At 49.1% G+C, this 57,671-nt stretch carries 52 protein-coding genes and 5 CRISPR repeat arrays (2 of these 57 running past the window's edge); of the genes, 24 read left to right on the top strand and 28 right to left on the bottom strand.

The annotated features are described in order from the left end of the window. From ET33_RS06950 to ET33_RS39465, 4 genes are all read left to right on the top strand, one after another. Positions 1 to 254, top strand: the 3' end of a protein-coding gene (locus tag ET33_RS06950) for an NAD(P)-dependent oxidoreductase (RefSeq protein WP_036678379.1). Its footprint begins 616 nt before the window's first position; only the last 254 of its 870 coding nucleotides appear in the window; its start codon lies off the left edge, out of view; its stop codon occupies positions 252 to 254. Between the two features lie 69 nt (positions 255 to 323). Next, positions 324 to 1,376, top strand: a complete 1,053-nt coding sequence (locus tag ET33_RS06945; RefSeq protein WP_036678375.1) for an LLM class flavin-dependent oxidoreductase — start codon at positions 324 to 326, stop codon at positions 1,374 to 1,376. Between the two features lie 83 nt (positions 1,377 to 1,459). Further along, the gene (locus ET33_RS06940) at positions 1,460 to 2,398 is read left to right on the top strand and encodes an alpha/beta hydrolase (RefSeq protein ID WP_036678371.1); all 939 of its coding nucleotides are present in this window, start codon (positions 1,460 to 1,462) and stop codon (positions 2,396 to 2,398) included. A 571-nt stretch (positions 2,399 to 2,969) separates the two neighbouring features. Continuing rightward, a complete protein-coding gene (locus ET33_RS39465) occupies positions 2,970 to 3,131 on the top strand; it encodes a toxin-antitoxin system HicB family antitoxin (protein ID WP_327204053.1) in 162 nt (53 codons plus the stop codon). A 19-nt stretch (positions 3,132 to 3,150) separates the two neighbouring features. On the opposite strand, the gene ET33_RS06930 is transcribed toward ET33_RS39465, so the two are convergent. After that, complete coding sequence (locus ET33_RS06930; RefSeq protein ID WP_036678363.1) at positions 3,151 to 3,369, bottom strand: helix-turn-helix domain-containing protein; 219 nt, start codon at positions 3,367 to 3,369, stop codon at positions 3,151 to 3,153. 206 nt (positions 3,370 to 3,575) lie between these two features. Between ET33_RS06930 and ET33_RS40580 the strand changes: the two genes are divergently transcribed. Beyond that, positions 3,576 to 3,686 (top strand): Spo0E family sporulation regulatory protein-aspartic acid phosphatase, encoded by a 111-nt coding sequence (locus ET33_RS40580; RefSeq protein WP_081890225.1) that lies wholly within the window; start codon positions 3,576 to 3,578, stop codon positions 3,684 to 3,686. 119 nt (positions 3,687 to 3,805) lie between these two features. Here ET33_RS40580 and ET33_RS06925 read toward each other — a convergent pair whose 3' ends face one another. From ET33_RS06925 to ET33_RS40405, 3 genes are all read right to left on the bottom strand, one after another. Further along, complete coding sequence (locus ET33_RS06925) at positions 3,806 to 4,276, bottom strand: hypothetical protein (protein ID WP_036678357.1); 471 nt, start codon at positions 4,274 to 4,276, stop codon at positions 3,806 to 3,808. Between the two features lie 362 nt (positions 4,277 to 4,638). Next, positions 4,639 to 4,821 (bottom strand): hypothetical protein, encoded by a 183-nt coding sequence (locus ET33_RS38345; protein ID WP_152570599.1) that lies wholly within the window; start codon positions 4,819 to 4,821, stop codon positions 4,639 to 4,641. A 47-nt stretch (positions 4,822 to 4,868) separates the two neighbouring features. Further along, positions 4,869 to 5,163: a CRISPR direct-repeat array (repeat unit 30 nt; unit sequence GTTTCAATTCCTCATAGGTACGTTCAAAAC). 351 nt (positions 5,164 to 5,514) lie between these two features. Next, positions 5,515 to 7,251 (bottom strand): ABC transporter ATP-binding protein, encoded by a 1,737-nt coding sequence (locus ET33_RS40405; RefSeq protein ID WP_036678353.1) that lies wholly within the window; start codon positions 7,249 to 7,251, stop codon positions 5,515 to 5,517. A gap of 153 nt (positions 7,252 to 7,404) precedes the next feature. Here ET33_RS40405 and ET33_RS06915 point away from each other — a divergent pair, with 153 nt between their 5' ends. The 4 genes from ET33_RS06915 to ET33_RS06900 all read left to right on the top strand — a co-directional run bounded on the left by ET33_RS06915 (position 7,405) and on the right by ET33_RS06900 (position 12,887). Next, positions 7,405 to 8,847 (top strand): ABC transporter permease, encoded by a 1,443-nt coding sequence (locus ET33_RS06915; RefSeq protein ID WP_036678349.1) that lies wholly within the window; start codon positions 7,405 to 7,407, stop codon positions 8,845 to 8,847. A 12-nt stretch (positions 8,848 to 8,859) separates the two neighbouring features. Beyond that, positions 8,860 to 10,368: an ABC transporter permease gene (locus tag ET33_RS06910; RefSeq protein ID WP_036678345.1), complete on the top strand. Its 1,509-nt coding sequence runs from the start codon at positions 8,860 to 8,862 to the stop codon at positions 10,366 to 10,368. Positions 10,369 to 10,560: 192 nt separating this feature from the next. Further along, the gene (locus ET33_RS06905; protein ID WP_407668085.1) at positions 10,561 to 12,339 is read left to right on the top strand and encodes an ABC transporter substrate-binding protein; all 1,779 of its coding nucleotides are present in this window, start codon (positions 10,561 to 10,563) and stop codon (positions 12,337 to 12,339) included. Between the two features lie 92 nt (positions 12,340 to 12,431). Then, the gene (locus ET33_RS06900) at positions 12,432 to 12,887 is read left to right on the top strand and encodes a hypothetical protein (protein ID WP_036678336.1); all 456 of its coding nucleotides are present in this window, start codon (positions 12,432 to 12,434) and stop codon (positions 12,885 to 12,887) included. A 109-nt stretch (positions 12,888 to 12,996) separates the two neighbouring features. Here ET33_RS06900 and ET33_RS06895 read toward each other — a convergent pair whose 3' ends face one another. Both ET33_RS06895 and ET33_RS06890 read right to left on the bottom strand, forming a co-directional pair. Then, positions 12,997 to 13,551: a DUF402 domain-containing protein gene (locus tag ET33_RS06895; protein ID WP_036678332.1), complete on the bottom strand. Its 555-nt coding sequence runs from the start codon at positions 13,549 to 13,551 to the stop codon at positions 12,997 to 12,999. Positions 13,552 to 13,620: 69 nt separating this feature from the next. Further along, a CRISPR array of direct repeats spans positions 13,621 to 14,235; the repeat unit is 30 nt; unit sequence GTTTCAATTCCTCATAGGTACGTTCAAAAC. A 189-nt stretch (positions 14,236 to 14,424) separates the two neighbouring features. Further along, positions 14,425 to 15,357, bottom strand: a complete 933-nt coding sequence (locus ET33_RS06890; RefSeq protein WP_051775149.1) for an arginase family protein — start codon at positions 15,355 to 15,357, stop codon at positions 14,425 to 14,427. 111 nt (positions 15,358 to 15,468) lie between these two features. Here ET33_RS06890 and ET33_RS06885 point away from each other — a divergent pair, with 111 nt between their 5' ends. After that, complete coding sequence (locus ET33_RS06885) at positions 15,469 to 16,020, top strand: CGNR zinc finger domain-containing protein (RefSeq protein ID WP_036678329.1); 552 nt, start codon at positions 15,469 to 15,471, stop codon at positions 16,018 to 16,020. Between the two features lie 178 nt (positions 16,021 to 16,198). Here ET33_RS06885 and ET33_RS06880 read toward each other — a convergent pair whose 3' ends face one another. Further along, positions 16,199 to 17,212 carry a fibronectin type III domain-containing protein gene (locus tag ET33_RS06880; RefSeq protein ID WP_051775148.1) on the bottom strand — a complete coding sequence of 338 codons (1,014 nt, stop codon included), beginning with the start codon at positions 17,210 to 17,212 and terminating at the stop codon, positions 16,199 to 16,201. Positions 17,213 to 17,706: 494 nt separating this feature from the next. On the opposite strand from ET33_RS06880, the gene ET33_RS06875 reads away from it, so the two are divergent. Then, complete coding sequence (locus ET33_RS06875) at positions 17,707 to 18,363, top strand: hypothetical protein (protein ID WP_036678325.1); 657 nt, start codon at positions 17,707 to 17,709, stop codon at positions 18,361 to 18,363. 67 nt (positions 18,364 to 18,430) lie between these two features. Here ET33_RS06875 and ET33_RS06870 read toward each other — a convergent pair whose 3' ends face one another. Both ET33_RS06870 and ET33_RS06865 read right to left on the bottom strand, forming a co-directional pair. Then, complete coding sequence (locus ET33_RS06870; RefSeq protein WP_036678322.1) at positions 18,431 to 19,072, bottom strand: NAD(P)H-dependent oxidoreductase; 642 nt, start codon at positions 19,070 to 19,072, stop codon at positions 18,431 to 18,433. Between the two features lie 40 nt (positions 19,073 to 19,112). Continuing rightward, positions 19,113 to 19,586: a carboxymuconolactone decarboxylase family protein gene (locus ET33_RS06865; protein WP_036678318.1), complete on the bottom strand. Its 474-nt coding sequence runs from the start codon at positions 19,584 to 19,586 to the stop codon at positions 19,113 to 19,115. 195 nt (positions 19,587 to 19,781) lie between these two features. Between ET33_RS06865 and ET33_RS06860 the strand changes: the two genes are divergently transcribed. Both ET33_RS06860 and ET33_RS06855 read left to right on the top strand, forming a co-directional pair. Beyond that, positions 19,782 to 20,651, top strand: a complete 870-nt coding sequence (locus tag ET33_RS06860) for a sigma-70 family RNA polymerase sigma factor (RefSeq protein ID WP_036678315.1) — start codon at positions 19,782 to 19,784, stop codon at positions 20,649 to 20,651. Positions 20,652 to 20,802: 151 nt separating this feature from the next. Continuing rightward, positions 20,803 to 21,558 carry an NRDE family protein gene (locus tag ET33_RS06855; RefSeq protein WP_036678312.1) on the top strand — a complete coding sequence of 252 codons (756 nt, stop codon included), beginning with the start codon at positions 20,803 to 20,805 and terminating at the stop codon, positions 21,556 to 21,558. Between the two features lie 1,543 nt (positions 21,559 to 23,101). Here ET33_RS06855 and ET33_RS06850 read toward each other — a convergent pair. Both ET33_RS06850 and ET33_RS06845 read right to left on the bottom strand, forming a co-directional pair. Then, entirely contained in the window at positions 23,102 to 28,159 is a 5,058-nt protein-coding gene (locus ET33_RS06850) for a DUF4132 domain-containing protein (protein ID WP_036678308.1), read from the bottom strand. Between the two features lie 17 nt (positions 28,160 to 28,176). Further along, the gene (locus ET33_RS06845; RefSeq protein WP_036678304.1) at positions 28,177 to 28,596 is read right to left on the bottom strand and encodes a hypothetical protein; all 420 of its coding nucleotides are present in this window, start codon (positions 28,594 to 28,596) and stop codon (positions 28,177 to 28,179) included. A gap of 514 nt (positions 28,597 to 29,110) precedes the next feature. Continuing rightward, positions 29,111 to 29,615: direct repeats of the CRISPR family, unit length 30 nt; unit sequence GTTTCAATTCCTCATAGGTACGTTCTAAAC. A 461-nt stretch (positions 29,616 to 30,076) separates the two neighbouring features. Between ET33_RS06845 and ET33_RS06840 the strand changes: the two genes are divergently transcribed. Next, positions 30,077 to 30,682: a TetR/AcrR family transcriptional regulator gene (locus ET33_RS06840; protein WP_036678301.1), complete on the top strand. Its 606-nt coding sequence runs from the start codon at positions 30,077 to 30,079 to the stop codon at positions 30,680 to 30,682. After that, a complete protein-coding gene (locus tag ET33_RS06835; protein ID WP_036678298.1) occupies positions 30,679 to 31,104 on the top strand; it encodes a DUF3995 domain-containing protein in 426 nt (141 codons plus the stop codon). Before ET33_RS06840 ends, ET33_RS06835 begins: the two co-directional genes overlap by 4 nt. 78 nt (positions 31,105 to 31,182) lie before the next feature. On the opposite strand, the gene ET33_RS06830 is transcribed toward ET33_RS06835, so the two are convergent. The 3 genes from ET33_RS06830 to ET33_RS06825 all read right to left on the bottom strand — a co-directional run bounded on the left by ET33_RS06830 (position 31,183) and on the right by ET33_RS06825 (position 33,051). Then, positions 31,183 to 31,758, bottom strand: a complete 576-nt coding sequence (locus ET33_RS06830) for an AAA family ATPase (protein WP_051775147.1) — start codon at positions 31,756 to 31,758, stop codon at positions 31,183 to 31,185. A 139-nt stretch (positions 31,759 to 31,897) separates the two neighbouring features. After that, entirely contained in the window at positions 31,898 to 32,023 is a 126-nt protein-coding gene (locus ET33_RS40230) for a hypothetical protein (protein ID WP_268808311.1), read from the bottom strand. Continuing rightward, a complete protein-coding gene (locus ET33_RS06825) occupies positions 32,020 to 33,051 on the bottom strand; it encodes a hypothetical protein (protein WP_051775146.1) in 1,032 nt (343 codons plus the stop codon). Before ET33_RS06825 ends, ET33_RS40230 begins: the two co-directional genes overlap by 4 nt. 437 nt (positions 33,052 to 33,488) lie before the next feature. Between ET33_RS06825 and ET33_RS06820 the strand changes: the two genes are divergently transcribed. Together ET33_RS06820 and ET33_RS06815 are read left to right on the top strand one after the other, a co-directional pair. After that, positions 33,489 to 33,932: a hypothetical protein gene (locus ET33_RS06820; protein WP_036678295.1), complete on the top strand. Its 444-nt coding sequence runs from the start codon at positions 33,489 to 33,491 to the stop codon at positions 33,930 to 33,932. Continuing rightward, positions 33,925 to 34,551: an S-layer homology domain-containing protein gene (locus ET33_RS06815; RefSeq protein ID WP_051775145.1), complete on the top strand. Its 627-nt coding sequence runs from the start codon at positions 33,925 to 33,927 to the stop codon at positions 34,549 to 34,551. Before ET33_RS06820 ends, ET33_RS06815 begins: the two co-directional genes overlap by 8 nt. A 189-nt stretch (positions 34,552 to 34,740) precedes the next feature. Next, positions 34,741 to 35,376: a CRISPR direct-repeat array (repeat unit 30 nt; unit sequence GTTTCAATTCCTCATAGGTACGTTCAAAAC). A gap of 485 nt (positions 35,377 to 35,861) precedes the next feature. On the opposite strand, the gene cas2 is transcribed toward ET33_RS06815, so the two are convergent. From cas2 to cas6, 8 genes are all read right to left on the bottom strand, one after another. Beyond that, positions 35,862 to 36,125: a CRISPR-associated endonuclease Cas2 gene (cas2, locus tag ET33_RS06810; protein ID WP_036678504.1), complete on the bottom strand. Its 264-nt coding sequence runs from the start codon at positions 36,123 to 36,125 to the stop codon at positions 35,862 to 35,864. 42 nt (positions 36,126 to 36,167) lie between these two features. Next, on the bottom strand, positions 36,168 to 37,160 hold the full coding sequence (gene cas1b / locus ET33_RS06805; protein WP_036678292.1) for a type I-B CRISPR-associated endonuclease Cas1b: 993 nt from the start codon (positions 37,158 to 37,160) through the stop codon (positions 36,168 to 36,170). 36 nt (positions 37,161 to 37,196) lie between these two features. Further along, positions 37,197 to 37,736 carry a CRISPR-associated protein Cas4 gene (cas4, locus tag ET33_RS06800; protein ID WP_051775144.1) on the bottom strand — a complete coding sequence of 180 codons (540 nt, stop codon included), beginning with the start codon at positions 37,734 to 37,736 and terminating at the stop codon, positions 37,197 to 37,199. A 20-nt stretch (positions 37,737 to 37,756) separates the two neighbouring features. Next, positions 37,757 to 40,159: a CRISPR-associated helicase/endonuclease Cas3 gene (locus tag ET33_RS06795; protein WP_036678289.1), complete on the bottom strand. Its 2,403-nt coding sequence runs from the start codon at positions 40,157 to 40,159 to the stop codon at positions 37,757 to 37,759. Positions 40,160 to 40,197: 38 nt separating this feature from the next. Beyond that, positions 40,198 to 40,968, bottom strand: a complete 771-nt coding sequence (gene cas5, locus ET33_RS06790; protein WP_051775143.1) for a CRISPR-associated protein Cas5 — start codon at positions 40,966 to 40,968, stop codon at positions 40,198 to 40,200. Between the two features lie 8 nt (positions 40,969 to 40,976). Next, positions 40,977 to 41,897 (bottom strand): type I-B CRISPR-associated protein Cas7/Csh2, encoded by a 921-nt coding sequence (gene cas7b / locus ET33_RS06785; RefSeq protein ID WP_036678286.1) that lies wholly within the window; start codon positions 41,895 to 41,897, stop codon positions 40,977 to 40,979. Continuing rightward, positions 41,887 to 43,956, bottom strand: coding sequence for a type I-B CRISPR-associated protein Cas8b/Csh1 (gene cas8b / locus ET33_RS06780; RefSeq protein WP_036678283.1), 2,070 nt, complete (start codon positions 43,954 to 43,956; stop codon positions 41,887 to 41,889). Before cas8b ends, cas7b begins: the two co-directional genes overlap by 11 nt. A 107-nt stretch (positions 43,957 to 44,063) precedes the next feature. Next, a complete protein-coding gene (cas6, locus tag ET33_RS06775; RefSeq protein ID WP_036678280.1) occupies positions 44,064 to 44,777 on the bottom strand; it encodes a CRISPR-associated endoribonuclease Cas6 in 714 nt (237 codons plus the stop codon). Positions 44,778 to 45,052: 275 nt separating this feature from the next. Here cas6 and ET33_RS40575 point away from each other — a divergent pair, with 275 nt between their 5' ends. Beyond that, positions 45,053 to 45,208 carry a putative holin-like toxin gene (locus tag ET33_RS40575; RefSeq protein WP_407668082.1) on the top strand — a complete coding sequence of 52 codons (156 nt, stop codon included), beginning with the start codon at positions 45,053 to 45,055 and terminating at the stop codon, positions 45,206 to 45,208. Positions 45,209 to 45,743: 535 nt separating this feature from the next. After that, a CRISPR array of direct repeats spans positions 45,744 to 46,247; the repeat unit is 26 nt; unit sequence GTTTTGAACGTACCTATGAGGATTTG. 132 nt (positions 46,248 to 46,379) lie between these two features. Here the strand turns inward: ET33_RS40575 and ET33_RS39185 are convergent. Next, the gene (locus ET33_RS39185) at positions 46,380 to 46,556 is read right to left on the bottom strand and encodes a hypothetical protein (protein WP_167336422.1); all 177 of its coding nucleotides are present in this window, start codon (positions 46,554 to 46,556) and stop codon (positions 46,380 to 46,382) included. Positions 46,557 to 46,891: 335 nt separating this feature from the next. On the opposite strand from ET33_RS39185, the gene ET33_RS37260 reads away from it, so the two are divergent. Continuing rightward, positions 46,892 to 47,119: a helix-turn-helix domain-containing protein gene (locus ET33_RS37260; RefSeq protein WP_081890223.1), complete on the top strand. Its 228-nt coding sequence runs from the start codon at positions 46,892 to 46,894 to the stop codon at positions 47,117 to 47,119. A gap of 329 nt (positions 47,120 to 47,448) precedes the next feature. On the opposite strand, the gene ET33_RS06770 is transcribed toward ET33_RS37260, so the two are convergent. Continuing rightward, positions 47,449 to 48,567, bottom strand: a complete 1,119-nt coding sequence (locus tag ET33_RS06770) for an amidase domain-containing protein (protein ID WP_235206653.1) — start codon at positions 48,565 to 48,567, stop codon at positions 47,449 to 47,451. Positions 48,568 to 48,854: 287 nt separating this feature from the next. On the opposite strand from ET33_RS06770, the gene ET33_RS06765 reads away from it, so the two are divergent. Further along, entirely contained in the window at positions 48,855 to 50,009 is a 1,155-nt protein-coding gene (locus ET33_RS06765) for an N-acetylmuramoyl-L-alanine amidase (protein ID WP_036678276.1), read from the top strand. 35 nt (positions 50,010 to 50,044) lie between these two features. Then, positions 50,045 to 50,497: a hypothetical protein gene (locus ET33_RS06760; RefSeq protein WP_036678272.1), complete on the top strand. Its 453-nt coding sequence runs from the start codon at positions 50,045 to 50,047 to the stop codon at positions 50,495 to 50,497. A 126-nt stretch (positions 50,498 to 50,623) separates the two neighbouring features. Here the strand turns inward: ET33_RS06760 and ET33_RS06755 are convergent, their stop codons facing one another. Continuing rightward, entirely contained in the window at positions 50,624 to 51,556 is a 933-nt protein-coding gene (locus ET33_RS06755) for a manganese-dependent inorganic pyrophosphatase (protein WP_036678269.1), read from the bottom strand. Between the two features lie 127 nt (positions 51,557 to 51,683). Continuing rightward, positions 51,684 to 52,295: a hypothetical protein gene (locus ET33_RS06750; protein ID WP_161783527.1), complete on the bottom strand. Its 612-nt coding sequence runs from the start codon at positions 52,293 to 52,295 to the stop codon at positions 51,684 to 51,686. 128 nt (positions 52,296 to 52,423) lie between these two features. Between ET33_RS06750 and ET33_RS06745 the strand changes: the two genes are divergently transcribed. The 3 genes from ET33_RS06745 to ET33_RS06735 are packed head-to-tail and all read left to right on the top strand — an operon-like array spanning position 52,424 to position 56,139. Then, positions 52,424 to 53,500 carry a GerAB/ArcD/ProY family transporter gene (locus ET33_RS06745; RefSeq protein WP_081890222.1) on the top strand — a complete coding sequence of 359 codons (1,077 nt, stop codon included), beginning with the start codon at positions 52,424 to 52,426 and terminating at the stop codon, positions 53,498 to 53,500. After that, a complete protein-coding gene (locus ET33_RS06740; protein WP_051775141.1) occupies positions 53,497 to 54,966 on the top strand; it encodes a spore germination protein in 1,470 nt (489 codons plus the stop codon). Before ET33_RS06745 ends, ET33_RS06740 begins: the two co-directional genes overlap by 4 nt. A 3-nt stretch (positions 54,967 to 54,969) precedes the next feature. Further along, entirely contained in the window at positions 54,970 to 56,139 is a 1,170-nt protein-coding gene (locus ET33_RS06735) for a Ger(x)C family spore germination protein (protein ID WP_051775140.1), read from the top strand. Between the two features lie 10 nt (positions 56,140 to 56,149). Here ET33_RS06735 and ET33_RS06730 read toward each other — a convergent pair whose 3' ends face one another. Beyond that, a complete protein-coding gene (locus ET33_RS06730) occupies positions 56,150 to 57,052 on the bottom strand; it encodes an ADP-ribosylglycohydrolase family protein (protein ID WP_036678262.1) in 903 nt (300 codons plus the stop codon). A gap of 15 nt (positions 57,053 to 57,067) precedes the next feature. After that, on the bottom strand, positions 57,068 to 57,671 hold the 3' portion of the coding sequence (locus ET33_RS06725) for an AAA family ATPase (RefSeq protein WP_036678258.1). It continues 425 nt past the right edge of the window; the window shows 604 of its 1,029 coding nt (coding positions 426-1,029); the start codon falls outside the window, past its right edge; its stop codon occupies positions 57,068 to 57,070.

Raw genomic sequence — 57,671 nt, 5'->3', positions numbered from 1 at the left:
TGAATGCTCTTTTTCAATCTCCGGTATATCAGAACTATGGAGCGATAATGACAGAACAGCGTTTTGAACCGGCCGGTTTTAAAATGAAGCTTGGGCTGAAGGATGTTGAACTGGCTATAAAGGCAGCGCAGTCCGTCCATGCTCCTCTGCCTCTGGGCCAACTTATTCATAATCATTTTTCTGTAGGAATGGCCCGAGGTTATGGTGAAATGGATTGGACGGCTTTAATCCGTTGTCTAGAGCATTCTTCTTAAAAATTAGGGTTGCCCCGAATCTCTGTTGGGCGTAGTGCAGGAGAAAAATCAAAAAAGGTGAGATGAACCATGGAAATAGGTGTTACTTCGTTCGTAGAAACAAAGCCTGATATTGAGACTGGTATAGTGGTAAGCCACGCGCAGCGAATACGTGAAGTAGTCGAAGAAATCGTTCTTGCAGATCGGGTGGGACTTGATGTTTTCGGCATAGGTGAGCATCATCGGGAAGATTACGCTGCTTCTTCACCGGCAGTTGTGTTATCTGCTGCTGCACCTCTAACTAAACGGATTCGGCTGACTAGTGCTGTAACGGTCCTTTCATCAGCCGATCCTGTACGTGTGTTTCAGGATTTTGCTACGCTTGATGGCATCTCCGATGGACGTGCCGAGATCATAGCAGGCAGAGGCTCCTTTATTGAGTCTTTTCCGTTGTTTGGTTATGACTTACATGATTATGAGGAGTTATTTAATGAAAGTATCGAACTGCTACTGAAATTACGGGAATCCGAGAAAGTAACATGGAGGGGAGGCCATCGGCCTGCGATTCATAATCTTGGTGTGTACCCCCGTCCCGTTCAGGACTCTTTACCCATATGGATTGGCAGCGGAGGTACCCAAGAGTCCGCCGTACGTGCAGGTCTTCTGGGACTGCCATTGATCCTGGCGATCATTGGTGGAAGTCCGACGCATTTTGCACCGCTTGTACAGCTTTACAAGAAGGCGGCAACCCATGCTGGTCATGATGTATCGCGGCTTCGGGTGGGGTCTCACTCAATCGGATTCGTTGCAGAGGATACAGAGTTGGCGGCAGATACATTTTTTCCGTCTACTCAGGCCGGTATGAATAAACTCGGCAAAGAGCGAGGGTGGGCGTATTATGACCGGTCCAGTTTTGATGCTGCCCGACGTTTTGAAGGCGCATTGTATGTTGGTGATCCGGAAACGGTTGCCCAGAAGATCATCCACCTGCGCAAGCATGTAGGCATTACACGCTTTATGATGTATGTACCCTTAAGCACGATGCCGCATGAGCTGGTCATGCGGGCCATCGAGCTGCTCGGAACCGAGGTTGCTCCACGGGTAAGAGAGGAAATTGCCAAGTGGGAAGCTGAGATGGAATAAGGAGTATCCTTTCAATCGTCATTCAGAACACGAGAATAAACGAAGATCCCGTTTCGTTTCATTATATTGCCGGAGGGATTTACATGAGTATGGATAAACGTATATTGCCAGAATTAAGAAAGGCTTTTGCACAATTTCCCGGGTTTCAATTGGAAGAGAATTTGGAGTGGAGCAGAAGTCTGGTGTCGGCTCCGCCTGTGAAGAAGTCAGAGCATGTACACATAACCAGTCGAACGATTCCGGGTGCTGCAGGTGAGATGCTGGCTAAAATTTACGAACCTGCCGGACGAAAGGGTGACAAGCTTCCAGCCATGCTGTGGATTCACGGAGGCGGATATGTGATGGGACATCCTGATATGGACGATGAATTGTGCGAACGCTTCGTTCAGACGGCTGGATGCGTAGTCGTGTCGGTGGATTACAGGCTTGCTCCCGAGAACCCTTACCCAGCAGCTATCGAAGATTGTTATGCTGGCCTGGTCTGGATGACAGAGGAGGCGGAATCGCTGGGAATTGATGTGAACCGGGTTGCGATTGCCGGCGCAAGCGGCGGCGGCGGGCTAACAGCAGCGCTCGCGCTGATGGCACGTGATAAAGGCGGACCATCCATTATCTTTCAAATGCCGTTGTACCCGATGCTCGACAACCGTAACATCACGCCATCAAGCCATGAGATTACGGAAGATCGCGCAATCTGGAACCGAACGAACAACTTGGCGGCTTGGAACATGTACCTGGGCGAGGAGAACGATGCCAGCGAATTATCTCCCTATGCGGTACCGTCGAGAGCGGAGAATTTGGCAGGGCTGCCACCAACCTATACGTGTGTGGGTCAGCTTGATCTGTTCCGAGATGAGACGATCGAATATGTAACGCGGCTTGCACAAGCAGGTGTAGATGTCGAATTTCATCTGTATCCCGGATGCTTTCACCTTTTTGAAAGTTTCGTTCCAGAAGCGGAAGTGAGTCAGCACGCCGTTCAAAGCTATATGGATGCGATGGCCCGTGCCCTTCATACTTAATCTATTCAGATTGTAAGAATCGACACGGATATACGTAAGGGCCGTAAAACAGCTTCCACTGCAGTCATAATGAAACCATCAGTGTCAAGGAGCATCTTCTCCTCCAAGGGAGAGGATGCTCTTGTTGCAGCCACTCCAACGACGGTGTACGGTATATGCAGCGCTTCAAGTTGATGCAGGTTTATCTCCAATCATGTTGCTCCGGATACAGGTGTCGACCCGTAAAGACTTTTCTTCCTTCGAACTAGACCCACTTTTTCGAAGCTGGAACAACTTCGACTATGACGTCCTTAGTCGCCGAAGGATGTTTCAATTTCTCCGTAGATACGTTCTAACCATCATCAACGTTAGATTGGACATAAAAGAGCTTTCGAGTTTCAATTCCTTATAGGTACGTTCAAAACCCGCTTGGGCTAGCCCGGCAAACAGAAATCCGGATAGTTTCAATTCCTCATAAATTGAAATGTATCTATATTGAATCCGAGTATATCTTTAAAACCCTTGATAATCAAGGGTTTTTCCTGTTCGTATCCGTTCGTAATCAGAGTTAATAATTGAGGTTCCAAGTGAAGTGTGTCCCCATTTCGTCCCCAGCTTTCTCCATTCAACACTTGATTATAGCGGCAGTATCCGGGTGCGTATGCCTAAGACATTGCACCGTGATTTAGCAACCGCCGCTGAGCTTGAGGGCGTATCACTTAACCAGTACATGCTGTATAAGTTAAGCAAATAGTGAAGAGTCCCTGACCAGTTCAATCGACTGGCGGGGACTCTTTTCGTCTTTCCAACAAATCTCTTACTTCCACCCCAAGAAATTCACATAGCTTGTCCAGCATATCCCGAGGATATCTTTCCATTGTACCATTGTACATTCTGCGAGCAATTTCGAAATGGATATCGGCCCCCGTAGCGATCTGCCGGATCGACAACCCCCGAGAGTCTGCAATCTCCTTTAACTTTGACCGGATCATAGGACACCCCGCCTGACGAGGCCCGCCGCGGAACGGGCCGAAACCTACCGGCTTATTACCGGATGGTCGCGGATATCCGCCTCACGGCCGCCGCGCAGCGTGCCGTTTTGCATAGATGATCTTTGATCCTTGATAATTGGAGAAAATATTATGTGCGATTTGGAAAGCCTTCTAATGAAGATAGTGGAGCTTAGGGCCGAAATGCTTTGTCAAATAAAGGCCTCTCCGATCCCGAAGTCATAGCGGCCAGTCAGAGATTAGACGATGCCCTGAACGAATATGAAATGATGAAACGATCCCCCACCGGCCGAAGCTAGTGGGGAATGCTCAATTGTCCGTCCCTAAGCCGGATGCATCACGCAACTACTCCGCTAGTCATACCACCCCTGGGGCGGTAATATCAAGGGTGATTATTAGTGATGATCCGCCTATATTCTTAGTTTTGGAAATCATAAAATTGGATATTAAGCTTGACATCGGTTGTGCCAGAGTAGTACATGACATTTGTAACATCGAGACGATAAAACGTTGATGAGTCACTCCCCAAAATTTCACTGCGTACCCCATTTCCCGAAGCATTATATTCCTTTATCAGTTCCCAATTCCCATTTTTGTAAATGTAATGCTTATAATTTAAAAATGGAATACCACCGGATACACCCTGTTGATTCGCTTCATATGTGAGCGTTTTATTGCTAGCAGGTAATATCCAGTAAAATGATTGAGTTTCCCACGGTTTAAGAGTATAACTCCCACTAGGATCACTGGCGAGTGAAATGATATTGCTTGTCTCAGGTGTTTTATCAGCGAAACTTGCCGGAACATTCACATCCGCAGCACTAACAGGTACTGCAAAAGCCAAACATGCAAGTGCCGAAACCATACAAACCTTTTTCAAAATTTTCACTTTAATCACTCCTGTATCTTAATAAGTTTAATTTACAGTAAAATAATAACATTAAATTACTCATAATGTAAGTAATGTAATATAAATATTAATAGTTTTTTAGAAAATAAACTTTTCATTATCATCCGTTTATTGCAAAACCTGCCCTGATGCCTTCCTGCAGCGTCGCATCCAATTTGCGAAAAAATCTCAACTTTTTTGAGAAAAAAATAACTCCTGAACCCAAGAGCTCAGGAGTTATTTTTTCTATTCGCCTACACCAACGTCTACATAAGCTGTCACAGGTTGCTGATTTAGCCCAGGTGGTGGAGTTGTCACAATCCCTAATACCAGAAGAAAAGCTAATGAAAAAAATACTTTCCTCATTCGTTTTTCACTCCCAATAATTGTTTATATCGCTCCTTTTGGTCTTCAGAAAGAGCGTCGATTGTTTTCTTGATTGCAGCAACACACATTTCAAAACCCGTAAAATACTTCATCCTTTTTGCTACCTCTAAAGCTTGAAGCAGTTCGTCAACATGAGAAGAAACTTCCTTTTTTCTCAAGCTATATTTTGCCTAAGACATCCCGCCCGTACCCGAGGTTTCTTTCGGTTTCAATTCCTCATAGGTACGTTCAAAACTTGGCGCCGCCTCCTCGTTGAAGCTCTCTGATCGTGGTTTCAATTCCTCATAGGTACGTTCAAAACACGTAGTGAGTACGCTACAGTTTCACTTATCGTTCAAGTTTCAATTCCTCATAGGTACGTTCAAAACGAGAACGGAATGAACGACTTAATCAGCACGACAACGGTTTCAATTCCTCATAGGTACGTTCAAAACTTAGCAAACACAATCCAGCAGCCTGAAGACTATCCTGTTTCAATTCCTCATAGGTACGTTCAAAACCCACAAAAACGCCGTCGTTACGCTATTCCCACACATCTAACAAACAATTCTCCCCCTCACGTCAGCTACCAAAATCTCTTTACCCGTGCAGTCTTCGTTGTCGTCGATCCCCCGGCTTTTTTACAGCATTGGAGGTCGACGACACAAATGCGTAGTTACATTATACAACTTTGCCCGTTTTTTTCCAACGGAATTAAACTCTGACGCTTTGGTTTATTCCTATGGCTTAAGCTAATTCTACCTCTTTAATATCCTCGCCTTCAATCTCTTCCAGCGGCCGAACACAGCGAACGGAATCGACCCTAATTCCTAATCCCCTACCCACTCATCCCCAAACCCTCACACCTTACCCTACCCTTCAGCAACCGCCACCCAATGCCCCTTCTTCACTTCAACGAAGCTTGAGCGCTCCAAGCCGTACGGGTCCGCCTTCGAGGATTCCGCCTCAGCGGTGAACGTCTTCTGCGATTCCACCTTCGGATCGGGAACCGGGATCGCGGCCAGCAGCGACTTCGTATAGGCATGCTGCGGATTCTCGTACAGCTCCTCGCTTTCAGCCAGCTCCACGATCTTGCCTTTATACATCACCGCCACGCGGTCGCTGATATGCTTGACCATCGACAGATCGTGCGCGATAAACAGATAGGTAAGACCCAATCGCTGCTGCAGCTCCTCCAGAAGCTTCACGATCTGCGACTGGATCGAGACGTCCAGAGCCGACAACGGCTCATCGCACACGATAAATTCCGGCTCGATGGCCAGGGTGCGGGCGATGCCGATCCGCTGGCGTTGCCCCCCCGAGAATTCGTGAGGATACCGCATGGCATGCGCAGGGCTAAGCCCGACCATATCGAGCAGTTCTTCGACCCGCTTCTGCCGCTCCTTTTTCCCTCCTGCGATCCGGTGCACGTCTAGCGCCTCACCAATGATATCGACGATGCGGAGACGCGGGTTCAGCGAAGCGTACGGATCTTGGAAAATCATCTGCATATAGCGCCGCATCGTCTTCATTTCACCACGGTTGAGCCGGTTCAAGGCGATCCCCTTGAAAAGCACCTCGCCCCCGGTAGGCTCGTTCAGACGAAGAATCGCTCGCCCCGTCGTCGACTTACCGCTCCCGGATTCGCCTACGACGCCAAGCGTCTCGCCGGCCCGGATATCGAAGCTGATATCGTTGACCGCCTTGACGATCTGCCCCTTCCCGAGATCAAAATACTGCTTCAGCGACCGGACCTCCAGCAGCGGACGATCCTCGGCCGATCTCGTGATGAGCGGCACGGGCTTCGGCTTCTTCTTCTCGTCCAACCGGGGCAGCGCGTTCAGCAGCCGGATCGTATAAGGATGCTTCGGCGAGTAGAAAATCTCTTCCGTCGTGCCCGTCTCGACGATCTCTCCTTCCTTCATGACGACGACGCGGTCGCACATGCCGGCAACGACGCCCAAGTCGTGCGTAATGAGGATGATCGAGGTGCCGAGCTTAAGCTGAAGCTCCTTCATTTGATGCAAAATCTGCGCCTGTATCGTTACATCCAGCGCAGTTGTCGGTTCGTCGGCGATCAGCAGCGACGGACGGCAAGCGAGCGCGATGGCAATCATCACCCGCTGACGCATGCCGCCGGAAAATTCATGAGGATACTGCATATAGCGCGCCTCGCTATACGGGATGCCAACCATCCGCAGCATCTCGATCGCTTCCCTGCGCGCTTCCGTCTTGGAGAGCTTCCGGTGCTTGATCAAGCTCTCCTCGATCTGCTTGCCGATCCGCATGGTCGGGTTGAGCGAAGACATCGGGTCCTGAAAAATCATTCCGATCTCCCGCCCCCGGATCTGCTCCATCTCTTGTTCGGTTTTATGGGCCAGATTCTGGCCTTGGAATAAAATCTCTCCGCCCTTCACCATCGAGGGTGGCGAAGGCAGCAGACGCATGATCGTGCGCGCCGTGACGCTCTTGCCACTGCCGGATTCTCCGACGATCCCGAGCGTCTCGCCCTTGCGTACCTCGAAGCTCACATTCCGGACGGCTTCGACTTCTTTATCGCGAGAATAAAATGAAACGGATAATTGGTTCACCTGCAATAACGTATCCATGGAGTCACCTGCGTTGAATCGTAAATTTTGAAAAACCTGGTTTCATCGGTTGTAATTGTTGACATTTTTCGACCCTTATCTTAAAATCTACTATAACAATCGGAATAATGCAAATAGTAAAATGCTAATTTACTTGAAAGGGAGCGCACAAGCTTGACAGGGCAAACGGTCGTGACAGGTTCCCGTCTCGTTGACCGAATCGGGAACATCTACTCCAAAATGTTGCTGCACCCGGCTTATCGTTTCCTGCTACTGCTCGCAGGGGCGCCCGTAAACGTAATTGTCGGCATCGCCTACCTATATGGGCGCAAACGGAAGGCGCATCAGGAACTGCGCCGAAGTCTGGAACGCAAGCTGCTGGAATCCGGCTACCGGGACCGGATTTTATCGGAAACGAAGGAGCAGTTGACCCGGAAGCATCATTTTTTCAACCAACAGGTCGATCAGAAGCAGTTAGAGCATGAAGCGGAGCGCATAGCCTCCGAAAAGTTCAAGGAAGCTCTGCAGCAGCAGGTCGAGGCTCATCTGGAGCAGCATCACGAGACGCAGGTCACGTTTGCGGAGACGTTTCGGATGTTGATCCAAAACCCGGCGTTTCTGGCTGTAACTTTCCTGCCGGGCATCCTGATGTATGCGCTGATCGGAATCTACGGCAACGCTTATCTGAAATACATCGTGGAACGGCTGGTCATGACGGTGCTGGTCATTTTCGGCGTCGCCTTCCTGGTCTTCACCATCTTGTACATATCGCCGATGGAACCGGCCGCCAATATTCTCGGGGAAACCGCGACCGCCGAGCAGATCGCCGCATTCAAAAAGCTGTACGGATTGGATCAGCCCTATCTGGTTCAGCTCTGGGATACGCTAAGAGGCATCCTGACCTTCGATCTCGGCAAGTCGTTTGCGGGCAACGAGGAGGTTACGACGGCCATCGCCAAAAAATTCCCCGTGACGCTGACACTCACGGTGATATCCACGATCGTTGCGGTGCTCATCGCCCTGCCGATCGGCATTATATCGGCGACGCGGCCAAATTCGTTTTTCGATTATACGTTTATGTTCATCGCGCTGCTCGGCTTGTCGATCCCGAACTTCTGGCAAGGCTTGATCTTTATCTTGAACTTTTCGATCAAGCTGCAATGGCTTCCCGCCACCTATAATCCGGAGAACGGGCTGTCGATGATCATGCCGGTTATCGTTCTGGGGACGGGCCTAACGGCGGCGGTCGCGCGGATGACCCGCTCTTCCACGCTTGAGGTCATTCACGAGGATTACATTACGACCGCCAAAGCCAAGGGGCTATCCCGCAGGCGCGTCCTGTGGAGGCACGCGGTAGGCAACGCGCTGATCCCGATCATTACGGTCATCGGACTTCAGTTCGGCGGAATGCTCGGAGGCTCGGCCGTGACCGAGAAGGTGTTCAACATTAACGGCATCGGGAGCTATATCGTGGACAAGCAGTTCATCCCGGACATTCCCGCGATTATGGGCGGCGTCGTCTATACCGCGATCGCAATCTCTATCGTCAATGTCGTGATCGATATTTTGTACGCGTTTTTTGATCCAAGAATCCGTTCAAAAATGAAACAATACTAGCAGGTGGCAGCCGTGAATACAATTCAACCAAACAAACATGAAGTCCACTTCCGGCTGGCCTCTTGCCCGGAATACAGTCAAGCCGGCTTCTCCGGCATCGCTTCGCTCGGAATCGCCTTGGTGCTGCTGCTGAACAGCTACGACGGGTCCGGCGCGGTCTGGAAGCCGGCCGTCTTGGCTGCATGCGCCGCCTATCTCGTTTTTGGGCTGCTGCAGTTAGCGGTCAGGTTCTTGATCAAAAGAGACCTGCTTCGCAGCGGCGAGCTGCGGCGGGCCACGCGCCGATTAGGCTATGTGCTGCTGCTCAGCTTGCTGACAGCCAATATTTTCGTCGGGACGGCGGCTTTCCAGCTCATCAAACGCAAGAAAAGCGCCACCTATACGTTGGCCTTTTATACGTTGCTTACGACCTTGTTCGTCTTCGCCGTCTCGGCCTTGAACGTATTCAAGCCTTACGTCGCCAATACGTTCCTGCATGGCATGGCGCTGCTCATCGTAGCAGCCGTGCTCCAACTGGTCGCCTTGCTGCTAGTAGCGTGCTATGCAGAAGACAAGATTTTGCCCAAGTGGATGTGGATCGTCGCCATCGCGCTGTTGGCGACCGCTGCAACAGGCAATCTGTTCGCCCTGTTCCTCGGCCTCCTACTGATCGCCAAGCTGCGCGACAAGGAACAGATGTCGGACTCGAAGCTTCACCATGCCGTCGAGCGCCTGTCCAGAAGCTCCACCTCGATGCTCGGTTTGTTTTTTATCTGCTTTCTGCTTACCATCGCCGTGTGCAGCTATCTGACGTTCGATTACGGCATGGCGATCGAAAACAACTACGGGGCGATTTTGCAGGCTCCGAGCTTGGCTTACCCGCTTGGCACCGACAATTTCGGACGCGACCTGTTCTCTCGAATCGTGTTCGGCGCGCGAATCTCGTTGTTCGTCGGCTTTTTGTCCACGCTGATCCCCGTCGTGATCGGGGGGATACTGGGTGCGATCTCCGGTTATTTCGGCCGGCAGACAGATAACGTGATCATGCGGGCGCTCGACATCCTGTACGCCATTCCGGGCATCCTGCTCGCGATTGCGATCATCGCGGCATTCGGCGCCAACACCATGAATCTCATTCTCGCGCTGAGCGTCGGAGCGATTCCCGCCTATGCGCGGACGATGAGGGCGAACGTCATGCTCGTCTCGACGCTCGAATATGTGCAGGCGGCACGGGCTTTCGGCTCCGGCGATCTATTGATTCTGTTCAAGCATATCATTCCCAACTCGATCTCTCCGATGATCGTCAAATCGACGCTGACCATCGGGAGCGCCGTCATTTCGACCAGCAGCTTGAGCTTTCTCGGGCTCGGCGTCGAGCCGCATATCCCGGAATGGGGTAACATTCTTAAGGTCGGCAGTGCGTACCTGGAGTCGCACTCGTTTACAGCCATCTATCCGGGCCTGGCGATCATCGCGCTGGTCCTCTCCTTCAATTTCCTGGGAGACGGTCTCCGCGACGCGCTCGATCCGAAGCTGGAGTAAGGCTGCCGTCCTGGCAGGCAACGCATTCGGAATCCTCATCCATACTCTATCTCCTTTTCAGATGCTTGAATCTTGCAGGGGCGATAAATGAATGTGTGTGAGTTCATATTTCATAACTATTTTCATCAGGAGGGACTTTCATTGAAGAAAAAGGGGAAATTGCTCATTCCGGCGATTCTTGGCGTATCGCTTATGCTGAGCGGATGCACTTTAACAACCAAAGACGAACAGGCGCAATCCAAACCGTCTTCAGAGCAACCGGCGGGCGACAGCAGCCGAGTCGATATCGAGCTGCTCGCTATGAGCTCCGGAGAGGCGGACGTCAACATCATCCGCGATCAACTGACCAAGAACGGCTTCAACGTCAAGCTGAACCTTCAACCAGACTATGGCTCGTTCAAGGCGCAGCAGGACGCAGGCAATTACGACATCTCCCTGTCGGGCTGGACCACGGTAACCGGCAACCCGGATTACGCCGTACGCTCGCTGTTCAAAACGGGCGGCGACTACAGCATTGTGGCCGACAAGGAAATCGACGATTTGATTGAAAAAGCTTCGACACAGACGCAAGGAGAGTACAAAGATACGTACAAACAGCTTGAGCAGAAGCTGGTGTTCGACAAGGCGTATATCGCCCCTCTGTATATCTCCGTCAAATCGCAGGCTTTTAACCAGGAGGTTCTGAAAAAGGAGTCCGTACGGCTGTCGAAATCCCGCTCCCTTCCGTGGGAAGAGCTGGATTTCAAGGATGAGGGGAAACGCGCAAAAGACCCGATTCTCCTGCAATCGTCGCTTCCGACCTTGACGTCGCTCGACCCGATCAAAGGAAACGACGGCTCGATCAACATCATCAATACCAACATGTACGTGCGTTTGCTCAACCTGACGGATGACGACAAGCTGACCGCCGAAGGCTCCCTGTCGTATAACTTCGCCATCGCCGAAGGCAATACCGACTATTATTTCATCCTGCGGGACGACATCAACTTCGCTCAAATCAAGGATAAGCTGGCCGTCGATACAGGCGAGCGCGTTGGCGCAGACGATGTCATTTTCTCCCTGCTGCGCGCGAAGGATAAAAACTCGGTGCCGAACCACCGAACGTACACGCTGCATGAGCACATCAAGAACGCAGAGCTCGTGACCGACCCGGCTGTTCTGGAATCGATCAAGCAATCCGACAGCTCCGAAACGCTGAAAAGCGGTCTGGAAAAAGGCCTGGGCGCCAAAATCTCCGTGCTGGTCTCGGACAAGAAACAAGCCAACAGCAAAGAAGGCAAATATCAAGTCGTGAAGCTGACGACAACCAATCCGTTCCCGCAAGTGCTGAACTACCTGGCTCACCAATCGGCGGGCATCGTGTCCAAGAAGCAAGTCGAGAGTATCAACACATATGATGTAGCCAAATTTGATGTCAACAAAGACATCCCGTACGGCGATCAAAACACGGTAACCGAGGGCGCAAAATACAACAACACCCTGTTCACGAGCGGTCCGTACATCCTGTCTTACAAGAACGATTACGAAGCGATTTTCCTCAAAAACCCGGCTTACATGGCGGGCACGAAGCACGAACCGAAGGTAAACAATATCAAGATCCGCTTTATCAAAGACGCCGACAGCTCACTATCCGCGCTGCGCAGCGGCGAGATTCACCTGTTCTACGGCGTGCTGGAGACGAAGTTCGACATCGTCAAAAGCGACAGCAAGCTCTCGCTGCAAACCATGCCGAGCAACGCCGTCTCGTACCTGCTGTTCAATACGAAAAACCGTGAAGTGGCGAAAAGCGCCGATTTGAGAAAAGCGGTGCTCTCCTCCATCAATCAAGACGATTTCCTCGCTTACTACAAAAACAACAAATTCAAAGCCGTATCGACGGTCAGCCCGATCGTCCAAACCGGCCTTGAGCTCAAAGCCGATGCCGGCAAAGCCAAAGAGTTCTTGAACGCCTACAAAGCTAGCAAAAAATAAGGAATTCAGCGATAATGAAAAGAGACTGCCTCAACTGGGCGGTCTCTTTCTTCACAAACTTTCGAACGCCTATAACTAAGGAGCGATCATCCATGTCTTCTTCCGATAAAAGTAAAGCCAAGCTGTCGCAATGGGATGCCCTCATGCTGGAATCGTTAAACGCCTACGGTTGGTCCAAGGAGGAGCGGCTTCGCCGCATCCATGCCAGTGAGCTGCCCCAGGATGAGAGCAAATTCAAGTTCGACTACAAGCTGCTGACCGTAGCGGCCGCCAGTGACCCAGCCACCTTCGAAGACGCCGTCCACAACGGCTACCAGATCAAGTTCAGCACGCTGCGGGGCATCTCCAGTTGGCTTCTGCTCGCCTTAGGCGAGGAAGCCGAGCTCAGCCTGGAGCCCGGACAAGAGTCGGTCTCCGCCAAGCTGACTGTGGAGGAGCGTGACCGCCTGGCATCGACGCTGTCGTACGGCTGGGTCATTCACGGCGAGCACACAGGAGCGGCCGATGAGAAGTCGGCCTACCGCATCGAGCCGCTGAACCGGTTGTAACGAAATGTGCACGATAGAGTGCTAAAGCAACGAGGCCGCCGATATCGTTTCTCGGTGGCCTCGTTTTTTCGTGGATTTTGCGCTCATGCTTCTTCCCGTTAGTTCAGTCCTATTTTTGAAGTCTATTTAATAAAAAGTCTTTGTGTTCTTCTGACAGTCTCAACAAATGGAACTCCCCGTTTTTTACGAGAGCATTGATCCTAGCAGACTCTTCCCAAGCCATATCATAAAGTTGCTTATCAATAATGCCATTCCTCAAGGCTTCTTCCAGTTCATCAGCATCCTTTTGGACAACTTCTCCCGACGGTAAGATGATGATATCTAAATACAAGTCATCCATCCATGGGATGTTGTTTTCGCCGATTCCATTCATGTAACAGATATCAATGTACCATTGAACAACTTTCCCTCTTGCGTTAAACATTGTTGTCACCGAATGATGCTTATCGGATGGGAATTGTTGAAGCCACAAATAACCGTCATCAGCAATACAAATATTTTTATCGTCATAGGTGACGTATAAAGGTTCTGTAACTTTGGAAATTTCAAGAAGTGTTACCTGCCCTTTATAGCTCTCCGTTTCCAAATAAGACTGCGCGTACCTTCTCTCCACTACGCGCTTCCACTCTGCACGATCTCCGTATTTTCTTTTCAGGGGCTTCATCTCCTACGCACCGTTTACATCGATCATTATGCCCCGCGGGCGTGTTATGGGAAGGATGGATCTTCGAGTATTTCAATTCCTCATAGGTACGTTCAAAATTCGAGCACCAAAATACATAGAACGCAACCATACGCAAGTTTCAATTCCTCATAGGTATGTTCAAAACTTCTTGCCCTAGCATGCGCAAAAGGGCCATTCTAACATGTTTCAATTCCTCATAGGTACATTCAAAACGGTATAAGCGGGGCGATAAGCAGCGTAGCCGATAGCGGTTTCAATTCCTCATAGGTACGTTCAAAACTGCGGAGTATTTTGGACTGCCTATGGACGATTTTTAGTTTCAATTCCTCATAGGTACGTTCAAAACCCAGTTTAACCCCTCATAAGGGATAAAGGAGATGAAAGTTTCAATTCCTCATAGGTACGTTCAAAACGTATAACAAAGAAACAGTCAAGGTAGGCTATCTAATGTTTCAATTCCTCATAGGTACGTTCAAAACTTGATATGCCTAGTAGTTAGGTTTCAATTCCTCATAGGTACATTCAAAACGAAAATAATGCCGCGAAAAAGTTCGTTCCCGTCTTCGTAGTTTCAATTCCTCATAGGTACGTTCAAAACCGCTGAAGCAGTATCTGGCAACATCGTTGATATGGGTTTCAATTCCTCATAGGTACGTTCAAAACCCATCAAAATGCCGTAATTCCTGCAGTTTCCTTTCTTTACAAAATCACATTCAAGTCACCCAAATCGCCAAAATCCCGCCGCTACGCCATTCATTTGTCGTCGATCCCCGGACTTTTTTGCAGCATTGGGGGTCGACGACAACTTTAGCACAGTTAAATTATAATACGTCCCCCACCTTTTTCCAACCCCTATGATCTCACGCTTCCTCGTGTCGGATTACTGTCCACTCTCAACACTTTTGTTAATAATGCAGAAAAAGTTCGCGTTACCTCATGCCTAATGTCCAGATCAGGATCTAAAATAGTCACATCCATCCCGATCACTTTAGGCGAAGAAAGTATCCTGTTCAAAAGGATGGTTAGCTCGTCCCACTGTAGACCTTCGGACTCCGGGCAATCCACACAAGGCATGATCGCGGCATCCAGTATGTCAGCATCCAAATGAAGCCAAAAACCTTCAACTTCTGTCTGACTTATGAAAGTCAATACGTCGTCAGCTACTTGTTCAATTCCAAGCTTCTGAACTCTCGCTGCACTCCAACATGTAATGCCGTCTGCTGTGGCTTCTTGTATAATCTCCTGTTCAGGATCAGCTTCACGGTAACCAAAACTAACAACGTCCCTACTGCGTATGTATGGTCTATGATTTTCAAGATTTGTAAGAAGTTCCGTTCCTTTTCCCGAAACAAGTGCCAAATCCATTCCTGCCACAACTGCTTTATCTTTATTGAGTTTATTATAGTAATCCGGATGTGCGTCAAGATGAATCAGTCCATATCTTCCCTTACGCTTTAAAGCCAAGGTACTTCCGATAAGTACACTGCAATCCCCGCCCAACACAAGGGGAAAACCCTGACGCTCCAATGCTTTTTCCACTTCATCGGCCAATGTTATAGAAAAAGAAGCGATTGGGCGACCGTTTAATGCACCGTCATCATACTGTTCAAATGCCGGATAGACAGGTTGGGAAAGCTTGATTACATCATGAGGTTTAACGGAATCATGAAAACCGATTTGTTCAAGTACTTCCGGCAGTTTTCCGCATCCCCTCTCTTTGCCGTCCGGATGTTTTCGTAGACCAAGATTGATCGGGGCATGAATGATGTGAATAGTTCTCCTCATAAGTCACTTCCTTCGCGTTAATTAAAAATAACGATGGCCTTGCTCAGATTGTAAGACTTAAAGTAAAATTTAAGTATTACATTATATGAAAGCAATGAAGGAGTCAATACCATGAAATATGACAAAGATCAGTGGCTTGCATTTACTTGCTATGTGCTAAACACATACGATCCTTATTATAAGGAACCCGAGCTGCTCGGAAGTTTGGAGCAGTTGAGGGCGCTTCTTAAAAAATATGATCTGTTTGAAGGGTTACCTATTTCTGACGATGACCTTCAAGCAACACGCTCCTATCGCGTCCAGCTTAGACATCATATCGCTATGGAGAACGATTCCGATCTGGTGCAAATCTTGAATGAATTCGAACAACGTTCACCTATTCAATCCCGCTTACAGATCAAGGCAGACCGTTCATTCGATTATGTGTACGAACAACATCCTGGGAGAGAAATTAGCGTGGCCGATCGCATTAGTGCGATCTGTGCGTTTACGTTGGGAAGAGTACTCGTGGAATATGGAAGAGGGCGACTCAAAATTTGTGCTTCTCCCCCCTGCGAGGAGCTTTATGTCGATCAATCCAAAAACGGGCTGCAGCGCTTTTGCAGCAAGAGGTGCTCTACCCGGTTTCATGTAAAAAAACATCGGCACTCCAATGAAATCTAGCACGATGGACGGGGGATATTGCAAGCCCTCCGCCAGCCATTTTATTCAACATTAGAGGAAGTCCGCTATAGCTAATAATGATAACCAACTGAAAGCAAACGCGCTTGTTGGCGAAGCGGTCGAGGCCGCCGATATCGTTTTCTCGGCAGCCTCGTTGTTCTGAATTTTGACCATTACACTATTTCGAAGCAGGGGTATACTCACTCACTTCATAAGTGAGAATCTTATCGAAGATAACATAATCTTTTCTGCTTTTGAATGGTCCCTTGTTGTTGTCATGCTTATCAATCGCATAGGATGCCGAACCCGTTCCCGCGGCTTTCCCTTCATACCAACTGATGAATGCTTGTACTTCCGACAGGGACAGGTCAAACTCTTTTTCAAGTCCGTTATCCAAGGTAACAACCAAAATAGCTCGATTACTTTCTTGGGCTTGCGGGGTTGCGGAAGCTTCATTCGAGTTGCCGCTTTCGCCTGCCGCATGTAAAGCTGTCACCACATAATAGTAGGTTGTGCCGTTGGTTACGGTTGTGTCGTTGTAGGAAGTACCGTATACATTGCCTGCAACGGTAGTATAAGGACCGCCCGGTGTTGTGCTTCTTTTCACATTATAGCCTTTGGCATTCGGTACGCCGCTCCATGTTAATGTTACTTTTGCATTTTCCGGCTTTGCCTGCAACTGCTCCGGCTCCAAAATCATGCTCAGCAATTGCCCGGAGGCGTCGATATCTACCGCATCCAGCGTCAAATATCCTGTTGTCGGCGCAACTCTCGATATTTTAACCGTGTGCACTCCGTTGGACAAACCAGTCTTCTCGAAGACCAGGGCTTGATAAATGAGATTATTGGAGCTTCCCGTATAAGTATAGGAGTCGCCGTCGATCGTAATTTTATCCAGAGGGTCCCGTCCAACATACATTTGAGTAATAATTCTTATTTTCGAGCCGGTAAATCTAAATTCAATTTCCGCTTTCGGATCAACGGAGTAGGATATGGTACCGTTGTAGTTTCCAACTTGACTGGCTCTCGGGTTGGTGTAATTGGAATAAACAATCTGCGGAGCCGTATCGTCGAATCGTTGCCACCCTTCTTCGGGTTTCGTGAGAGGAGAACCTACCGTAGCTGCAAAAGCCGAAGAAGCCGCAAACATGCTCAAAATGAAAAACAAGAATAAACCCGCCAGCTTTTTCAAAGAAATCTCTCCCTTTTTTTCTATTTCAATCATACAATACCATTTATTTCATTTGATCACCAAACATTTAATTACTTATTTTTCTAATTGTGTAATATTAATAGTATTTTCACTTTCTATGAAAGACATCAGTCCCCCAACCGATGCAACAATTGGGGGACCAGCGTCAAATGAACCATTTGAGTATTACTTCAAAGCGGTAACCAACCGTTTCACCTCGCCCGAGACGGTCTCGATCACCTCGATAAGAATTCTAGGTGCCCCCATATGCGGATGGTAGACACTTTCTACTTGAAGAATTAAATGGTAGATCTATTACTTTTATTAGTAGTCACATGACTACTTCCACTAAAAGTATTGTTAGCAATTAATTGTATATGATAGATTGAAATTGTTTCCCGATGTAAAAATTTGGAGGTGATTCACGTGAATACAAGCTAACCGGATTATGGCGACGGGATTTGAAAAATAAAATAAAAGAGAGGAAGATATCTATGAAAAAAGTATATCTATCTGTTCTTTCTGCAATCATAGCATTGTTTTTTACAACCACCGCATCGGCGGCAACGGGTGAAGGCGGCGTCAAATTACTCACCGACACGAATTACTACGGAATTCAAGGCTATTTCACGGTTCCGAGCGATGTTTTTGTATCCAACGACGGAAGCTATATCGCTTTTTATTTGGGCCTTGGCGATGTGTGCGAAGGAGGAATATCTTATACTCCAAGTGAAAAATGGAAAAAGTTCTTGAATTGCGGGAAGCAAAATCCTGCATCCAACAAGTCGATGCCTCTTGCCAGCCAGCCTGCAGCCGGAGAGCAGATCCATATTAAGCTCGTCAATAATTTGAACGACACCGCTTCCCTCTACATTAACGGAGTTGAATCTTACACCCTGCCTGTACAAAACTCCGGTTCTTTGAAAGCCCCGACGAAGGTAAAAATGGTTCATACGACCCAAGATAACCAAGACAAGAATAGATATAAAAACGCTGCATTTAGTAACGTGCAAGTCCAAACCTCCAAAGGCGGACCCTACACCACGTTTCCAACGAACATAACACCTACTTTCCCGTTCCCTTCCGGCAAAGGGGACTATGAAGTAATTAGAAGTAACCCTCTGGCAACGACGTTGAAGGCCGGGAAATAATTTCAATTATTACGAAAATGGGCCATGCCTCGAAGGTATGACCCTTTTTCTTGATTTATACCAAACATTAGAATCTCAGGGCAACCTCACGCGCTTGTTGAATGGCCTTTTCTTTTATCGCAGGTTCTTGCTCGGGTTTCGCAGCCATCCCTTCAACAAATATTCCCTCAAAGCTGGGAACTCCAACAAACTCCATAATGACCTTCAGGTGTCGGTGACCCATTTCCAAGTCTGCATCATCCGAGCCTGGTGACAAGAAGCTTCCGCTTGCTTGAATATGCACGGCTTTTTTATCACTCAGCAAACCAACCCGGCCGATATCCGGTAAATATTTGAAGGTCTTGCCTGCTATGCAAATGGAGTCGATGTATGACTTCATGACAGGTGGATACGATAAGTTCCAAATCGGAGTAACAAATACGTATTTGTCTGCGGCAACAAATTGGTCAACCAACTCACCGATACGGCCTACTTTCATTTTCTCCGGTTCGGTCAAGTTTTCAAAGGCGACCCCCTCCTTCAGCTTTCCCCAACCACTAAAAACATCTTGATCAAGCTGCGGTATATCCATTTGGTACAGATCAAGATGGATCACTTCATCATGCGGATTCGCGGATCGATACGCATGTACGAACTCTTTGCCTACTAGCATACTGTAAGATTTTTCATCGTCATGCGGATTTGCCGTAATATATAACACGGTTGCCATAATAGAATACCCACTTTCACTTATTTTTGATTCGTTGCAATTATTTGCCCGCAGAAAAGGCAGCGATCTGCCTTGTAGAGACGTTAAATCGATTCCAGAGGTTCGCTGTAGCGAACCCAGCGATAAGGGTAGCCAGTGCAGCCACATCGTAGTGACGGGCCGCCTCATTAAAGATCTCATCCGGCACAGGATCTTCCCGGTCATTGATTCGGGTGACCGATTCACTAAGCGCAAGGGCAGCACGCTCGGCGTCATTGAAGCATTTCGCATCACGCCATGCCGACACCGCCAGTATACGCTCTATAGATTCGCCTGCCGCCAAGGCATTGCCCGAATGAAGTTCGACGCATGCGCTGTCCCCATTAATTTGGCTTATCCGAAGATACGAAAGGAAGAGCATACGCTTCGGAATACCTGTATTCTCTGCGGATGCAAACAGGGCTTTGGCCAGGGCTTGTAAAGCTTGGGACGCATCAGGTACGATCATAACGGGACTTTCCATTCTTGATTTCATGTACAGCACTCCTCTAATTTGGATTTGAACCGTTTATTGGCTCGTTACTATGTTGACGGATCGGGTCCCGGGAAGTGTGACAACCTTTTTTCGGGAAAATAAAAAATGAACAAACGATCGGCATCTTGTCGCATTGTTCCGGTTTGATACGTCAATACTTATAGAGGCTTTTATTTTGGGTGAGGAGATCAAACGATGAACGAACAAGTCGGGTTGGCAAATACGTTCGAAGCACACCGGAATCACCTTCAAGCCGTGGCTTTTCGATTGCTGGGATCATTGAGTGAAGCGGAGGACGCCGTACAGGAGGCTTGGTTGCGTCTTAGTCGCGCGGATGGAAAAGGCATCGAGAACATGGGAGGATGGTTGACCACCGTTGTTTCTCGTATATGTCTGGATATGTTGCGATCGCGAAAATCCAGGCGTGAAGAATCGATAGAAACTCATTTGCCCGATACTTTCACGAGCCAAGAGAATATCATCGACCCCGAACAAGAAGTCATATTGGCTGATTCTGTTGGTATTGCCCTGCTAGTCGTGCTCGGTAACTTGAATCCTGCGGAACGCATCACGTTCGTGCTGCACGATGTCTTCGCCATGCCCTTCACCGAGATTGCTCCGATTGTAGGAAAGTCGGAGAGCGCAACAAGGCAACTTGCGAGCCGGGCACGCCGCCGGATTCGTGGGGCGAAAGCCATGCCGGAAGCCGACTTTGATCACCAACGCAACGTTGTTCAAGCTTTTCTCGCAGCGGCTCACTCCGGCGATTTCGATACTCTTGTAAATGCGCTTGATCCGGACGTTATCCTTCGCGACGATCGTCAAACCGGATCTTCGAGAGTAACGCGAGGAGCGGTCGCACTAGCAAAACAAGTTTCGGGACGTGCGCAGAAAGCAGCACAACTAGCCCTCGTGAATGGACACCCAGGAATTATAGCGGCTCCACGAGGCCGACTGCTCTATGTACTCAAATTTACAGTGAATCATGGAAAAATTACCGAAGTCGACCTGATCTCCGATCCAGAACGCATCAGCCAGCTTGATCTGGCCGTGTTGGGCGATTGATCCCAGTTGTGCTCTGCCCGTTCGTTGAGTGGAGGCCGAAATCGTTCAAGCCCTTACCGAAGAGGAGAAATCGAGGGACGGGATTATTTTCTCTTACGTTTCCATAATGTTATAATGCATACGATAACGATGCTGAAAGGCCGTGATTGGCTTGTGTTTAATCTTGTTCGCTTATCGGATGCATCCCGTTTATCAACTCGTCATAGCTGCGAACCGCGATGAGTTTTACGCACGTCCAACGGCGCCGGTTCATTATTGGACGGATCACCCTCATGTACTAGCCGGACGGGATTTGCTCCGGAACGGGACGTGGATGGGCGTGACAAACAGCGGCCGATTCGCCGCATTGACGAATTATCGAGATCCTGCGGAGCAAACCGAGGGTAAGCGCTCCCGTGGACAATTGGTCTCTACCTTTTTAGTCGGGAACGAATCGCCACAGGCTTACGCGGAACGCGCTGCCCGCGAACGGACAGAATATCCGGGCTATAACTTGTTGGTTGGCGATCCCAACGAGCTGTATTATTATTCGAACATAGGTCATGAGATTCGAAAGCTCCAACCCGGTGTTTACGGCGTAAGCAACCATCTGCTGGATACCGATTGGCCGAAGGTAACGAAAGGGAAGAAAGAGTTGGAAGCGCAGCTCGAGGACTTTCGGGAGGACCGTGTCGATGCATTGTTTGAACTGCTTGAGGATGCGGAGCCGGCACCTGACGATGCGCTGCCTGCCACCGGCGTGCCGCCGCAGTGGGAGCGTCTCCTCTCTTCGATTTACATTCAGAGCGATCATTATGGTACGAGAAGCTCTACGATTTTATTGATGACGGACAACAAGCTTCACTATGTCGAACGAACACGTTCCGGCGAACGCATCCAAGACCGCAGACATTCGATTACGTTCTAATCGCCGCAAAGCCTCTCGAGACGATCTCGAGAGGCTTTCTTTGCTTGCACTGTTTGGCTTACACTCCGTGCCACGGCGCATTATTAAGCGGAATGACCTCCGCTTGAGCTCTGGTTCATTCCTTTAAAGTGACGGGGGAGCAATGATCGCATCGTCTCTTTCCCTCAATCGTTCAAGGAAATGCTGGCCATGCTCACCATGCTGGCCGATTAGCTGATCGGCCGAATAAAACGGCGGAGTTTCAATTCCTCATAGGTACGTTCTAAACCGCCCCGAACACATCCGTAAATTGAATTGTCACCCGGGTTTCAATTCCTCATAGGTACGTTCTAAACTCCGTATCAAATGGGGAGATTCCCGGAGCTCGTTTTTTGTTTCAATTCCTCATAGGTACGTTCTAAACGATGACCTACCTTACTGACCCCGGGCATTTCTATGCCCAGTTTCAATTCCTCATAGGTACGTTCTAAACTTCTCTTGGTGGCATGAGGTACGGAGCATATCTCAAGTTTCAATTCCTCATAGGTACGTATTCTAAACCACGGTAAACGAATCATCCGTAACGTCAGAAACCTTGTTTCAATTCCTAATAGGTACGTTCTAAACCTTGAGCTGTAGAGACACCTATCGCCTTCGAAAGAGTTTCAATTCCTCATAGGTACGTTCTAAACATAATCTCCATTACGTTCATGAGATCACCACTTTTCTTGTTTCATTCCTCATAGGTACGTTCTAAACCCAATCATCATGACTATACACATCTATGTGTTGAACAGTTTCAATTCCTCATAGGTACGTTCTAAACAGTAGGGTCACGGCCGAAGGCCATCGAGGCGACCGAAGTTTCAATTCCTCATAGGTACGTTCTAAACGGATTCATGCTTTGATCGAAGGGACGATTTACATCCGGGTTTCAATTCCTTATAGGTACGTTCTAAACCCATAAACCACGATCCGGCAGCTATTGCAATGCATCAAGGTTTCAATTCCTTATAGGTACGTTCTAAACTGGATACCGCGCTGAGGGCGCCCAACTTCCTGCACCAGGGTTTCAATTCCTTATAGGTACGTTCTAAACCCATCAAAATCCCGCCGTTAAGCCATTTCTACATATTCCAGAATTACAGATCGACCACAGCAAATACCATAATCCCTTCTACCGCGCTGCTATCGTTGTCGTCGATCCCCCGGTATTTTTGCAGCATTGAGGGTCGACGACAAAACAGCACAGTTAAATTATACGCCTTTGTCCACCTTTTTCCAAGATCGAGATGATCACAACAACAGACCAGACCGGTCTCTTTTCAATAAACAATCATTGGAAAAACCCTCGCACCTCTACCTTACCACAAACCTCCAAAATAATTCGCATCTTTTTTGATCCTTGACAATTAGAACAATCGGTGTAAAAGGCATAGCAAACGTTCCCTTATTACAATAATTCCGCTTAACTTGAGTTGTGTGTAATTGATTGAGGTCTCCGATCGCTACTCTCTCGTATGCACAAAGAGCGCCCTTTGTTTGTCGGGCGCTCTTCTGCATGCTATAGCATCGCCAGGATGCTTGGATCTTTAATTTTGCTGTCCTCTGCCAGCAGCAGCAGCTTGGACATAATTTCCGCTGTGCGCGGATCGCTGTCGGCGAACGGAAGGAACAGTCGGCCGCGGCTTTGTGAATGAACAGGCAGAATGGTAAGCGCGCCTGTCCCTTTTTTATGCACGATGCCTGAGCCCATATGGACGGTGTATTCGCCAAGTTGGCCTGCAACATGCGCATGAGAGCCTTCCAGCCGCACATTGTCGACCTTCAGCAGCATGAGCAGCTCTTGGGCAATCGCGATGCGCATTTCCACGGTCGAATGGCTGGCCTCCGGATCGACGCCGCCGGCGTGAGCTACGCTGACGACGAGGTCGATGTCGCGCATCACTTCCGAGAAAATCACCGGCGGCACTTCCGCCAGCTTGACCGCTTCCATCGTCTCGCGGTTGAAGAACTGCACCGTCTCCAAGGTTGGCGGCTCAATATCGGCCGGTGTAAACCAGTCGGCCATCGCATACATGCGGGCAATCAGGTTTTCCTTGTAGTATACCTTTTGCAGCCCTTCCTCGTAATCGACGGTCCACGTGCGGCCGCGCAATAAGGCTACCGTCCGCTGAGGCTGTACCTGATGGCCGGCGTAACGGCGGGATACCGTAACCGCAGCCGTCTCATCGGCATTCAGACGGTAATATTCGCGAAATACCTGCTTGAACGGCTGCTTGATCTGCCGCACAAACAAGTCCCGTTGAAATTCGCTCCAGCGCCCGGACGCATAGAGATGAACCGGATGGGCAAGCAGCAGCTCGGCATCCGAATGCAGTGTCAGCAGGCTGCCGTCCGGCTGGCGTAGCATGAATGTGTCCGTCCCTTGGTCCGGCTCCTGCAAATATCCGATAACGCCTTCCCCTGTCTCCGACCCTGCCGCATCAATCCAGACGAGATGGCGCACGAGCGGTGCAATGACCGGATTGCGAATGATCGCCCCAAGCTCTTGCGCGGTGAAGCGCGTGCCATTTTCCATCGCCTGCTCGAAGCTGAGCTTCGCACGGGTATACTGATCCTTGAGCTCCTTTTGCGTCTCTTTCATGGCCAATACCAGCCCATCCTTGCGCAAGGCAGCCGGTATGCTCTTCTGGGCTTTACCGCCCTTCTCCACCTTCAGCTCCACTTGACCTTCATCATCAATTTCCAGCCAAAGCTTCGTGCCATGAATATCTTGCGGGGAAAAATAAACCGCGATTTCTCCGATTTTTTCAGCTTCGAGATCCCAGGTCATCCGATTGACATCGCCGTAGCCCGCATTGCGCGCCAAATTTTCGAGGGCTATGGCGCCTGCCTTTCCTTCGCTTTCGCGACGCTGAGCGCCGAAATGCCTGCTTTCTGTCAGGAACTGCTGGATAAACTCATACCGCTCCAGCACGTCCCGCTTGTCTCCGGCCGCGATCGGCAGCAAAGCATAGCTGAGCAGCTTGTCCTTATTTCGGGCAGAACGGATGCCCTCCACCAGTTCCTGCTTGTCCAGTTTCCCCAAGGTGGCATCGGCAAACAACTGCGCGCGACGGTGCGAATTGCCGCCATCGGTAATATATTTGGCGCAACCATACAGCAGGTCAAAACGCTCAGCGCCGAGCGTTTCATAAGCGCTTCTGAACCAATCTCCGTCGAAGGCGCCGTCATTGAAGCTTTGCGGACTGATCGGCGAGAAGATCGCCACTTCCGTCTCCTTCTGTGCGGAGAAAGTTTCGTTAATATGAGCGTGGAAATACCATGCCGCACTCTTTAGTCCCGACCAGCCCAGGTGCTGCTGCACGATATCAACCCATTGCGGCGCATACATGGCCGCTTCCAGCAAGCGCTGCTCGGTCAGATCCGTCTTTTCCAGCAAGGCAGCGAGCTTTGCCGCGTCTTCGCCCTTGGCGGGATAACAGCATTTCAGCAGCGAGCTGAGCACGGCCTTCTTCGTCAGGCTGCTGTTGTAGGCGTAACCGCGCTGGAACGTTTCCTTCCCCAATCCGGTCAAAATAGCGACAAAGAAGCTCATGCCTTCAAATCGCTGAATCGCTGACGACAGCTTCGATACATCTGTCGGCAAATCGCCGCGGCGCGATTCGATTTCGACAATACGGCACACCGCCTGCTCCAATAGCGGCCTCACGCCCGGATCGCTTTCCAGTAGCGGCTTGCTCCAATTCGGATGCGTTAACAGGCGGATGAAATCTTTTGCCTGATTCCCTGTCATCATTTCACGCAAAAGAATGCCGTCGCTGATCAGCCCCAGATGATGCGCACGCATATAAGAATCGACGGATAACGTAGCGCTGTCGGCGCCCTTTAACAGCCTGTAGCTGGCATATGCGGTGAAGAAATATTCCGCAAATTGCTCGTCGCTTCGCGCGCACGTCTTTGCCCACATCAGCCATTGCCCCAGCAGGCTCGATCCAAGAGCTGGAAAGAGGGCTCCACCCTGCTGCCAATGAACGGTTCCTTCGTCCAGCTCCGCCCGCGGCACCATACACTGCTCCACCGTCAGCCGTGCCCGCAATGAACGGTAGATGGCTATACAAACCGTAAAGCTTTCAGTCAAGTCGGATTCGCGAAACAACAGCTGAATCAACTGATCGGTTTTTCTCCTATGCTTGAGCTTTTCCAGCGCCTTGTCCAGCTGCTGCGTTTTTGGCTTATCCTGCACATCCGCATAGAGCTCTGTGAACCACTGCTTTTCCGTGGCATAGCCGATCGAATGGTTCACCCCTCCGAGCATGCAGACCAGCATGCGCATCGGCGTCAACTGCAAATCTTGCGCCGCCTGCCGCCATACCTCCGGCAGCGGGTAGCTATCCAGCCTATCCTCGGCAGCCTCTTCGCCCTCGGCTTTTTTTACCTTGGCCAGCCTGTACGTCTGATTGCCGAGCAGCACCTTTTCAGAATAGTTGCTGTAATACTGCGCTTCATACTCATAATTGTAATACTCCTCAATGAGCGCTTCAAAATGCTGATAAATCGCTGCAACATCGTCCGGGCGCCACGCCGCATACTGCCTCACATATTCCGCTTCCCGCTCGGCTTGCTGCCTATCCGATGCGTCGATCAGCTCCGGATGATTGGATTTGGGCGGTATCGCCACCTTCTCATTCACATCGTACAAGCCGAAGCCATTCTCAGCGCCATCACCCGCATCTGCAGCATGCAGCAGCTTATCGATCAGCACCTGCTCCTGTGCTGTAGCCCGACCCTTCTCATGCAGCGCTTGAACATGGACCTGCACTTGCGGATAAAGCGCTTGCCGCTGCCCATCCTGCTGCAAAGATTCGGCAATCGCAAGCCCGGCCAGCCGCTGCTGTTCATTCGAGGCTGACAAAAGCTTACCCGCCGCGCGCAGCAGCTCCTCATCGGTCTGCTGCATGAGCAGCGTTATGCAGGCTTGACGCAGGGTGCCTGTCTTCAGCTTCAATAACTCAACAATTTTGTCCAGCTCGGCAGCGGCAAGCGCCGATTGCCCGAGCAGTTTAATCGCCGCCTCGCGGTTGTATGTGCTTTTATCGTTCAACGCTTGCAGCAAATACTCGCGATGTTTTCCGGAAGCGGCAGCTCCGATCAAATTAACCAGCAAACCGTTCCGCAGGTTTGAGCTCATCCGGTCGCTGCAATCTATCAACTGCTCAATCATTGCGGCATCGCGGTCATAGGCCGCCAACGTCATCATGCGCCGCAGTAGCTCATCGGCATCTAGTGTTGCCACCGCCCAAGGGAATACGCTCTCCTTAAAGGTTTTCGTCTCTTTGAGCTGTCTCAGCGACTGCAATAGTGCGTTGAACTGTACGCGCCGCTCTACAAGGTCCTCGCTGATCGGAGAATTGCGCAAATCGATAGCCCCGTCCCCATAATGGTAGACGATGCGATGGTCGGCATAGAGGCTGTTCATCAGCCAAGCCATCTGCTCCAGGTCATCGACGGCCGCCGGCAGATGTCCGCTTGCAATCCGATGCTGCATCTCCGGCTGGTTCAACTGGGCCAGGAAGTATAGCGAAGCCAGCTTCTTATATCTGGCACCGTCCTTCAGCACGCGCTGGATGCGCGTCGTGGCTTCGCCAATATCATAAGTCGCCGCCGCCCACAGCGAGAAATAGTAGACCAGCGTATCTTCGCTATGTTCCGCTTCCTCCCGGTAGCTCTCATCCGTCAGAGCGCGCAGAGCAAGCTCCAGACATTTGCGGATGACCGCTGGCTTCTGATCGGTAAAGGCAAGCCCTGTCCACGTATCGAGCGCCCGGATCACCGCGCTGAAGCGCTCCAACTGATGCTCCAGCACGATTCGAATCAAGTAGACGGCAGCCTCAACGGTTCCTTCGTCCAGACTTTCCATAATGTGCTGGCGCAGGCCCTCCTGCAATCTGGCCGCAATCAGGAGACGCCCCAGCATTTCGTAAGCTTCTACTTTATGGCTCTGCACAATGCCGCGAATCATCGGCCTTGTCAGCAGCGCCGTCTGATTTTCGCCAAACATGATGTCTCTAAGCGCCTCGGTGACGGTTTCGTTGTCCCTATCGAGCTCGCGGGCGATGTGATCGCCCATAATAGAGTCATCCGGCAGAACGATATCATGCCTCGTCAAATAATCGTGCAAGGTGCACTCATAAGCAAGAGCATTATAGTAATATGTAATCGTCGCCAGGATGGCTTCCATATAATGAGCCAGATTGCGGGAACGATAGCCTTTGCGGTAATAGGTGGAAATGGAATAGGCACGCAAAATGCGGCGGCGCAGCAAATCCAGCAGCTCTGCCCCGTTCTCCTCACCGAACAGCAGCGCCAACGCCGATGATAGCGGTCCCGCCCACAGCTGCTCGGCATCGGTCATTTCACCAATCGGACATGGATAGGCGCGATTCAATTCGGCAATAAACAGCTGCTCGCGCTTTGCCTTGTTCTGGTATGTGGCGGTCAAATAGTCCAGCAGGCTGGAGGCTAACGGATAGTGCTCATGATTCTTCTTCGTCTGCAATTGCTCAGACAAGGCATCCAGCGGCTCACGCTTATACTCAAGATGAATACGTTCTGTCATGTCAAACTCCTCTCCTATTAGCGCATCATACCCGATAGCAGGGTCAGTCGTATAAAGGTAAAAACCGATCCGGGCGCAATCGTCAACGACGTCTGCAGATCTTCCACAACTGTATCATTGATCAGCACTTTGTAAATGCCGTCCTCAAACGCCTGCAAAGCCGTCTCGACCGCAGCCGCAGCATTTGCCTTCCGGTCGTCATAAGCCGCCTGGAAGCCTACCTTGCCGGCTTCAGCTTGCTCCTCCAACTGCCCGGGACTTAAGTAAGGAAAAATAGATTGCTCGATGCTGCGCGCGTTAAAACGCTGCACTTGCTCCGTTACAATCGCCCGAATCGCATCCCCCAGACACTGCACATCGTCAGGCAGCGACGCCTCAATGAGCTCCAGCACCGGACGCCTTTTGCCAGCCGCTTTGACTCTGAAATAGATCTGCACCCCTTCGCCTCCTGTCAGCAAAACTTTGTCACCCATCGAGGGCAACAAATGATGATATGAATAGTGTCATTATATCATGCAGTCTCCTTTCGTTCCCCTTTTTTTGTAAAAATACGAACAGACAACTAACTATTCTATCAGATCTAGTACGTATGTCCCGGTTTCGCTTCCGCATATGCCAGGACTCTAGCAGTAAAAAAGCCGCCAATTGGCGGCAATACATGCTATGTGTACAGGTTAACTCACATTATCGGACTGGTTGCATCTTAGGATCTCCGCATGGTTTATTCGAAAGACGCTTTCTCCTTTTGTTCACTTGATTTCCAGAAAACTAGAAAACACAGAGACTCCTGAAATAGCTGACCGAACATTCGAGCGAGTAGTTTATTTTTGCGTCTCGCATGACTTTTCTAACCGCTAAATCCTCAAGGTACTTCGTTAAATATTCTTCCAAACGCGCCGGAGGTACGGTCAAAACAGGGAAGGATTCTCAGATACGAAAATTGCTATCGAGCGTTCAATTCCTTATAGGTAAGGTCTAAACGAGTAATTACAAACTAGTTTATAAGGGCCATACACTCAGGTTTCAATTCCTTATAGGTACGTTCTAAACGATCCCGTTACCCCGGCGTTAAACATGCCCCCTCGACTTGTTTCAATTCCTCATAGGTACGTTCTAAACTAAAATGAGCGGTATAGTTAAAGTCATTGCTGTTGGGTTTCAATTCCTCATAGGTACGTTCTAAACGTTGAACGAAAAGTTAGTGAAGGGTGATATGGATAGTGTGTTTCGATTCCTCATAGGTACGTTCTAAACGATTTTTAGAGACTTCACATTGGATTCAATAGGAAGAGGTTTCAATTCCTCATAGGTACGTTCTAAACCAAGTCCACAAATACTATTACTTTGGCGATCAGACTTAGTTTCAATTCCTCATAGGTACGTTCTAAACGGATATCGATTTAGATATCTCCAAGCTGGCTCCGGCGTTTCAATTCCTCATAGGTACGTTCTAAACCCATCAAAATCCCGCCAATAAACCATTTCTACATATTCCAGAATTACGTATCGAACACAGCAAACACCGTAATCCTTTTGCCGCGCAGCTATCCTTGTCGTCGATCCCCCGGCTTTTTTGCAGCATTGGGGATCGACGACAAAACAGCACAGTTAAATTATAAGCCTTTGTCCACCTTTTTCCAACCCCATGGTCACCTGGGTTTAACCCATTTTCGGCACTTCTTCAGTACCCAGACCCAATGTTTTCCCTAACATCTACTAATATTCAAAAAAACAGACCAGTCGCTTTCCAATGGGCAATCATTACAAAAACGCCTCGCACTTTCACCTTACCACAAACCTCCAAAATAATTCACATCTTTTTGGATACTTGAACAATACCAGAAATAAGAGTAAAATAATGACCAAAGTCATTTTATGACTTTAGTCATTATTTTTCAAAAGGCGGTGACCTCCCCAATGCTTAGAGCATCCCGAAAACAAGAACTGAAAGAACGCATTTTCGCACATGCCATAAAGCTGTTCAAAGAAAAAGGCTTCGATAACGTTACGGTCGAGGAAATTACGCAAGCCTGCGGGATTGCAAAAGGAACGTTCTATAATTACTTTCCGAAGAAAGAAGCCGTACTGCTTCATCTAGCCGTATCCCAACTCGAATCCGTCCATGAAACCATCCAAAACAATAAAAACATGCCGGATCTGAAGCAACAACTGCTGCACCTCTTTAACAACTTGTTTCATCAATACGCCGAACAACCGGACATGGTCAGACTGGTCGTGTCGGAAATGATGCGCGCCGACATGTTCATCAATGCCGAGATGAGAATCATAGAAAGGTACAGGCAGGCACTCGCTGCACTACTTGATGATGCAAAAAACAAAGGACAGCTCACAACGCAAGCGGTCAGTGGAGATATCGCGGCGGTGTTGACCGGCGTTTATTTCAACTCACTAATGATCTGGCTTTCGGCAGGCACCGATGCGATACAAATCGAGACGCTATTCCAGCGACATTTCGATATCGTGTGGGAAGGCATCTGTCTGGGAGGAGTTGTAAAACAATGATAGCCATCATCGTTATCTCCACCCTGCTGCTTATCAGCATCAGCGGTCTCCACGTTTATTGGGCCTTCGGCGGCACCTGGGGTTCGGGCGTCGTGATACCGGAAACCAAAGCACAGAAGCCCGCTTTCGTCCCGGGTAAGGCCGGGACACTTGCCGTCGCTTTTCTGTTGATTGCGGCATCCGTGCTGCTATTGATGGAAGCGGGACTCATTAAAGCGTTTTCTGGCTTTTTTGTCGTTACTTGGGGCTGCTGGGTATGCGCGATCGTATTCGGACTGCGAGCCATCGGCGACTTCCGGTACGTGGGCTTAACAAAACGGTTACGAGGAACGCGCTTCGCCACCATGGATAGTTATTTGTTTACGCCTCTATGCTTGTGGCTTTGTCTTTCTTTTATATTGGCGCTCCGAATGGGAGGGTGAATGCCGGGGGTGAGGAGGACTTTTGTGCGTTCGAGATTCATCCGGCTGGCACCGGAATCACGATTGCGAAGAAGTTGCTCAGTCGATTGGAGTCTGCCCTACATGGCCGAGAACAAACGCCGCTCTCTGGTCAACCGATAATTTGGGTACGACAATCAATTCATAATCCAATTGCTTGTACGTTTCAAAGAGCATATGATACGTGGCCAGCGCCTCTTCAAAGTCCTGTACTCTTTCGCTGTCCGTTTGGTAGATTTCTTTCCAAGGCGGCAAAATAAACACTTGCTTGTTGTATCTGTACTTCTGAACTGCGGATTCAAGCCTCTCTGAAATGGGAGCATGGATTAAACTAGAGTATGCCAACGTATCAGGGATGCCTCTGTCAAAAAACATCGTGTGCCCCCATCGATTGGACAATGCTGTATAATAGCTTTCGATCGATCTATCCAGCATGAGATCGCGATATTTGATTGCATTTTTCCAAGGCAAGGCATCCCCGTCGGAAGACATCTCCACTTGAATGATTTCTCTAGCCACTTCCGAAACGTATGGATAGCCGCTTCTCCGTAGTTCATTCAGCAGGGTAGTTTTACCCGCACCGGGTCCGCCGGTGATCATAACAAAATCTTTTCTGAACAATGCATGATCCGTCATTTATTAGTTCTCCTGTCAATTAGGCTACAGTTCTTTTTCGCAAGTCCCTTTCTCCACAGGCCGTGACTGAGTTAAACTAAAGAGTCCCTGACCAATTCGCTGCCCGGGACTTTTTTAACCATTGATTTTTCACCTGTCGTTAGCCACCTACTCCAATATGGTCAAATGCTGTTATCTCTGATTGCGGTTGTTGAGGTACCACAATGGATATGCCGCCTAAAAACACCAACCCCATCATCATTAAAGATAAGATTGCTTTTTTCACGAGTCAAACACTCCTTCAACGATATGTTTGTAGTTCCATTTTTGCTGCTCTGTCGCATAATCGCTATGTTCCCGATACAAACAAACGCTCTTCTCAAAACCAGCATAATACTTCATTTTATGAGATAAATAAAGGGCATATAACAATTCATCGATCCCAATAACAATTCGATTTTGTTTGAAACTGTATAACGCTTTTTCGTACCAAAAATGAAATAATTGAGTTCCGTTGATGTAGGTAACATCGGAGTTTATAGGCGGGAGCTTTTCACAGAATTTCTCCAAAAGTTCATCAACAGAAAAATGAAACTGGTTTGCCGCTTCGATTGCAGCCAACATCCCTTGTAAAAGGATTCCCGGGTTTTCCTCCAGATATTTCGAAAACTCAGGGAGCACATTTGGATTTCCTGTACGTAATTCAAGGGTCATCATATTACCTCTGCCCCAAAGCCGAAACTTCTCAACCTCCCTCCTTCCGATTTCATCAAGAGGCTGGAACCACGTAAGATCAGAGTACTTTGCGACATATTCTTTTGCTTCCTCATGTCTCCCCTGCATAGTTAGGGCAATCCCTTTCAATAGCAGCCCCTGACCGTAGTATACCACTAAACGCCTTTCGGTTTGTAGTTTTTTTACATTTCTTTCATTATTTAATTTATCGTATACATCCTGGGCCAAAGCATGGAGTTCATCTCCATAACGATCTACCTTTATCCAATTGCCAAGCGTGTAATATACATTAGCCATCAGCAGCAGAGCATCAAGCCGAATATCTTTTGGTAAGAAGCTGTAAAACGACTCAAACCGTCCTAAAGCTTCCTTATTTCCATCCGAACTATTTCCAACGAGGCATTGAAACAACCGAAAGTGGCACAGAAGGAAAGTCGGATCGTTATGATCCGTTTCCCGTTCAATGACATAACGATACAAAGGCACCGCTTCCGCTCTTTTTTCCTCTTTGAAAAGACACTCTGCCACAGAATAAAATTGATCTTTCATTTCCGCCCCAAAGCCGCTTACGCTTGTCATAGAATCCAAGCACTCCCTTCTATTAATACCATAATATTACATCCGTGGTTATTTGATAGCAACATATAAACTTAGAAGGAGATTATGCGGTTATAGCCGGAAAATAGATAAAAACAAGAGCATAACAACGCAGTTAGACGTAAACCTACAAATAATGACATATTTCTTCATGAAATTTTGGTTAAATCCCAAAAACAACAAGCTATCTAGTACTCCTAAATACTCATAAAAAAGTAGTTTCGTCCCATTTCAAACACTTGGTAATACGTGGTATTTTTTAGGAGAACAACTCGTCGGCCGACCATTGTTCAGAATCACTTAGGACCATTTATTATTGAATTACAGAAAATGGGACCAACAAATTTTGGAAATATGTGTTAACATTCTTTCTAGGGTGTCGCGACTACCCTAAATAATGAAAAGGAGTATGGATAGGAATGAAAAAACTTTTCGCCACACTCTCGTTAGTCGTAGTTCTCGCAATGAGCTTCCAACCCGCTTCTGCAAAGGACACCTTGCAGAGCAACCCGACCAAAGGCTGCTATGACGATTTGGAGTCGTATCAATACAAAGTGGTCGAAACCAACTACGAAGAAGGTTTCAAAAGGATCAAAATCGAAGGAAAAGAAGCGGAAAGGTTTATTCAAAATTCGAATATGGAGAAGCCACCAGAACATGCTGAAATTGGTAGGGTGTTTTTAAAATTACCCTTAACTGAGCAAAAACCATCCACCATCGCAAGTACCCTTACAACAAGGGTACCTAGGCCCTCGAAGTATGAGGGCCTTTTTTATTGCCACCGCAACTTCCTCAAATTATATTCGTCAATTGTAAATAGTGAGTTTAATTTACATTTAAAGGAGGATTTGTTTTATGTTTAGACGCAAGCTTCTATTATCTGCACTTTGCGTAATGGTGTTTTTTTGCGGCTATAACGGTGTACATGCGGAAAAAATTAAATTTCAAGATGTTAATGAGGATCATTGGGCCATAGATACCATACAATGGGCCGTTAAGGAAAAAATAGTGGATGGGTACCCCGATAATACTTTTAAACCCGAAAAAGTTGTTGGACAAAAGGAATTTATAACCCTTCTGATCAGGACATTTAAACCTTCGGATTTTAGTCTAGATGATCCTAATAATACTGGGGAGTGGTCTTACCCATATATGCACTTTGCCTTTAGTTACGGATGGTATGTGATCGTTCCTTTCCATCAACCTAAGGGTTCTGATATTGGCCTAGCCCGGGGTCAAGCGGCCAAAATTATTGCAGATGCTACAGGCAAAAACTATAACCAACAGGATTCTATTCGTTATCTTCTGGACAACGGCTTTGTAAAAGGGAAAGTTGATAACTCCTTTGACGGATTCAAGGAAGGTGATCCACTTACAAGAGCCGAAGCTTTAACCATGATTAAGCGTATACGCTCCAAACTGGACAAATTACAAAAATCACCAAAGGAAACCGTTAAATACGAGCCAAAATCCGAAAAATAAATAATCTCCTCGAAAAGGTCGCAATGTGTTTACATGCAACCTTTTCAGTTATTAGGCTCCTATATATTCATGATAAACCAGCGGGGTATTCTATCTGCTCCTGCGTGTTCCGCCCCAATTCGTCCCCAAAACGTTTCTCCCTCGTAAAATCCTTTATATCAAGGATTTAGCAGTTCATTATTTCACAAGGTTTATACTCATCATAGGTACGTTCAAAACTACGAATATTGGGCAGCTCATTCAACGGCTTTACACAGTTTCAATTCCTCATAGGTACGTTCAAAACAGAAAACAAAAAGCTGCCCCTACTCCCCTTCTTGACAGTTTCAATTCCTCATAGGTACGTTCAAAACACCTCTGGCTGGGGGCGACGACGGCGCGGGCACGGTGGAGTTTCAATTCCTCATAGGTACGTTCAAAACTTTCCCCGCTCCTGTGCTAAAAAATGGACGCTTGCCATGTTTCAATTCCTCATAGGTACGTTCAAAACAGCAAAAAGAAGTCCAAGGTCGCACCAAGATTCACCCGGGTTTCAATTCCTCATAGGTACGTTCAAAACATTTCCCACACGAACAAGGCATTCCCGCCGAAATACGAGTTTCAATTCCTCATAGGTACGTTCAAAACGGGGAAATGGAAGGGTATCAAAACCTGTCAAAAGTGGTTTCAATTCCTCATAGGTACGTTCAAAACGAAGTTGCGCTTAGTTGCTTCGCGCTTTTGCTCATTGTTTCAATTCCTCATAGGTACGTTCAAAACGTGCGGGTCTACTAGCACTGTGGATGCTTTACATAAGTTTCAATTCCTCATAGGTACGTTCAAAACGAGCGTGTGTGGAAATGACCACAAGGGTTCTGATATGTGTTTCAATTCCCATAGGTACGTTCAAAACAAGGGCGAAGAGTTGGGGGTAGGTATTGAATTAAAAGGTTTCAATTCCTCATAGGTACGTTCAGAACCAATCCGCCCGCAAAACCATCCAACCACCATAATCGGGGTTTCAATTCCTCATAGGTACGTTCAAAACCCTTTCGGGAAATCATGGTGGCCCAAGTGACAACGGGTTTCAATTCCTCATAGGTACGTTCAAAACTTCTCGGCTGGATCATGCATAGCCTTTGGGGTGTTGGTTTCAATTCCTCATAGGTACGTTCAAAACCCGTAAAAATCCCGTCTCTACGCCATTCCCTCATATCCCACAATTCATATCTCCAACAGCTAACGCCGCAATCCCTTCTACCGTGCAGCTATCGTTGTCGTCGACCCCCGGGCTTTTTTGCAGCATTGGAGGTCGACGACAAAAAGCATAGTTAAATTATAAGGCTTTGTCCACCTTTTTCCAACCCCATGATCTCCCGATCCGAGTACTTCTGGGTACGCCAAGTATAAAAGATAACCGAATCCTCATCGTCTTCAATTATTTTGTTCAGCTCCGCCTTCAGCTTCTTCAGGTTTGTCTCCGTAATTTCCCCTTCCAGCACGGAGTTTTGGACCCAGTTTAAATATTTCCGGCATGTCTTGAGCACCCGGGCTACACGTTTCTCCCCGACATCGTACACAATGATCGCAAACAGAAGCATCACCTCTTTCCAAAACAGCTATCACGCGCCCCGCTCTTACCACAAAGCCTCAAACGGCTCGTAGCTTTTCTCGCCCATAAAATGCTTTTGCAGCTTGTACAGCTCCATGCGCAGCAGCCTGCGGTAACTAACCTCCTTATTCAGCTCTCGGTGCTTGATCGTCGTCTTTAACTTCCCTTCCCACTCGGTAATATACAGCTTGCGGCCCTTTTCCGTGAGCAAGATACCTCCCGTTTCTTTAACAAAATGCTCTTTCGTCAACTGCTTCTTGCCAATCAATGAAAACAACAGACGATCCACAAGCACCGGCTTGAAAATCTCGGCCACATCCAAATTCAGCGAAAATCTCCGAAAATTCGTCGTGTGCAAATAACCGATCCGCGGATCCAAGTGAGTATGATAAATTTCGCTCAGCACCTGCGTATACAGGATCGAATTGCCGAAGCTGATTAATGCATTAAGCTCGTTTTTGGGCGGACGTTTGGAGCGTTGGCCGAACTTGAAATCCGGGTGATCCAAAATGATATCGAACGCCTTGTAGTAGCTCTCCCGAATATTCCCTTCGTACGCCATAAGCTCCGGTATCGTTCGGGCCGCAGCCGAATTTGCCACCAAGGCTTCAATCGTATCGATCGCCGCGCCAACATCTTTATTTCTCGAACGATAATATTTCAGCACCCGCAAAATGTTATGAGCAGCGCCACGGACAAATGCCTGCGCAATTTCGTAGCGCTTCGCCTCGTCCGAATAATACTCTGCCTGCTTGAGAATCATGTACCCCGAATTCAGATGCTCCCGCGGATAAAAGCTGCCTGTATAATACTCGTAATAGTTAAAAAAGTGCAAAATAATCTCTTTCTGCGAACAAAATTCGAGCAGCGACTTATTCAAGTCGACCTCGCCGAAAATCATCAACTCTTGCGTATCCTCTACCGGGATAAACTTCCGGCCCTCTTCGCCTTCAAAGTATAACGTATTGTCCTTACGCTTCAATTCACCGGATTGAAAAATATAAATGGTTTTCTTCAAAGATTTCCCTCCAGGCTCGGTGATTCGTCCAGCAAGCTAGGCCCAACAAAACTCACGGTAAGCGCATTTCCCGCAAAATTTGATTTTTTCCGGCTTGGGCGGTACGTCTTGGTCGATGATGTGGCGAATCTGCCGGACCGCTTCTTGAAGCTCAGCCTCCCGGGCGGCATCCAATTGAACCGGCTCCTTGCGCCGTTCCTCCGGAAAACGCAGCTCGCCCCGCGCGTCAATTCCGGCAATTTTAAGCGTGTACAGGTAAAATAACAGCTGCATCGTGGCGCTTTTTAAATACGACGAGGTCTTCTTCACCTCGGCCACTACGAGTTCCCCTTGCTTGCTCGTCACAGTGTCCATCTTCACCGATTCCCACGCGACCTCTTTCTTCTCGCGGGCGTAGGCTTGCTCATGTAGGAAGCGGCCCCAGTCCATATTCTCATCCTGCTGGTCCGGCACAATCTGCCGGGACATTAACCACACCTCGCGCCGGCAGATGTAATAGTACCAGATGAACGTACCAGTAATCCCTTGGATATGTTCGGCATCACTTCCCGTGTCCGGTGCTGCGGAGTCGTTCATCGCCGTACTCCTCCCATCCATTACCAAATAAACGCCTCTTCATCGTTCGGATCGCGTATCCATCCCGTTCGCCGGTCATAGTATTGGTCTGCCTCTACCCACTCCGGACGAATCAGGACAAAACCATACTCTAATTCCCGATTACGAACATAGCGGCAATCTACATCCATTTGAAACTGTCTCAGCTTCGTTTTGCAGCGCAAATAGTTTTCCCGTCTGCGGTTTAAATCTTTTTCTTTACATACACGTTCCACGTAGTAATTCCAGAGCCAGACCGCCTTCCAGTTGTATTGAACATATACGGCAATCGTCCGGTTTTTCTTCGGAATAAGCGAGAAGTCCGACAGCTTGTCAAACTCCAGCTTTTGAAGCTGCGATAACCTCTTGCGAGATTCGCCGTTTTCCTTAAGATAAAGCAGCTTTTGGTAATAACTATCCACCATTTGCTGATAAGCTTTCTCCGGTATAGCGCCGTCATTATGTCCTGCCCGGAACTCCCTCATCGTTTCTACAGCGATATAAGCATCCTGACCGTATACGATGGCCGAATCCGCCTTTTTGGCGCTTGCCTTATGCAGCGGGATGACCACCACGGATTCTGGCGACGGCCTTCGGCCATGACGATTGCATCGCCCAGCAGCCTGAATGATCGAATCCATCGGTCCCAAATCCCGGATCACGCAATGGAAATCGACATCCACGCCCGCTTCGACCACCTGCGTAGAGACGAGTATTACTGGCAGACCGTTATCTAGCCGTTGACGTACCCGTTTCAGAACCTTTTTACGATGTTCAAAGATCAGATTCGCGGACAAGTAGTAGACGACCTCGTCGCTATCGCCGTCCATTCGTTCGCAAAAGTAATCATACACCTGAGTCGAAGTGGCAATCGTATTGACAATAATTAGAACCGAAGGAACCTTTTCCGCCTCGGCGTACGCCGCATCAAGCCATTCTTCCAGATCCAAATAACGTTCGCCAAGCAAGCGGATTTCCGTCCGGTTCATATCGGCAAAAAAACAGGTATTGTGGTATTCCGGATGGTCCAACCATTCTACCGTATCTGAGTCGGGAAAGATTTTCGGCTGGGTGGCCGTTAACAAGATCCATTTATTATCGAACTGCTTGCTGTAAGCCTTGCATAACTGCTCGGTAAGAAGCCAATAAGCAAACGGAATATTTTGCACCTCATCTAAAATGACAATCGAACCCGCCAAATTATGAAGCTTCTTCAATTGCCGGTTCTGATTGCTTAGCATCGTATGCAGCAGTTGAACATAGGTAGTGACGATGACCTCGGACTCCCAGCTCTCAATAAACATCAACTGCCTGTCAAGCGAAAGCTCGTCCGTCCCGTCCGCTTTTCCGTATTCGATTTCGCTCATATAGTGATGTTTTAATACGAGTTGGGAATTCGTTTTCCCCTGCGTAATGACATTCTGGATGACGGCATAGTTTTGGTCGATGATGCTTGTGAAGGGAAGTACGTAGATTATTCGGCGTGGCGGAGACCCTTGCTTGCTCAAGCGGTCTCGCAGCAGTAGCGCTCCTTCCAGCGCAGCAAGCGTTTTTCCCGTGCCGGTGGGCGAGGTAAACGTATGGAACGACTTGGACAGTTCTACCCTCGAGACATTCTCTACCACAATCTGCTTGACGAGATTACGTTTCACGACCATCGTATCGTTCTTCTGCGCTGCCTTGGCAAACTGACGTATCCGGTAAGCTTCGACAAGCCCCGGAGAGAGTTGGCTTGGGGGTACGCTATCGTTTTCCGCTGCGCTATGTTTGTCCGCGTCAATCAGAAAAGAGAACGCCACCTGCACCATCAACGCTAAAGACAAGTCATACTCCGGAAGCTGGCGGAAAAATCTCGGTACAAAATTATGTTTTCCGCTTAGTTGGTTCATGTGTTCTTCGAAGTGGTCGAGGAAAGCAAGCAAATGAGGTGTAAGCTCCGGGAAAGACTGATGCAGATCTTGCTCAATTTCACGCAGATTGTGCGTAATATCCTGCAACTGGGCGGCGAGATAATCCTGCTTCGACGGGACCGTATCGGCAAAATCCCGCAAGTGGCTGTGATGCTGAACAATAATAAAATAAACGATCAATGGCAAATAATACTCATGCTGCTTCCAATCCGTAGCGGAAGACCAACTCTGCTCCCGTACATATGAACCGAACAAAGCCCCAAGTAGCGAATGGTAACTTTCTTTCCCGATGCTGCGGTCCCCGGCTAGATGCTTTTGAAAAAAGCTTGTATACTTGCCGAAATCATGACAGGAAGCAAGAAGGCGGAGCAGGCGTGCCCACGCATCCCGCTCCGCTTCTTCTATCGGTGTTCGCTCAAGCATCGAAAGCACACGTCGATGAACATCCTGCATATGATCGGATAATTCCCGTTCCGGATGAGAACGAAAACGCATAAGTTCAACCTCCTCGACGCTTGGGTGATCACAGTAATCTATTCCCGGCTCGTAAGCGGTAAGACATACAGCGGCTCGTCATTGATCCGCAGACGATATATCCCATGCTTCACCCTTGCCGTAACGGGATGGCCGTTTGGTTCGTAGATCACTTGAGCGACTCCGGTCAGACGGCGTTCAGCGGCAAAATCGCAAGGGATTCGATCCCGCATGTATTTTCTTACCGGGGCCCCTTCTCCTGCTTGCACATAGGAGATATCCTGCAATTGCTCGATCGGGCAGACGGTGACGATTTCAATAAGCTCATCGGACTTGTCCGCGTGCTCCAATTCGAATTCGCCAATCCAACGAACGTGGCCCAGTGCCTCGCTAAGTCCGAGATAGATAGGATAATACGTTTGATTTTCCTTGAGCAGACTGCTCAACTTCTCCAGCAGCGCTTCATCCCGGTGGGAGAAATAAATCCGGTAGCCTACTTCCCCTTTGCCGACGCCGTCGATGTTCGTCACCCATTCCACCGGAATTTGCATCGGACCAGCGGAGCCGTTTAAATCTTTCGTCCCTTTGACCCACATGTAATTGACGGTCTGACTCATCCGTTTGACAGGCTCCATAATCTGTACGCAGACAAAGGCTTGCTCCTCGCTCATCAGCTCGTAATAGCTGTCCCTTTCCAGGCCCAGAATAGCGGCGATCATCCCGCACGCCGTGGTTCTCGGGGGAAATTCGTAGCTGAGCGAGGTCGAGTTGGCGTAAAACTTGCGGAAATGCGCGAAACTCCCCCGCACTTCAAAAACGACCGTTTTCATAAGTTCACCTAACCGTCGATGCGATGCAGTTTGGTCTGTAGTGCGGAAGGAAGCAATTCACTAAACGCACCTGCTGCGCCCTGAGAGCTAACTTTCAAATCCGTATCTTCCCATAGATGAATACGGTGAATCTTGTCCTTGACCTGCTCCAGCTTCGTTATTAATCGTTCTGCGTTCAACTCAACGTCATTAATCTGGTTGAGTGAGTCCCCGAGCGGATCGAGCTTGTCTCGCCAATCTCCGATCAAGGTCAGATCGTCTACATATTCTACACGCATATAGAGTCGGGGGCTTTGACCGATTTTGCTGCGGGTTGCCAGAAGCGGAATAGATCTCACGAGCGCCTCATCCAGCAGTTGTACATCCTCTTCAGTCAATCTGGTCCACTGTGCTCGTTTCCCACTGATGAGCCCGTAGAAAGACAAGAACGAATAAACGACCCGGTAATCCCGGCCCATCGTGCCTTGACTTTGTTCGCCTGTCGAGCTGAAATGCGTGGTAATCGTGCTTTCCATGATCGTCACCGGATTGAGCGAGTAGCCCCAGGAGAACTGCACCGGCCCCGTAAACGTAAGCGGCATCCCTTTCACCGGCATTGTCGCCCCGAATAAACGCACATCGATCAGTTGATCCAGCAGCCATGCTTCATGCTCGGCGTTCCAGGTTTTCTTGTCCACCTTCCCCGGAAGCTCCGCCAACAGAGGTTCGAGCCGCTTCTCGGCATTGACGGTCTTGCCGTCTACCTTCCCAACGTACAGCGATTTGCCCTGCAATTCCAAGTAATCGCGGATATAGCGTTTGAGCCGGACATCGGAAACCAGATTGCGTTTCGACTCGTAATCCATCCGTGGCCGATTCTCATCGTCGACGTTTCCATTCGGGTTGGTCATCTTGGCATCGTACAGAAACAAGATTTCACTATTGTTCATCGTCATGCTCCTCTTCGTCTAAGATATCATCGGCCGCCCGATATTCGTCCGGTTGTCCGTCCACTGTTTGTCCGCCGTTATACTCGCGCGGTTTCATGCTGATCCCAACCTGAAAGATATAACCAGAAATAATGTAGTGAACCGTTTCCTGCTCGTTCAATTTCCATTGTTCCGTTATCGAAAATCGAGATAAATGGAGCAGCCGGATCAACTCCAAATAAAAACCGTCAAATCGGGTTCGGGGAAAGTATTCATATACTTTACGGTAGTACTCGGCCTTTTCGAACACTTCCGTCATCAACCTTTGCAAATGATGCTCGGATATCCCCTTGAAATTGATCTTCTGCATAATTGGTTTGGATTTAAGCTTCGCCTGCTGCGCGTCGGCGACGAATTTGATCGTGCCCCCCAGCAAAAACATGGCAGCTCTCGCCTCGTCAAAGCCGGAAGCTTGAATATACGCTTGCTCCGTCTCCAATTCTTCCAATAATTCAATCGCCATATCGCCTGCTCCTTCCCGCTTCAAATTCCCGATCTCCTCCAACCAGCGAATATAATGCATTTGTTTCCAACCCATTCCTATCCATGCAAAATCGCTGCCGGATTCGTTAGACAAATCTCGCCTGCTGCCGATCTGAAGGCCGCCTGTCGTTCCGTGGTATACCCTTCCTAGTAGGGCGACAAATGCTTCAATCAGCTCCCGTCGGTCAAGCTTGCGGCCGATCAAGATCGAATCATAGAGCTGCATTAACATCTGCGGATTTTTGACCTTGCCCTTGCCGTCCACCTGCAGCGGAATCATATAATACAAGCTTTCCAGCGAAGGTCTGTTGGCTCGAAAATGTTCAGCAATACCCTGAAAATATTCGCGGACTTCCTCTCCCTTATCTAGCATGAGCGTGATCCGGCTCGGAGAGATATCCTTCACATGACGATAGACTTTAAATTCACTTTTATTTTCTTCGAAAAATAAAAGATTGATCAGCATTTGGGTACGAATGCCGTCCAAAGATTCGATTGCGCCTAGTTCTTTTTTCAGGCCTTCTTCGATCTTTCGAGCTTCCTTCTGAGTCGCCAGTGCGCGCACGTCGCTGTATACTTCATTAATCGTCTCTCGAATTTCTGCGACGTCGTAGGCAGCCGAATCGAGAAATTCCGGAATCATATAGACGTTGAAGGAACCGATACGCAGCCGCAGCCGGTTCATAATATACCGTTCGCCTAACAGTAGCTGCCAGACTCCCGTGCGGCTCAATTGAAAATTGCGTTCGAATCTTCCTGTCAAGGAACTGGAGAAATTTAATTTATCTGTGATGTAATATTTGAATTTGAACTTCGTTAAATCGGCGCTTACCTCGGCTTGCTGCCCTGTGACGCAACATATGCCTTCCTGCGCTTTATCGAACATCGATACCTGATCGTCAAGCACGGCGCGAATATAATCGGGATGACGTGCAATCAGTTGACCATCGATGCTAAATGCGAATAAATCGATCTGTTCCGGCGCAATTTGCCTCTCTCTTTTGACCCAATCCAGCAATTCTTTCGCTACAAGGCCGGGCCGTTCTTTGTCGGCAGCTTCGCTGCGAATTTTGTTCGTAAATCCGGCATTTACGATGCCGACGGCTTCCAGATCCAATAAATAACGGTAGCGGTTCTTCGGGTCCAGTTCCATATCCAGCACAAAATAATCCGCCAACACTTGCCGGATGCTTTCACCCAGCGGAGAATTTCCCGGCAGCTTGTCCAGCACAGCAGGCAGCACTTGGGAACAGAGATGCCGAAGATCATGTCCCGTCGTGTGGTACTGCAATCCCGCCGCTGGAACGATCCCGATATAATGAAGCCGCTGCGGCGTATAGTCGAAATCTTCCCGTCGTGTATTGAATTCAGGGAGCTGTATGGTGCATTTTTTTGATTTTGTCGAAAAATCAAGAATCAGATAGTGAGTTTGTCCCTTGCTGCTGTCGGGCCGCCGAAAGCGGACCAAGGAACGAATCAACTGCTGCGGGTCTTCGCTGTACTGCAGCTTCCCCAATGAAGCGATAGCATCGATCATTGGACGCCCCCCTCTCTTGGTTATCGCGCCACATGACTATCATACCATAAAAACCAACTATTGGAATATTTGGATCAGTCATTTATCCTGGTTTTTTCCGAATTTTGTCACATCTTCACCTTTGTCTCCAAATGACTTACCACGGTGAATAAGCCTGCCCCGTTGGAGGATTTTGCCCCAAGACCCACATCGTAAACAAGCTTTAGAAGCTCCGGATCTCCTTGCAGAATAAATTCGCCTAGCCAACCTTTGATGATTGTTTTTTTGAAAGTAAAAATGACTTGTTTGGGATGCCGCTTATCAAGAGGAGTAAGGGTGAGTGTGCGGTCAAGCGGATCTTTGCCGAAGATGGCTTCATATTTCTTGCGGGCGTTGGCAGCAATCAGTTCGCTGAAATCATCTTCGGTGGGGGCGTAGAAGTAGGTTTTACGTTTCTCATTATGCATGAACGTGCTGTACATCGTAACAGGAGTGAGAAAACGTATCCTCATGCACTCGCTGATCTTTTCCTCGATCTGCTCGACAGAAAGGACGGTTGTCCGCTGATGTCCGATCATTACGTAATCTTTGGTGAATAGCGAGGAGACGAGTTCTTTCATCAACTGTTCGTCGCAGGTGGAGAACAAGAAGGAGACCGGGGAGCTGAATGCGAGTTTGCCTTCGGATGCGGTGTGCTTCCCTTGCAGCCTGGAAAAGCAGAAGCCTTTGAAATTACGGTTCTCGTATTTGTAGCCCTCATTGTGAAGGTGTTCGCGATATTGCTCGTTGCGAATACTTGCATAGATTAATCCGTGCAGCAGCTCGAAATGATGTACAGGCACGATCAGTTGGCCGGGGAATTGGAGCGTTATTTTGACTCGCAGAGGGAATCACCTGTTTTCTTTATTATTATTTCTGTTTGATATAGTTCCATTATATAACATAAAGTGAAATTACCAACATAAAATTCAAAAAAAGAGGCACATAGAACATCAGTTCCAAGCGCCAATTTTCCTTATAGGTAGATGCATAGCTGTCAAAAAGAAAAAATAAGTTTCAACTCCTGCACAGGTAACTCAGTTATTCATCACTTTTAACAAAGTATTATAGACAAACAATGCAATGTTTACAAGGAAAGCATGATTGCATTCTCCTAAGAGGAGGTGGTTTCATGGAAATAAAAGATATTTTAACGTTGATGTTGATGTTGATGTTGATGTTCATGTTCGGCATGTTCATCCTCGCTTTACTTGCCTACTTAAAAAAGAAGTAGGCCTCCCTTGGTTTTTACGGACCAGGAGCCTAGCTTCAATCCGTTTTTCAAAACATGCCGCCCCTGTAGTGGATATTGTTCTTGAGACCCATGTCTCTCCTAATTGGACATATCATGATTGATTATACTGGCAACTATCATAGAAAAAACTCGGTCAAAACCAAGGTAAAAAGCCGTTTATTATGGCTCACTCCATTTAATGCTAAAAAACTCCACGTAGTTTGTTTCGCTTCTAATTTCAGACATGATCGGGGTTCGCTAATTTGACACTCAACAAAGGATTGTGTTATTTATTTGCTTTTAAGTCCATTCAAGCTACAATATGCTACAGGTAAATAATTTTTATAGCTTGGAAAAAAGAAGGCAAATCATTATAATTTAGCTATGTTCATTTTGTCGTCGACCCCCAATGCTGCAAAAAAGCCGGGGGATCGACGACAAGGATAGCCGCGTGGCGAAAAGGATTGTGCGTTAGCAATTGTAAAAACGAAATTTTGGGATATGCAGGAATGGCGTAGTGGCAGGGTTTTTATGGGTTTTGAACGTACCTATGAGGATTTGGAACTTTGAACCTGATGGCCGCAGTAATACCTATCATTTTCCGTTTTGAACGTACCTATGAGGATTTGGAACGAGATTCGACGGGAGGAACGTAAACCGGATTGGAACGTTTTGAACGTACCTATGAGGATTTGGAACAGGCTCAGGTTGATCCGTTTGGTCACCCATTGTCTATGAGTTTTGAACGTACCTATAAGGATTTGGAACTTTTTGTTTTCGTGTTGTTGAAGTAGGCGAGGGTCATTTCGTTTTGAACGTACCTATGAGGATTTGAAACTTGGTTTGGATCTGCTTCCAAAGCCGATCCGACGTAACGTTTTGAACGTACCTATGAGGATTTGAAACCACAAGCTTTTCCTCGGGCATAACGTAGAGGGTGGTACGGTTTTGAACGTACCTATGAGGATTTGAAACGTGTCAGCAAGCCATCTCCAGCCGGCGGCGGAGGCGTTGTTTTGAACGTACCTATGAGGATTTGTAATGCAAAAATGGATAGCGCTTAATTTCTGTTTCGAATGTCCCCGTATAGGGATTTGAAACATTCTTAAACGCTGTTGCGGCTTGTAAAGACAAGAGACCCAAGGCTATCGCTCATGGGTCAATATGGATATTAAGTTGAGTATTTTCGGATAATTGAGTCTAGAGCAACTGCGGCATGTTTAAAGCCGTCGCTTACTCCATTAGCATACATTTTTTCGGCTTCATCCTGTTTCTTTTTAGCCTCAGCATCCCAAATAATTTGAATATAACTTAGGTCTATAATGAGTTTTTTTAATTCTTGAAACATATCTCCTCCATGTTTTAGGTCTCCAAATATTGACCGTTTGATGTTAAAAGTTATTAAGCAATAACTACCGTATTTTTTAAATCGAGGTTCATACTAAGCGTTAAGAGATCAAAAACTTAACAATACAATTAAAAAATGAATGAAAAAGCCAACCCATTTTTTTCTCAGCGGCCCTGGCGAACTACAAATTATATCACCACCCTTGATGTCGACACCTTTAACGTGTCATCAAGTCTATTATATTCCGACCCACTAAAAGTGTCAATCTTGTGCTATTTCTTCGATTGACATGTGTACGCAGGTACTCCTACAATTTGAACAGAGGTGAGTTTACATTGATTCATTCAAAGCTCAAACTAATTCTTGACAAGAGAGGAATCTCTATTCGCCAGTTAGCGAAAGATATTGATTATCGTTTCGATAGTGTACGCGCTCTGTATAACGATCAAACGGAACGTTATCCACGAGAGCTTTTAGATAAGCTCTGTTCTTATTTAGGCGTTAATGTTAGCGATCTGTTAGAATACCGAAATGATGATTCCGAGAACCCGCCAATTGACTGACTTTCTTATCACGCTCGCTTTTAGGCTCAGAACTTTTTGGATATTTTGAAATGGCTCAGTAACGCTATTTTACGGGTTTTGAACCTACCTATGAGGAATTGAAACTCCAAAGTGTGGCAACTGACTCATCCCTTCCCCTACTACCCCACAAAACATGCATCGATAAAAAACCGAAAGCACTGCGAATCCCAAGGGAGCTACCCCTTCGTTTCGCAGTGCTTTAAATTGTTTATTTCGATGAAAGATTGTTACTCTACCAACAACTTTACAAAAATCCTCGCTCCATCCTGCTTATACCGAAGCTATAAACTTTGCACATCCCCTAGCCACTAATTTAAGTAAGCCGAATTAATGTAGAAGAACTCAAACTTGCTGTCGCTGAAATTGGCGAAGGAAGCTTTCAATTTGTCGTTCGTGTGGGCGCTGTACTGCATCGTTACGGTATCGTTAGCCACGACAAACATCACATGAGAGTAATCCAATGCGCTGATAAAACCGCCGGCCGGCGTGGTAGCTTTCGTGGTTTTGTAGAAATATTTCTTGGTGCGCACCATGTAATCTTCCAACCCATTGCTAATATTGCGGCCCGTGTTTACCCAGGCAATCGACTCGGGCTTCCACGTACTATCCGTAGGAATCCCGCCGGCATACATGGCTTGGGAAACGTAATTCGCGCAATCGACTCCGCCGCTTTCTGTATGAAACTTGTAGTTTTTATTCCACTTGCTTGTGTCGTAATAAGGCGAGCCAGTTACCGTAGACGTGTACTTGTTCGCATAATCTCTTGCCGCAATCCGATTGTATGTAAAAGCCGCTTGGGGCTGGACTGCGCTTCGCACCGTGAAAGCGCGATTGGTAGTAACCGCTTCCAACAAATCCATTTGTCCATGCTTCATCATCGTTTCCTCGTTTTCAGGAACGAAGTGGGCCGCCGGAATCCAATCCATATAATTCAAAAATTCAAGCTTCGCACTTTGGTTATCGATATTGCCGTTGATGACTTTGGCCGTGAGCCGGAACGAGTCGTTCTGCTCCGTTGCCGTGCCGATATATTCGCTGAGGTCTTTAAGCCGGTCGCTGATGACTTGTTCGGATTCCATGGCGCTGATCGCGTTGGTTTGCTTTAATACGGCGGATTGACTCTTCATTCCTTTGACGTAGGGAATTTCGTCGACCGACTTGGCTTTTAACGTTTTGCTTAAAGAAATATTGACCCTTGCCGTCAGCACATTGTCTTTCACCGAATACTCGGAGATGTCGCTGTCGATGGTATTCAGCGTGTAGTAAGGCTTGTAGGCTTGCCCGACAAAATCGACAACGAATTTTTGGGCCTCGTCCCGGACTTTCGCATCTCCCGCCTTCAAGGCCGTGTCATCGGCGAAAGCAACGGCCGAAGTTAAGGCAAATAACATGATTGCGCCTGCAGCTATTTTTTTACCCAGCATCATCATTTCTCCTCCTCAGTTTGGATTGGCATCGGTGGCGATCTGATCCCGCGCACAATGCAACTATATAACAAATAGTCCGGCCCTCAGAGGATTATGAATGATCCTGCAGAAAAATGGCAATATGATGCACGGAAAATGTCGAAAAACGGCCCCTCTCATAGCCTATTGAAACTCCGCTTGATCCATCCTTTAGATTAAGAAATATTTAGAACTAAAAGGAGGATTTTTGTATTTTTTACATAATTATTTATGTTAGATTTTATTCCACTTTTTAGGAGGAATCTCGAATGAAGGCTCGTTATGTACTAGGCATTTTATCTTTAGCGACACTGCTCACGGTCAGCGCGCCATGGGCAAGCTATGCGGCGGAAGCGGCAAAGGACAGCGGCAGCACAATAAACAAGGAGCTGCAGCAATTGGACGCGGAAGCCAAGCTGGCAAACGAGCAGGCTTACGTCGTGCCCGATACCTTATTGGCAGCATTCGAAGCAGCATCGAAGCAGTATAAGGTCCCCCGTGATTTGCTCATAGCCATCGGCTGGACTGAATCGCGGCTAAGTAACCATGTAGGCCTTCCTAGTTTTGAAAACGGTTACGGGATCATGAATCTCGTTTCCAACCCGGTCAAGCAGACGCTGGAGAAAGCTTCCCGCCTTTCCGGACTCGACGTGAATTTGCTTAAATCGGACGATAAGTCGAACATTATGGGAGCGGCCGCGCTTCTTGCCGATTTTCAAAAGACGGCAAATCCCGAATTCCGGGAATCGCCCAATCTGCCGGACTGGTCCGGCTCCGTCAAAATGTATCTGGGCTCGGAAAACGACGAGCTGAACGCCTCTTATCTTCAGCAAGTGCTGGGCACTTCCAAGCTGCTTATTCCATCGGGTAATAAGGTAACGATTAAAAACGAAATCGTCATTTCCACTCTTGGCGGTCCGCCAGTGGTGAAACCGATTTGGAAAGCGGCGCATTCCTCCAATTATGAAACCGGAAACCGCGGCCGCGGAACCATTACGCATCTGGTGATTCACGTCATGCAGGGCACTTACGCCGGCTCCATCAGTTGGGCGCAGCAAAAGCATGACGGGCCTTCGGCCGCGCACTATTATGTAAGAAGCTCGGACGGAGAAATTACCCAGATGGTCAAGGATAAAGATATTGCCTATCACGCCCGCAGCGCGAACTCTTACACCATCGGGATCGAGCACGAAGGCTACATTAACGATCCGGGAAAATGGTTTACCACGACCATGTACAACGAGTCGGCCAAGCTGGCGGCCCTCATGTGCTACAGCTACGGAATTCCGGTCGATCGGGATCACATCAAAGGGCACAGCGAGTACCCGAATCAGACCCATACGGACCCGGGGTCCGGTTGGGATTGGACGACGTACATGCGTTACGTGAACGCCTGGTACGCCGAATACAAAAGATGGGAATAAATCTTTTGGCGAGGGGACGCCTGAAAAGAAGAGCCATGGTTTTTATCATTCTCAGTCTTGTTGCCGTCGCGGGCTGCAATCACGCCGATACGGCCGGGAAGCGAGAGCCCGCTCTATCGTTCGGCGGGATTTCGACGGGGGCTTCGGAGGAAGAAATAACCGGGATCATGGGCAAACCGTCGGAGAGCAGCGCCAAAGACCAAACGAAAGAAATTCACTACATCGGCGCAAACGGGCCGAACGCCACATTCGTCCTCGTCAATAACCGTCTGGTGAAAGGATACTGGTATCCTTCGGTTTTTGACGCCAAGGTGAAGATTCCGATCACCAAAGAAGATCTCGATTTGTCCAAACCGCACAAGCTCGAACAAGTCGATTGCTACGAAACCGCCAAATGCGATCATTATGTTTTCGAACAGGGGAAGCAAAAATTACAGATCACGATGGATTGGGAAAATAAGCGGATCGACCGGGTTATTCTGGAATGATCTTACGTTCCGCGTAATAAGGCAAGAATCGCCCGCGCGCATCAAAAAGAAGCGCCGCGGCGCTCCGTACAATTTGTAAAAGGCCGCCAAGCGCAATGCGCCGGCGGCCTTGTTTTGGTCCCTGTATTACAGCTTGTTGAACGTATCGGTGAGCACCGGTACGATCTGCGATTTGCGGGAGACGACGCCTTTGAGCACGGCTTTGTTGTCGTCCAGCTTCACGTTGTACGCTTGCTCCACGGCATGCGCGGCGCGGCCGAGGGCCAAGCCGATCGAATCGTTGTTCAGGATGTCCGTTACGACGAAGAGGAACAGGTCCAGGTTTTTCTCCGCGATGACGCCGGAGAGTGCCGCTTCCAGCTCCGCTTGGCGCGACAGCACATCGTTCGTGTCGACGGCGTTCACTTGGGCGATTTCCACTTTGTAGCTGCCCATTTGGAATTCTTTGGCGTCGAGCGTGATCAGTTGGGCGATCGTTTTGTCGCTCAGATCGGCGCCGGCTTTGAGCATGTCCAGACCGTAGGCATCGGCGTTCACGCCGGCGATTTCGGCCAGCTCGCGGGCAGCGGCTACGTCTTCATCCGTGCAGGTAGGCGACTTGAACAGGAGCGAGTCGGAAATGATCGCGGACAGCATGAGACCGGCGATTTCTTTCGGAATGGCGACCCCGTTTTCTTTGTACAACTTTTTCAGAATCGTCGCCGTGCAGCCGACCGGCTCGGCACGGTAATAGAGCGGACCACTTGTCTCGAAGTTGGCGATGCGGTGGTGGTCGATGACCTCCAGCACGCGAACCTGATCGATGTCGGAGGCACTTTGCTGGCGCTCGTTGTGGTCAACCAGAATGACGTTTTTCGCTTCGCTTGCCACCGTCTCGACGAGGCGCGGCGCTTCCGCTTTGAAGTAGTCAAGCGCGTATTGGGTTTCCCCGTTTACGCTGCCCAAGCGGACAGGCTCAACATTTTGGCCTAGCTGAGTTTTCAAATGCGCATACGCAAGGGCAGAGCAGATCGTATCGGTGTCTGGGTTCTTATGTCCGAAAATAAGTACTTTATCCATCCTTATTCTCCTTACTTGTTTTGTTTTGGCGAGAAAAGTATACCGTACATCCACATTCACAATCAAGATTTCCCATGCAGATTATATCGCAAAACTAGCATTATTCCTATCCCTTTAATAGAAATATTTAAGTTATTATTCGGCGGATAATGCCTATCGTAACATAAATCTGAATGTCTCCGTCCCCATCGGACTCCGCATATTGAACAAAGGCGATTCGATCGCTAAGTATCCAATAAGCACTGATGCTCGCATAGCTGCTAAAAAAGTATTCTGAAGCATCGAATATAGAATGATCTTGGCTAGTAGGTTCAGGCATGAAATCACAAAAAACCTGTTTTTCGTCCCCGGCAATATATTGAGGTTCGGCAAACTTCAGTTCATCCTTTATTAAATCAACAATATCAACAAAAAAATGAGAATTATCCTCTTTATTTTGTTTTATTGTCATTTCGTATTGTTTCCAGCGTCTATCTTCATCCTGAAGCAATTCCTCATCGTCTTCGCCAAACCGCTCCGAATCCTCATAATCGAGGCTGATCATTTTAACGATTTGATTCGTATTATCGACAAAAAATTCGGCTCCCCCTAATGAATCGGATCCCCAGTGATCGATGGGCGTCTCTTCATCCGGAAAAGCGTTTTCCATCATTTCTTTCATGAATTGAGGCGTATTTTTAATCTTGGTGACAAACCCTTCATTAAATCTGCTGTAAAAATCACGATTTAATTTCATCAATCCTACATCTCCTCCCTCGCCCTATTTTAACATCCGCTTCTCCGGACGCCAAAACGTTTGGATAAAACTTTACCCAATGGAAGACAATATTGGTAAATTGGGTAACGAACTCCAAACGGTGAGAGCACATGCCAACCATTTCACTCCTGCAAGCATCCATGATTCTGATGTTGTCGACGGGATTGATGAATCATGTCATCATTATTCCGGTTATGCTGGAGGTATCGGGCAGGGACGCTTGGATCTCCGTCCTCTTTGCGACGGTCTTATATATGGTATGGCTGGCCTTGATCTATTGCATCGTCCGGCGAACCGGGAACCGGCACATTGCGGAGTGGATCCGCGTCCGGTTCGGTAAGTTTTGGGCCGTCCTCTTCGCAGCCGTCTTTGCCACTTATTTATTGTACATCGGCGCCGTCACGACCGTGGATACGATCAAATGGTCCCGGATTTACTTGCCGCTGATGCCCGGACTTTCCCTTACAGTCCTGCTCGTAGGGATTTGCTTTTACAACGCCTATAAAGGGCTGCGTAGCATCGCTATGACAGCCGCACTGCTGCTTCCCATTGTCGTCGTTCTCGGTTTCTTCGTCATGTCGTCCAATATCCCGCACAAAAATTACGGTTTATTGCGGCCCTTTTTCGAAAATGGCTACGACCCCGCACTGCGGGGAATTCCGTATATCGGGGCCGGCTTAAGCGAATTATTCGTCCTGGTTTTGATGCGGCATCGCATTCGCAAATCAATAAAGTACTTTCATCTTCTGGCGTTAGGCATCATCTTGGTAGGATTGACCATGGGACCACTGATCGGAGCGATCGTCGAGTTCGGGCCGGTCCGAGCCAGTTTGCTCCGGTATCCGGCGTTTGAAGAATGGAGATTGGTGAACCTCGGAAAATATATCGAGCATCTCGACTTTTTGTCCGTATACCAATGGCTGGCGGGGGCTTACATCCGGATTTCCTTGGCGATGTATCTGATCGCAGACATGGCAAGCCTTCTATGGAAGCATAAATCGCTTCCATGGCTGATCGTGTGCTCGGGGGTGTTCGTTGCCGCGCCCTACTTCCCTGTGATGGGCCTGCGGTTTCTCGGCACGCTGCAAACGACGCTGCCCTATATATCGGGCGCAGTGCTGGCGCTGTCCTTAACGCTCGCAGGAATGACTTTGCTGCCCCGTCGCCAGAAAGGGAATGGACCATGAACACTCATCATGAGCTGCCGCCTGTAAAAAACGAGCCGTATTTGCGCTCGGTCTATGAGGATAGCCAGGACATTTTGTTCTTAACTGTCGAATATCCGGTCTCTTCGGGCGAAAGCACGCGACTGCTGCTTTATTATTGCCACGGCCTGACCGATACCGACAAGTTAAACCAAACCGTCCTGCCAAGACTGATGGAAGCCGTCCCGGACTTCGCGAGCGGCGCTCCGCACTCCCTTTCCGGCATCACCGGGCTGAATCTGCAGCCTGTCGAGGGAAAGGACTGGTTTCGGCAGGCCAATGACCTGCTGTTCCGAGGCCACCTGCTGATTCTGACGGAATCGGACCGCTTATACAGCTGCAATCTGGCCGCTCCGCTGAGCCGAACACCGGAAGAGCCCAAGACGGAAACCTCCTTGCTGGGTCCCCGGGACGGCTTTATCGAACATCTCGATACGAACGTCGCGCTTATCCGGAAACGGCTGCTATCCCATCATCTGAGCTATAAGGAATTCCGCGTCGGCCTCAAATCCCGCACCCGGGTCGGTTTGATGTATATGGAAGGAACGGCGGACCCGCGCACCGTTCGGGTGGTAGAGGAGCGCATCTCCAGGCTGGAGATGGATGGCCTCGTCAGCATTTCGGAGCTGATCGAACGGATCGTCGATTCCAAATTCGCGCTGTTTCCCGCCGCTTATCATTCGGGGCGTCCGGATTTCGCCGTCCGGGCTCTGCTGAAAGGCAGGCTGGTCATTCTCTTCGACGGATCGCCCACCGTTGCGATCGCGCCGATTACCGTGACGTTCGCCTTCAAATCCGCCGAGGACGCGCATACTCATTTCTACTTCGTCGCCTTCGGCCGACTGCTGCGCATGTTCGGTTTGTTGCTGGCCGTTTTTTTGCCCGGGTTCTGGATCGCGCTGCTGACGTTTCATCAAGATCAGTTTCCGGTGAGCATGTTGGCGACGATTGTCATCTCACGGCAAGGCGTCCCTTTTCCGAGCCAGCTTGAGCTGTTCGCCATGCTGATCCTGTTCGAGCTGTTCCGCGAAGCGGGGATGCGCCTGCCGCCTAACATCGGGCAGACGCTGTCGGTGGTAGGAGGCCTCATCATCGGTCAAGCCGCGATCAGCGCGGGTCTGGCCTCGCCGAGCATGGTGGTCGTAATGGCCACCAGCATGGTCGCTTCCTTCGTAACGACGACCCAGACGCTGTTTGGAACAATCTCGATTTTGCGCATTTTCGTGCTGCTCTTGTCGGCGAGCTTCGGCTTGTTCGGCTTCCTGCTCTCGGTCTTTGCGATCATCACCTACCTGGTGAACCAGACCTCCTTCGGCGTTCCGCTCATGGCGCCGCTGTCTCCTACGTCCTTCAAGGAGATTGTTCCAGAGTTTTTTCGCACCCCGTTCAACCGACTGACGAAAAGGCTCCGCTTTTTGCAGAAGATATTGCCCGAACGGGAGGAATGACCGATGCGCAGGCATCCCTTGCTCCAGCTGATGCTTATTTTACCGCCGCTCCTGCTGCTCTCCGCCTGCGGCATGAGGTCCGTCGAGCAAGTCATTTACCCGAATGCGATCGGTATCGATTATGTGAAAGGCCAATATAAGGTGTACGTCCAAGTGATTGATTTTACGAACATCGCCAAGGTCGAGAGCGGCGGACGGCGGGCCAATCCGAGCAATTTTATCGGGGAAGGCACGGCCTCCACCTTCGATGAAGCCGTCTTTCAAGTGTACCGCACGTCCCATCAATCCGTTTCGTGGAGTCATATCTCCGCGATCGTCTTCAGCAAAGCGCTGCTGGAGCACGGAATCACGGACGTCATGGATCTGTGGGGCCGGTTCAACGAATTCCGGCAGACGCCTTGGGTATTCGGAACCGAACGTCCGATGCGGGAGATTTTGTCGGCTAATCCGATTCTGAACATTTCGATGCTGTATTCCCAGCTTAGCAGTCCGATGGACATCTACCGGCAAAGCTCTTTTATCGAGCCGCTGCGGCTATACCATTTTATGTCTACTCTGTACGAGCCCGGAATGACCTCTCTCCTGCCTTCCATCGACATTAACGAAAAGGCCTGGACGAAAAACACAGAGCCGCATAAGAACCTGATGATGGACGGAGTGTATGGCATGAAGAAGGACAAGCTGGTCGCGGCGATGCCGAATAAAGATTTGCTCGGCAATCGCTGGATGAACCGGTCTACTGCCCGGGGCGTGCTTGCGCTGGGCGATCTGAAACGGCCGACGGCGGTGGTGGTCATGCAGAAGCCGAAAGCCGTGATCACTCCCGTAGTATCGCAAAACCGGGTAAGCTTCAACATCGAGGTATCCACTTCCGGCGGCGTATTTCAATATAACCGTCCAATGGACGAAAAAGAAATTCAGCGGCAAGCGGAGCAGAAAATAAAAGAAGAAATCGAGCACACGTACCGCAAAGGACTGGAGCGTAAAATGGATGTGCTGCAGCTCTCCGACGCTCTATACCGCCAGGACCCGAAAAAATGGCAAAAACTCGCCCAAAAGGACGAGTTTTTCCTGACCAAGGACTCTCTGCGAAGCGTTAAGGTGAAGGTCCGAATGGACAATTCGCAAAAGCTGAAGCTGAAACGGCCTTCCATGTTAAAAGAGAAAAGCTGAGCCGCTTCCACTACGAACCATCGGAGGCAGCCTGCCGCAGCGCCGTCAGCCGCCCGGCCACGGCGTCCAGCCGGTCCTTGATCAGGATGGCGTCCGCATACGTGGCCGGGATGCCGGCGTAGCCGTAATACACGCCCGCCAGCCCGCCGGCGATGGCGCCGATCGTGTCGCTGTCGCCGCCGAGATTGGCGGCCCGCTGAACGACATCGGCGAAGCCGTCGCCCTGCTGGAGGCAGTAGAGCGCCCAGCGCAGCGTATCGACGACGAAGCCGGTCGGCTCGCAGTCCGGCACTTCGGCCAGCGCGGAAGCGTACGGCGTGCCCTGCGTCTCAGCCGCCATCGCCGGGCGCAGCTCTTCACCGTTCAGCAGCCGCAGCACGATGCGGTTGTACAAGCCGCACGCTTCGTTGCAGCGCTCGTCGTAGTGCGTCATCTTCGACTGCATCCGCGACATGCGGTCGATCCGGTCGGGGGCGGCATAAGCTAGCGCCACCGGCAGGCAGCGCATCAGCGAGCCGTTGCCCGCGCTGCGGCCCAGGTCTTGATCGGCCAGAAAGGCCGCTTCGAACCAATGGCCTTCATACCGCGCGAACGCCCGCCGAATGATATTCCCGATATCCTTCGGATCGGAACGGTACCACGCCAGGAAGCGCTCCCCGATGCTCGCCATCGGGTCGTCCGGGCGGTCGAGAATGCCCTCCGCCACGCAAAGCGTCATCATCGTGTCGTCCGTGACTTCTCCCGGTTCGAGGTCCCATACGCCCCCGCCGATGATGTCGGTCAAATAGCCGTACTTGCGGTGAATTTCCTTGGCGCTCATGAATTCGGTCGTCCCGCCGAGCGCATCGCCGACGGCGACGCCGTACAGCCCGCCTTTGATACGGTCCGCCATGCTTTTTCTTCCGTCGTTCATCCCGATTTCCCCCTCCTATAGTTCAGCCCACGGTGCGCCGAGGCTCGCATACTTGCGGTAGCGGCTCAGCACCCGCTTCACCTGTGCGATCCGTTCCTCCAGACTGCCGTGCAGCGGAATGTAAGGCACCCGCCGCGCCGCCAGATCGGCCGCGATCTGCTTCTGGAACACGCGGCGCTGCACGTCGCCCGAACGGTCCCACGTGTCGTCGTACGGGATGTCGTCGCCGCACATAAAGACGAGATCGTAACGCGAAGCCGCCTGCGCCGCCAAGTTCCGTAGGCGCGGCAGCGCCATCCCGTGGTAATAGTGCGCGAACATGAACGTCGTGATCGCATTCGTATCGACGAACAGGTAGCCGTTCGCCTCCGGCAGCAGCTTTTCCTCCCGGGCCAGATGCCCCTCGGCAATCTCCACCAACTGGTCCGGCGTCAGCCGGCGGTCGGTCTGATGCTGCTCCCAATACTCGCGCCCGTACTCCGGCATCCAGACCGTTCCGAACTCGCGGGCCAGCGCATCGCAAACGGTCGTTTTGCCGGTCGATGGCGCGCCAAGAAAGACGACGGTCGTCACCAGATCCCGGTACACCAGCGGATGGACGAACGCCCGGTTCGCGGGC

The sequence above is a fragment of the Paenibacillus tyrphae genome (genome assembly GCF_000722545.1).
Taxonomy (GTDB): Bacteria; Bacillota; Bacilli; order Paenibacillales; family NBRC-103111; genus Paenibacillus_G; species Paenibacillus_G tyrfis.
The sequence above is the reverse complement of the archived record's forward strand: the minus strand, read 5'-3'. Positions and strand labels throughout refer to the sequence as shown.

What these genes read in the sequence shown, in the direction of transcription:
- ET33_RS06945 (WP_036678375.1), top strand. Translation starts at nt 324, where the DNA reads ATGGAAATAGGTGTTACTTCGTTCGTAGAAACAAAGCCTGATATTGAG.
- ET33_RS06940 (WP_036678371.1), top strand. Translation starts at nt 1,460, where the DNA reads ATGAGTATGGATAAACGTATATTGCCAGAATTAAGAAAGGCTTTTGCA.
- ET33_RS06930 (WP_036678363.1), bottom strand. Translation starts at nt 3,369, where the DNA reads ATGATCCGGTCAAAGTTAAAGGAGATTGCAGACTCTCGGGGGTTGTCG.
- ET33_RS40405 (WP_036678353.1), bottom strand. Translation starts at nt 7,251, where the DNA reads ATGGATACGTTATTGCAGGTGAACCAATTATCCGTTTCATTTTATTCT.
- ET33_RS06905 (WP_407668085.1), top strand. Translation starts at nt 10,561, where the DNA reads ATGCTGAGCGGATGCACTTTAACAACCAAAGACGAACAGGCGCAATCC.
- ET33_RS06900 (WP_036678336.1), top strand. Translation starts at nt 12,432, where the DNA reads ATGTCTTCTTCCGATAAAAGTAAAGCCAAGCTGTCGCAATGGGATGCC.
- ET33_RS06895 (WP_036678332.1), bottom strand. Translation starts at nt 13,551, where the DNA reads ATGAAGCCCCTGAAAAGAAAATACGGAGATCGTGCAGAGTGGAAGCGC.
- ET33_RS06890 (WP_051775149.1), bottom strand. Translation starts at nt 15,357, where the DNA reads ATGAGGAGAACTATTCACATCATTCATGCCCCGATCAATCTTGGTCTA.
- ET33_RS06885 (WP_036678329.1), top strand. Translation starts at nt 15,469, where the DNA reads ATGAAATATGACAAAGATCAGTGGCTTGCATTTACTTGCTATGTGCTA.
- ET33_RS06875 (WP_036678325.1), top strand. Translation starts at nt 17,707, where the DNA reads ATGAAAAAAGTATATCTATCTGTTCTTTCTGCAATCATAGCATTGTTT.
- ET33_RS06870 (WP_036678322.1), bottom strand. Translation starts at nt 19,072, where the DNA reads ATGGCAACCGTGTTATATATTACGGCAAATCCGCATGACGATGAAAAA.
- ET33_RS06865 (WP_036678318.1), bottom strand. Translation starts at nt 19,586, where the DNA reads ATGAAATCAAGAATGGAAAGTCCCGTTATGATCGTACCTGATGCGTCC.
- ET33_RS06860 (WP_036678315.1), top strand. Translation starts at nt 19,782, where the DNA reads ATGAACGAACAAGTCGGGTTGGCAAATACGTTCGAAGCACACCGGAAT.
- ET33_RS06850 (WP_036678308.1), bottom strand. Translation starts at nt 28,159, where the DNA reads ATGACAGAACGTATTCATCTTGAGTATAAGCGTGAGCCGCTGGATGCC.
- ET33_RS06840 (WP_036678301.1), top strand. Translation starts at nt 30,077, where the DNA reads ATGCTTAGAGCATCCCGAAAACAAGAACTGAAAGAACGCATTTTCGCA.
- ET33_RS06835 (WP_036678298.1), top strand. Translation starts at nt 30,679, where the DNA reads ATGATAGCCATCATCGTTATCTCCACCCTGCTGCTTATCAGCATCAGC.
- ET33_RS06830 (WP_051775147.1), bottom strand. Translation starts at nt 31,758, where the DNA reads ATGACGGATCATGCATTGTTCAGAAAAGATTTTGTTATGATCACCGGC.
- ET33_RS06825 (WP_051775146.1), bottom strand. Translation starts at nt 33,051, where the DNA reads ATGACAAGCGTAAGCGGCTTTGGGGCGGAAATGAAAGATCAATTTTAT.
- ET33_RS06820 (WP_036678295.1), top strand. Translation starts at nt 33,489, where the DNA reads ATGAAAAAACTTTTCGCCACACTCTCGTTAGTCGTAGTTCTCGCAATG.
- ET33_RS06815 (WP_051775145.1), top strand. Translation starts at nt 33,925, where the DNA reads ATGTTTAGACGCAAGCTTCTATTATCTGCACTTTGCGTAATGGTGTTT.
- cas4 (WP_051775144.1), bottom strand. Translation starts at nt 37,736, where the DNA reads ATGAACGACTCCGCAGCACCGGACACGGGAAGTGATGCCGAACATATC.
- ET33_RS06795 (WP_036678289.1), bottom strand. Translation starts at nt 40,159, where the DNA reads ATGCGTTTTCGTTCTCATCCGGAACGGGAATTATCCGATCATATGCAG.
- cas5 (WP_051775143.1), bottom strand. Translation starts at nt 40,968, where the DNA reads ATGAAAACGGTCGTTTTTGAAGTGCGGGGGAGTTTCGCGCATTTCCGC.
- cas7b (WP_036678286.1), bottom strand. Translation starts at nt 41,897, where the DNA reads ATGAACAATAGTGAAATCTTGTTTCTGTACGATGCCAAGATGACCAAC.
- cas8b (WP_036678283.1), bottom strand. Translation starts at nt 43,956, where the DNA reads ATGATCGATGCTATCGCTTCATTGGGGAAGCTGCAGTACAGCGAAGAC.
- ET33_RS40575 (WP_407668082.1), top strand. Translation starts at nt 45,053, where the DNA reads ATGCAATGTTTACAAGGAAAGCATGATTGCATTCTCCTAAGAGGAGGT.
- ET33_RS39185 (WP_167336422.1), bottom strand. Translation starts at nt 46,556, where the DNA reads ATGTTTCAAGAATTAAAAAAACTCATTATAGACCTAAGTTATATTCAA.
- ET33_RS06770 (WP_235206653.1), bottom strand. Translation starts at nt 48,567, where the DNA reads ATGATGCTGGGTAAAAAAATAGCTGCAGGCGCAATCATGTTATTTGCC.
- ET33_RS06765 (WP_036678276.1), top strand. Translation starts at nt 48,855, where the DNA reads ATGAAGGCTCGTTATGTACTAGGCATTTTATCTTTAGCGACACTGCTC.
- ET33_RS06760 (WP_036678272.1), top strand. Translation starts at nt 50,045, where the DNA reads ATGGTTTTTATCATTCTCAGTCTTGTTGCCGTCGCGGGCTGCAATCAC.
- ET33_RS06755 (WP_036678269.1), bottom strand. Translation starts at nt 51,556, where the DNA reads ATGGATAAAGTACTTATTTTCGGACATAAGAACCCAGACACCGATACG.
- ET33_RS06745 (WP_081890222.1), top strand. Translation starts at nt 52,424, where the DNA reads ATGCCAACCATTTCACTCCTGCAAGCATCCATGATTCTGATGTTGTCG.
- ET33_RS06740 (WP_051775141.1), top strand. Translation starts at nt 53,497, where the DNA reads ATGAACACTCATCATGAGCTGCCGCCTGTAAAAAACGAGCCGTATTTG.
- ET33_RS06735 (WP_051775140.1), top strand. Translation starts at nt 54,970, where the DNA reads ATGCGCAGGCATCCCTTGCTCCAGCTGATGCTTATTTTACCGCCGCTC.
- ET33_RS06730 (WP_036678262.1), bottom strand. Translation starts at nt 57,052, where the DNA reads ATGAACGACGGAAGAAAAAGCATGGCGGACCGTATCAAAGGCGGGCTG.